This is a genomic window from Stenotrophomonas sp. LARHCG68 (genome assembly GCF_052871705.1).
Window position 1 is genome coordinate 1 of record NZ_JBIXJV010000001.1, and the last position, 57,127, is coordinate 57,127.

The 57,127-nt window shown below is 67.5% G+C and carries 49 protein-coding genes (1 of these 49 cut by a window edge); 29 read left to right on the plus strand and 20 right to left on the minus strand.

All coding sequences use genetic code 11. The annotated features are described in order from the left end of the window. Positions 1–518: 518 nt before the first annotated feature. Both ACIPR8_RS00005 and ACIPR8_RS00010 read right to left on the minus strand, forming a co-directional pair. Positions 519–2,240, minus strand: a complete 1,722-nt coding sequence (locus ACIPR8_RS00005; protein ID WP_446539768.1) for a M28 family metallopeptidase — start codon at positions 2,238–2,240, stop codon at positions 519–521. A gap of 55 nt (positions 2,241–2,295) precedes the next feature. Further along, on the minus strand, positions 2,296–2,952 hold the full coding sequence (locus tag ACIPR8_RS00010) for a hypothetical protein (RefSeq protein ID WP_446539769.1): 657 nt from the start codon (positions 2,950–2,952) through the stop codon (positions 2,296–2,298). A 46-nt stretch (positions 2,953–2,998) separates the two neighbouring features. Between ACIPR8_RS00010 and ACIPR8_RS00015 the strand changes: the two genes are divergently transcribed. Then, complete coding sequence (locus tag ACIPR8_RS00015; protein WP_446539770.1) at positions 2,999–4,342, plus strand: murein hydrolase activator EnvC family protein; 1,344 nt, start codon at positions 2,999–3,001, stop codon at positions 4,340–4,342. 154 nt (positions 4,343–4,496) lie between these two features. Beyond that, the gene (locus ACIPR8_RS00020) at positions 4,497–5,972 is read left to right on the plus strand and encodes a S41 family peptidase (RefSeq protein WP_446539771.1); all 1,476 of its coding nucleotides are present in this window, start codon (positions 4,497–4,499) and stop codon (positions 5,970–5,972) included. A 42-nt stretch (positions 5,973–6,014) separates the two neighbouring features. Here the strand turns inward: ACIPR8_RS00020 and ACIPR8_RS00025 are convergent, their stop codons facing one another. Beyond that, positions 6,015–6,338 (minus strand): DUF1820 family protein, encoded by a 324-nt coding sequence (locus ACIPR8_RS00025; RefSeq protein WP_446539772.1) that lies wholly within the window; start codon positions 6,336–6,338, stop codon positions 6,015–6,017. A gap of 21 nt (positions 6,339–6,359) precedes the next feature. Then, on the minus strand, positions 6,360–7,052 hold the full coding sequence (locus ACIPR8_RS00030; protein ID WP_192287900.1) for a rhomboid family intramembrane serine protease: 693 nt from the start codon (positions 7,050–7,052) through the stop codon (positions 6,360–6,362). Positions 7,053–7,257: 205 nt separating this feature from the next. On the opposite strand from ACIPR8_RS00030, the gene ACIPR8_RS00035 reads away from it, so the two are divergent. Continuing rightward, positions 7,258–8,625 carry an outer membrane protein transport protein gene (locus ACIPR8_RS00035; RefSeq protein ID WP_192287899.1) on the plus strand — a complete coding sequence of 456 codons (1,368 nt, stop codon included), beginning with the start codon at positions 7,258–7,260 and terminating at the stop codon, positions 8,623–8,625. Positions 8,626–8,862: 237 nt separating this feature from the next. On the opposite strand, the gene putA is transcribed toward ACIPR8_RS00035, so the two are convergent. Further along, positions 8,863–12,072 (minus strand): bifunctional proline dehydrogenase/L-glutamate gamma-semialdehyde dehydrogenase PutA, encoded by a 3,210-nt coding sequence (gene putA, locus ACIPR8_RS00040; protein ID WP_446539773.1) that lies wholly within the window; start codon positions 12,070–12,072, stop codon positions 8,863–8,865. A gap of 293 nt (positions 12,073–12,365) precedes the next feature. On the opposite strand from putA, the gene ACIPR8_RS00045 reads away from it, so the two are divergent. The 6 genes from ACIPR8_RS00045 (at position 12,366) to ACIPR8_RS00070 (ending at position 17,094) form a co-directional block, all read left to right on the plus strand. Next, complete coding sequence (locus tag ACIPR8_RS00045; protein ID WP_446539774.1) at positions 12,366–12,854, plus strand: DUF2244 domain-containing protein; 489 nt, start codon at positions 12,366–12,368, stop codon at positions 12,852–12,854. A 2-nt stretch (positions 12,855–12,856) separates the two neighbouring features. Further along, positions 12,857–13,786 carry a cytochrome c oxidase subunit II gene (gene coxB / locus ACIPR8_RS00050; RefSeq protein ID WP_446539775.1) on the plus strand — a complete coding sequence of 310 codons (930 nt, stop codon included), beginning with the start codon at positions 12,857–12,859 and terminating at the stop codon, positions 13,784–13,786. 67 nt (positions 13,787–13,853) lie between these two features. Continuing rightward, positions 13,854–15,464, plus strand: coding sequence for a cytochrome c oxidase subunit I (gene ctaD, locus ACIPR8_RS00055; RefSeq protein ID WP_192287896.1), 1,611 nt, complete (start codon positions 13,854–13,856; stop codon positions 15,462–15,464). A 10-nt stretch (positions 15,465–15,474) separates the two neighbouring features. Continuing rightward, positions 15,475–15,606: a hypothetical protein gene (locus tag ACIPR8_RS00060; protein WP_263863716.1), complete on the plus strand. Its 132-nt coding sequence runs from the start codon at positions 15,475–15,477 to the stop codon at positions 15,604–15,606. Beyond that, complete coding sequence (locus tag ACIPR8_RS00065) at positions 15,603–16,196, plus strand: cytochrome c oxidase assembly protein (RefSeq protein WP_132865953.1); 594 nt, start codon at positions 15,603–15,605, stop codon at positions 16,194–16,196. Before ACIPR8_RS00060 ends, ACIPR8_RS00065 begins: the two co-directional genes overlap by 4 nt. A 22-nt stretch (positions 16,197–16,218) precedes the next feature. Then, positions 16,219–17,094: a cytochrome c oxidase subunit 3 gene (locus ACIPR8_RS00070; protein WP_446539776.1), complete on the plus strand. Its 876-nt coding sequence runs from the start codon at positions 16,219–16,221 to the stop codon at positions 17,092–17,094. A 67-nt stretch (positions 17,095–17,161) separates the two neighbouring features. On the opposite strand, the gene ACIPR8_RS00075 is transcribed toward ACIPR8_RS00070, so the two are convergent. Further along, complete coding sequence (locus ACIPR8_RS00075; RefSeq protein WP_132865951.1) at positions 17,162–17,380, minus strand: twin transmembrane helix small protein; 219 nt, start codon at positions 17,378–17,380, stop codon at positions 17,162–17,164. A gap of 57 nt (positions 17,381–17,437) precedes the next feature. On the opposite strand from ACIPR8_RS00075, the gene ACIPR8_RS00080 reads away from it, so the two are divergent. The 4 genes from ACIPR8_RS00080 to cyoE all read left to right on the plus strand — a co-directional run bounded on the left by ACIPR8_RS00080 (position 17,438) and on the right by cyoE (position 21,019). Next, the gene (locus ACIPR8_RS00080) at positions 17,438–18,157 is read left to right on the plus strand and encodes an SURF1 family protein (protein WP_446539777.1); all 720 of its coding nucleotides are present in this window, start codon (positions 17,438–17,440) and stop codon (positions 18,155–18,157) included. 214 nt (positions 18,158–18,371) lie between these two features. Then, the gene (locus ACIPR8_RS00085; RefSeq protein ID WP_132866241.1) at positions 18,372–18,947 is read left to right on the plus strand and encodes a hypothetical protein; all 576 of its coding nucleotides are present in this window, start codon (positions 18,372–18,374) and stop codon (positions 18,945–18,947) included. A 10-nt stretch (positions 18,948–18,957) separates the two neighbouring features. After that, positions 18,958–20,121 carry a COX15/CtaA family protein gene (locus tag ACIPR8_RS00090; RefSeq protein ID WP_192287893.1) on the plus strand — a complete coding sequence of 388 codons (1,164 nt, stop codon included), beginning with the start codon at positions 18,958–18,960 and terminating at the stop codon, positions 20,119–20,121. Between the two features lie 4 nt (positions 20,122–20,125). After that, positions 20,126–21,019, plus strand: coding sequence for a heme o synthase (cyoE, locus tag ACIPR8_RS00095; RefSeq protein WP_132865948.1), 894 nt, complete (start codon positions 20,126–20,128; stop codon positions 21,017–21,019). 147 nt (positions 21,020–21,166) lie between these two features. Here cyoE and ACIPR8_RS00100 read toward each other — a convergent pair whose 3' ends face one another. The 6 genes from ACIPR8_RS00100 to rpsU form a co-directional block, all read right to left on the minus strand. Further along, positions 21,167–22,144, minus strand: a complete 978-nt coding sequence (locus ACIPR8_RS00100) for a bile acid:sodium symporter family protein (protein WP_446539778.1) — start codon at positions 22,142–22,144, stop codon at positions 21,167–21,169. Positions 22,145–22,184: 40 nt separating this feature from the next. Continuing rightward, positions 22,185–22,676, minus strand: coding sequence for a fused DSP-PTPase phosphatase/NAD kinase-like protein (locus ACIPR8_RS00105; protein WP_446539779.1), 492 nt, complete (start codon positions 22,674–22,676; stop codon positions 22,185–22,187). 22 nt (positions 22,677–22,698) lie between these two features. Then, positions 22,699–24,435, minus strand: a complete 1,737-nt coding sequence (gene dnaG, locus ACIPR8_RS00110; RefSeq protein ID WP_446539780.1) for a DNA primase — start codon at positions 24,433–24,435, stop codon at positions 22,699–22,701. A gap of 287 nt (positions 24,436–24,722) precedes the next feature. Further along, positions 24,723–25,607 carry a YihY/virulence factor BrkB family protein gene (locus ACIPR8_RS00115; RefSeq protein ID WP_132865944.1) on the minus strand — a complete coding sequence of 295 codons (885 nt, stop codon included), beginning with the start codon at positions 25,605–25,607 and terminating at the stop codon, positions 24,723–24,725. A 197-nt stretch (positions 25,608–25,804) separates the two neighbouring features. Next, on the minus strand, positions 25,805–26,251 hold the full coding sequence (locus ACIPR8_RS00120; RefSeq protein WP_132865943.1) for a GatB/YqeY domain-containing protein: 447 nt from the start codon (positions 26,249–26,251) through the stop codon (positions 25,805–25,807). A gap of 136 nt (positions 26,252–26,387) precedes the next feature. Further along, positions 26,388–26,603 (minus strand): 30S ribosomal protein S21, encoded by a 216-nt coding sequence (gene rpsU, locus ACIPR8_RS00125; protein ID WP_002808376.1) that lies wholly within the window; start codon positions 26,601–26,603, stop codon positions 26,388–26,390. A gap of 122 nt (positions 26,604–26,725) precedes the next feature. Here rpsU and tsaD point away from each other — a divergent pair, with 122 nt between their 5' ends. The 5 genes from tsaD (at position 26,726) to ACIPR8_RS00150 (ending at position 32,626) form a co-directional block, all read left to right on the plus strand. Then, positions 26,726–27,760 (plus strand): tRNA (adenosine(37)-N6)-threonylcarbamoyltransferase complex transferase subunit TsaD, encoded by a 1,035-nt coding sequence (gene tsaD, locus ACIPR8_RS00130; protein WP_192287888.1) that lies wholly within the window; start codon positions 26,726–26,728, stop codon positions 27,758–27,760. Positions 27,761–27,933: 173 nt separating this feature from the next. Then, positions 27,934–28,293, plus strand: a complete 360-nt coding sequence (folB, locus tag ACIPR8_RS00135) for a dihydroneopterin aldolase (protein WP_192287887.1) — start codon at positions 27,934–27,936, stop codon at positions 28,291–28,293. A gap of 99 nt (positions 28,294–28,392) precedes the next feature. Beyond that, positions 28,393–29,652, plus strand: coding sequence for a mechanosensitive ion channel family protein (locus ACIPR8_RS00140; protein WP_313252565.1), 1,260 nt, complete (start codon positions 28,393–28,395; stop codon positions 29,650–29,652). A gap of 208 nt (positions 29,653–29,860) precedes the next feature. Further along, positions 29,861–32,035, plus strand: coding sequence for a glycoside hydrolase family 3 N-terminal domain-containing protein (locus ACIPR8_RS00145; RefSeq protein WP_446539781.1), 2,175 nt, complete (start codon positions 29,861–29,863; stop codon positions 32,033–32,035). A 108-nt stretch (positions 32,036–32,143) separates the two neighbouring features. Further along, positions 32,144–32,626, plus strand: coding sequence for a hypothetical protein (locus ACIPR8_RS00150; protein ID WP_446539782.1), 483 nt, complete (start codon positions 32,144–32,146; stop codon positions 32,624–32,626). Positions 32,627–32,633: 7 nt separating this feature from the next. On the opposite strand, the gene ACIPR8_RS00155 is transcribed toward ACIPR8_RS00150, so the two are convergent. Then, entirely contained in the window at positions 32,634–33,812 is a 1,179-nt protein-coding gene (locus ACIPR8_RS00155; protein ID WP_446539783.1) for a hypothetical protein, read from the minus strand. A 37-nt stretch (positions 33,813–33,849) separates the two neighbouring features. Next, positions 33,850–35,007 carry a PQQ-dependent sugar dehydrogenase gene (locus ACIPR8_RS00160; RefSeq protein WP_446539784.1) on the minus strand — a complete coding sequence of 386 codons (1,158 nt, stop codon included), beginning with the start codon at positions 35,005–35,007 and terminating at the stop codon, positions 33,850–33,852. Positions 35,008–35,167: 160 nt separating this feature from the next. On the opposite strand from ACIPR8_RS00160, the gene yiaA reads away from it, so the two are divergent. Continuing rightward, on the plus strand, positions 35,168–35,602 hold the full coding sequence (gene yiaA / locus ACIPR8_RS00165) for an inner membrane protein YiaA (RefSeq protein ID WP_192287882.1): 435 nt from the start codon (positions 35,168–35,170) through the stop codon (positions 35,600–35,602). 78 nt (positions 35,603–35,680) lie between these two features. Here yiaA and ACIPR8_RS00170 read toward each other — a convergent pair whose 3' ends face one another. The 5 genes from ACIPR8_RS00170 to ACIPR8_RS00190 all read right to left on the minus strand — a co-directional run bounded on the left by ACIPR8_RS00170 (position 35,681) and on the right by ACIPR8_RS00190 (position 41,561). Continuing rightward, positions 35,681–36,973 (minus strand): dicarboxylate/amino acid:cation symporter, encoded by a 1,293-nt coding sequence (locus tag ACIPR8_RS00170; RefSeq protein ID WP_446539785.1) that lies wholly within the window; start codon positions 36,971–36,973, stop codon positions 35,681–35,683. Beyond that, entirely contained in the window at positions 36,970–37,761 is a 792-nt protein-coding gene (locus ACIPR8_RS00175) for a L,D-transpeptidase family protein (protein WP_446539786.1), read from the minus strand. Before ACIPR8_RS00175 ends, ACIPR8_RS00170 begins: the two co-directional genes overlap by 4 nt. 17 nt (positions 37,762–37,778) lie before the next feature. Beyond that, positions 37,779–38,627, minus strand: a complete 849-nt coding sequence (locus ACIPR8_RS00180; RefSeq protein WP_132865933.1) for a MurR/RpiR family transcriptional regulator — start codon at positions 38,625–38,627, stop codon at positions 37,779–37,781. 391 nt (positions 38,628–39,018) lie between these two features. Further along, complete coding sequence (locus tag ACIPR8_RS00185) at positions 39,019–40,116, minus strand: dipeptide epimerase (protein WP_446539787.1); 1,098 nt, start codon at positions 40,114–40,116, stop codon at positions 39,019–39,021. Then, on the minus strand, positions 40,113–41,561 hold the full coding sequence (locus ACIPR8_RS00190) for a C40 family peptidase (protein WP_446539788.1): 1,449 nt from the start codon (positions 41,559–41,561) through the stop codon (positions 40,113–40,115). Before ACIPR8_RS00190 ends, ACIPR8_RS00185 begins: the two co-directional genes overlap by 4 nt. A gap of 246 nt (positions 41,562–41,807) precedes the next feature. Between ACIPR8_RS00190 and ACIPR8_RS00195 the strand changes: the two genes are divergently transcribed. The 10 genes from ACIPR8_RS00195 (at position 41,808) to ACIPR8_RS00240 (ending at position 54,252) form a co-directional block, all read left to right on the plus strand. Next, the gene (locus ACIPR8_RS00195) at positions 41,808–43,190 is read left to right on the plus strand and encodes a transglutaminase-like domain-containing protein (RefSeq protein ID WP_446540609.1); all 1,383 of its coding nucleotides are present in this window, start codon (positions 41,808–41,810) and stop codon (positions 43,188–43,190) included. 47 nt (positions 43,191–43,237) lie between these two features. Beyond that, positions 43,238–46,279 (plus strand): TonB-dependent receptor, encoded by a 3,042-nt coding sequence (locus tag ACIPR8_RS00200; RefSeq protein ID WP_446539789.1) that lies wholly within the window; start codon positions 43,238–43,240, stop codon positions 46,277–46,279. 58 nt (positions 46,280–46,337) lie between these two features. Next, on the plus strand, positions 46,338–47,885 hold the full coding sequence (locus tag ACIPR8_RS00205; RefSeq protein ID WP_446539790.1) for a serine hydrolase domain-containing protein: 1,548 nt from the start codon (positions 46,338–46,340) through the stop codon (positions 47,883–47,885). A 10-nt stretch (positions 47,886–47,895) separates the two neighbouring features. Beyond that, positions 47,896–48,573 (plus strand): M15 family metallopeptidase, encoded by a 678-nt coding sequence (locus ACIPR8_RS00210; RefSeq protein WP_446540610.1) that lies wholly within the window; start codon positions 47,896–47,898, stop codon positions 48,571–48,573. A 51-nt stretch (positions 48,574–48,624) separates the two neighbouring features. Further along, entirely contained in the window at positions 48,625–49,005 is a 381-nt protein-coding gene (locus tag ACIPR8_RS00215) for a hypothetical protein (protein WP_446539791.1), read from the plus strand. 224 nt (positions 49,006–49,229) lie between these two features. Continuing rightward, complete coding sequence (locus ACIPR8_RS00220; protein WP_446539792.1) at positions 49,230–49,583, plus strand: EF-hand domain-containing protein; 354 nt, start codon at positions 49,230–49,232, stop codon at positions 49,581–49,583. Between the two features lie 101 nt (positions 49,584–49,684). Then, positions 49,685–50,422, plus strand: coding sequence for an HAD family hydrolase (locus ACIPR8_RS00225; protein WP_323438951.1), 738 nt, complete (start codon positions 49,685–49,687; stop codon positions 50,420–50,422). A gap of 2 nt (positions 50,423–50,424) precedes the next feature. Next, complete coding sequence (locus ACIPR8_RS00230) at positions 50,425–50,982, plus strand: hypothetical protein (RefSeq protein WP_446539793.1); 558 nt, start codon at positions 50,425–50,427, stop codon at positions 50,980–50,982. A gap of 168 nt (positions 50,983–51,150) precedes the next feature. Next, positions 51,151–52,515 carry a 2-oxoadipate dioxygenase/decarboxylase HglS gene (gene hglS / locus ACIPR8_RS00235; protein ID WP_446539794.1) on the plus strand — a complete coding sequence of 455 codons (1,365 nt, stop codon included), beginning with the start codon at positions 51,151–51,153 and terminating at the stop codon, positions 52,513–52,515. Between the two features lie 72 nt (positions 52,516–52,587). Further along, complete coding sequence (locus ACIPR8_RS00240; protein WP_446539795.1) at positions 52,588–54,252, plus strand: vWA domain-containing protein; 1,665 nt, start codon at positions 52,588–52,590, stop codon at positions 54,250–54,252. Positions 54,253–54,581: 329 nt separating this feature from the next. Here ACIPR8_RS00240 and ACIPR8_RS00245 read toward each other — a convergent pair whose 3' ends face one another. Continuing rightward, positions 54,582–57,127 carry the 3' portion of an efflux RND transporter permease subunit gene (locus ACIPR8_RS00245; protein WP_446539796.1) on the minus strand. The gene runs 571 nt beyond the window's last position, so only the last 2,546 of its 3,117 coding nucleotides appear in the window; its start codon lies beyond the right edge, outside the window — the gene reads right to left on this strand; the stop codon is at positions 54,582–54,584.

The following is a 57,127-nucleotide window of genomic DNA, read 5'->3' on the forward strand; positions in this document are numbered from 1 at the left end:
TGCGGCTCAAGCCGTGCGAGAGTAGGTCATCGCCAGGTTTTAAACCCAAAAGCCCGCTGCCGCCGCAGCGGGCTTTTTCTTTGCCCGAAACATCGTCGGTGGGCGTGCGCCCGGGAGGTGCGCCCGCGGGCGCGAGGCTGGGATTTGGCTCCCCGGCAGCGGGGATGGCTGGAGCGGGTGATACGCGTGGGTACGATTGGTGCGGAGTGCTGCTCGGGCGCCGGCTTCGCGCCCGAGGGCGCTCCTACCCAAAGGCGATGGACTGCGCGGGGATCTTCGTTGCTCCACCGTCGACGTAGGAGCACCTTCAGGCGCGAGGCCGGAATGTACTTCGCTACGAGAATGGCTGGAGCGGGTGATAGGCGTGGGTGCGAAGGCGCCGAGGCGCTGCTCGGGTGCGGGCTTCGCGCCCAAGGGCGCTCCTATCGAAAGGGCGCTTACGGGGCCGCGGCGTTGCCCGCGGCATGGGCATAAAAAAAACGGCGCCTTACGGCGCCGCTTCCGGTTCTGCGATTGGCTTACTTCGCTTCGGCGTTGCTGGCCTTGCTCTTCATCATCGCGTCGCGATTGGCCTTGAACGGGTTGCCTTCGTACCAGTTGGGCCAGGCGTCGCCGCCGGCCAGCTGGTTGCCGACGCCATACAGCAACTGCAGGTCCTCGACGGTACCGTCGAGCTTCCAGGTGGCGGGGTCGTACTCGTCCTTCGGGCTGTGATAGCGATCCTTGCCGTAGGCCTCGGCGGCACGTTTGCCGGCTTCAATGCCACCGTCGACCAGGTCTTCCCCGCCGTCGGCATACAGCGCCGGGACGCCGGCTTTGGCGAAGTTGAAATGGTCCGAACGGAAGTAGAAGCCACTCTGCACCGAGGATTCGGCATGCAGGGTACGGTTCTGCGCGGCGGCCAGCGGCTTGAGGATGTCCTCCAGCTCCGAGCTGCCAAAGCCGGTGACGGTCATGTCACGGGCGCGGCCGTTGACCGACATGGCGTCGATGTTGATGACACCGGCGATCTTGTCCAGTGGGAAGGTCGGGTGGTTGACGTAGTACTGCGAGCCAAGCAGGCCTGATTCCTCCAGGGTGACCGCCAGGAACACCACCGAGCGCTCCGGCGGCAGGGCCTGGTGGGCCATCGCGTCGGCGATCTCGAGGATGCCGGCCACGCCGGTGGCATTGTCGACCGCGCCGTTGTAGATGTTGTCGCCTTCCTCGCCCTCGTGCTTGCCGAGGTGGTCCCAGTGCGCCATGTAGAGCACTGCTTCGTCGGCACGCTTGCTGCCTGGCAAGACGCCGACCACATTGCGCGACTTCTTCTGCGCGATGGTGCTCTTCAGGTCGAGCGAAAGGCTGGCCTGCAGCGGTACCGGCTTGAAGCCACGCTTGTTGGCATCGCGGTAGGCCTTGTCCAGGTCGAGCCCGGCATCGGAGAACAGCGTGCGCGCCGCCTCGGCGCTGAGCCAGCCTTGGGCCTGCAGGCGCGGTTCCTTGTCCTCGGCCGCCGGCAGGTCGTACTGCGCGCCACCCCAGGAGTTTTTCACCACGTCCCACCCGTACGAAGCGCCGGCGGTGTCATGGACGATCAGCGCGGCGGCGGCGCCCTTGCGCGCGGCTTCCTCGAACTTGTACGTCCAGCGCCCGTAATAGGTCATGCGCTTGCCGTCGAACAGCTTGGCATCGTTGCTGTGGAAGCCGGGATCATTGACGAACATGACCACAGTCTTGCCCTTCCAGTCCTGGCCGGCATAGTCGTTCCAGTTCTGTTCGGGGGCGTCGACACCGTAGCCGACGAACACCAGCTCGCTGTTGTCGATCCTGATCTCGGGCTGCCCGGTGCGCGTGCCGATCACCATGTCGGTGCCGAACGCCAGGTCACGGCTGGCCCCGCCCTGCTGGATCTTCAGCACGGTACCGGGATCGGCCGTGGTCTCGGTCATCGGGACGTCCTGGAACCAGCTGTCACCGTTGCCCGGTTGCAGGCCGATGCGCTGCATCTGGTCACGGATGTAGTTGACCGTCAGTTCCTCGCCCTGCGTGCCCGGCGCCCGACCCTCGAACGCATCGGAGGCCAGTTGCTTCACCAGTTCGCCGAAGTCGCCGGCGTTGATCTGCGCATCGAAGGCATGCGTCGGCACCTGGGTGGGCGCGGGTGCCGGTGGCGCGGCGGTGACGGGTGCGGCCTGTTCGCCCTTGCAGGCGACCAGCGCCGCACTGGCGGCAAGACACAACAACAGTTTGCGGGGCATGGGAACTCCGGTTTCCGATCGAACCCCGATTCTAGGCGCGATGCGCCCGCGGTGCTCAGTCAGCCGGTGCGCGCTCACTGGAGAACCGCTGTACCGTGGCGCCGCTGACCGGGCCGATGCGGGCACTGTCATGCACGTACAGCGTGACTTCACGCTCGAACACCAGGTTGCCTTCGACCACGGCGTTGGGGCCGATGATGATGCGCGGCTTGCGCGGCGGCGTCAGCGAAATGCTGAACGAGGGACGGGTCACCTTGATGCCGCCCTTGATCACCGAATCGACGCCGACGGTGATGTCGCCGTTGACCGTCTCGATGTTGCCCTGCACCTGCGTGCCGACCAGGCCGATGCCTCCATTGGCGGTTTCCACGTCGCCGCCGATGCGGCTGCCACGGTCGACGAAGATGCTGCCGTTGACGGTTTCCAGCCCGCCGCTCAACACCAGCTGGCGGCCGCTGCGGATGGCGCCGTTGACCGTCTCGACGCTGCGGGCGCTGACGTTGTCCTCGATGTGGACGCTGCCGTTGACCGTTTCCACGCCGCGGGCGCTGACGCCGCTGGCCAGGTGGATGCTGCCGTTCACCGTGTCCAGGTCGCGGTAGGTGGTGCCGGCATTGGTGCTGATGGCGCCGTTGACCTTGCTGATGTCGTCGTCGGCCATGGCCAACGGGGCGAGGGAGGCCAGGGCCAGGGTGAGCAGCAAACGTTTCATGGAAGGTCTCCGCCGGGGCGTTCAGGGGACAGGGGATGATCGCACCATGCTTGGTTACAATCCGCATCTGTCTGAAGTCACTGGAACGCCCTTGCGCCAGACCCGCCACCGCCCCGTCCTGCACCGGCTGCCTGCCCCGTCGCGCCTGCGGGCCTCCGGGTTGCTGGTGCTGGCGCTGCTGGCCGGGCCGCTGCTGGCGCAGAACACGTCCCGTGATGCGGAGAAGAAGCTGCAGCAGTTGCGCGGTGAACTGCGCAATGTGTCTCAGGAACGCCGCCAGTTGGAGGGCCAGCGTGACCAGGCCCAGCAGCAGCTGCGCGCCGCCGACCAGAAGGTGGCGCGCAGTGGTCGCGCGGTGGCCGAGGCCGATGCCGCGGTGCGCCGCGAGCAGCAGGCCCTGGCGGAGCTGCAGCAGCGCAAGGCCACCCTGCAGGGCGGCCTTGCCCAGCAACGCCGGCAACTGGCGGCCTTGCTCCGCGGCGCCTACCAGTTGGGCAACCACGCGCCACTGAAGCTGCTGTTGTCACAGGACACGGTGGCCGATGGCAACCGGCAGCTGGCCTATCACCGTTACCTGCAACGCGAGCGTGCCGCCGCCATCACCGCGCTGACGGCCGACCTGACGGCGTTGGAGAGTACCGAGCAGCAGATCACCGCACGCAGCCGCGAGCTGGAGCAGGCGCGCGAGCAGCAGCGCCGCGATGCCGCCACGCTGGCCCAGGACCGTCGCCAGCGTGCCACGGTGGTGGCCGAACTGGACCAGCGCTACCAGGACCGCAGCGACCGCGAGAAGGCCCTGGGCAAGGACGCGCAATCGCTGGAACGCCTGCTGGCCAACCTGCGTGCCGCCGCTGCCCGTGCCGAGGCCGAACGCCGCGCCGCGGCCCGCCGTGCCGCCGCCGCGCAATCCCGGCAGGCCGCGAACGGCGCAACGGCACCGCGGGATGCGCCGCGCGCCGCGCCGGGCAAGACGCCGCCGCGGGTGGTGGCCAATGCGCCAGCCCCCCGGGTGGGCGGGCTGGGCTGGCCGCTGTCGGGCAACCTGCTGGCCCGTTATGGCGGCCGTCTCCCCGATGGCCGCAACAGCAGCGGCGTCCTGATCGGTGCTCCGGCCGGCAGCACGGTCAACGCGGTGGCCGACGGCACGGTGGTGTTCTCCGACTGGATGACCGGCTACGGCATGATCCTGATCGTCGACCATGGCAACGGCTACATGAGCCTGTACGCCCACAACGATGCCCTGCTGCGTGATGCCGGGGCGCGGGTGCGCCGCGGCGAGGCCGTGGCCAAGGTCGGCAACTCGGGCGGGCAGGGTGTGACCGCGCTGTACTTCGAGCTGCGCCGCAACGGCCAGCCGGTCGATCCCTCGACCTGGCTGCAGCGCCAGTAGTACATGCGGCGTTGACGGGCCAGGCGCGCAGCTAAACCGCACATGTCGGCCGGGGCGGCGGGCATGGCCGGGTTCAACGGGAATTTAGCCGGGCTTCGCGCATAATCGGACCCGGCGTGCCTTGGCACGCATCCGTTTTCTCATGGAGTGGTTCATGCGTGTAGCCCGTCTTGCAGCTGCCCTGCTGTTGGCCCTGTCCCCCGCGCTATCGCTGGCGCAGAGCGCCCAGGACAAGGCGTCCCGGGCCGACGATCCCGACACCAAGGAATCGGTGACCTCGCGCGTACCGCTGGATGAGATCCGCCGTTTCGTCGCCGTCTACAACGCGGTGCGCGCGGCGTATGTCGATCCGGTCGATGACAAGAAGCTGATGCAGTCGGCCGTGCGCGGCCTGCTGCTGGAACTGGATCCGCACAGCACCTACTTCGACAAGGCCGACGCCGAGGCATTCGACGAGCAGACCAATGGTGCCTACGAAGGCATCGGCGTGGAGCTGCTGCAGCAGGACGACAACACGCTCAAGGTGGTGTCGCCGATCGACGATACGCCGGCCGCGCGCGCCGGCCTGCGCGCCGGTGACCTGATCGTGGCGATCGACGGTAAGCCGATTAGCGCGATCGAGGCGATGGAACCGCTGCGCGGTGAAGCCGGCAGCAAGGTGGTGCTGACCATCGAGCGCGGCCAGCAGAAGCCGTTCGACGTGACCGTGGTGCGCGAGACCATCCGCGTCACCAGCGTGCGCAGCAGGATGCTGGAGCCGGGTTATGGCTATGTGCGCATCAGTACCTTCCAGGCCGATACCGGTGCCGACTTCCAGAAGAACCTGGCGCAGCTGCAGGCGCAGGCCGGTGGCAAGCTGAAGGGGCTGGTGCTGGACCTGCGCAGCAACCCTGGCGGCCTGCTGACCGCTGCGGTGCAGGTGGCCGACGACCTGCTCGACAAGGGCGGCATCGTCAGCACGCGTGGCCGCATCTCGATCAGCGACGCCAGGTTCGATGCCACCCCGGGCGACCTGCTCAAGGGTGCGCCGGTGGTGGTGCTGGTGGATGCCGGTTCGGCCAGTGCCTCGGAAGTGCTGGCCGGTGCGCTGCGCGACAACCAGCGCGCCCGCATCGTCGGCAGCCGTACCTTCGGCAAAGGCTCGGTGCAGACGGTGTTGCCGCTGGACAACGGCGACTCGGTGAAACTGACCACCGCGCGCTATTACACGCCCAGCGGGCGGTCGATCCAGGCCACCGGCATCGTGCCGGAGGTGGAGTTGACCGCCGAAGCGGACGAGGCCACCCAGGACCTGCCGCCCAGCCTGGTCGACTACAGCGAGGCCAGCCTGCCCGGCCACCTGCACGGTGACGATGAGGCCGACGGTGGCAAGGCCGGCGTGGTGTTGCCGGGTGACGCGCCGATCCAGCAGGCGTTGCAGGAACTCAAGCAGCCCGGCTCGGTGGTCGCCGCGCAGGCCGCTGCGGCAGCCGCGGCAAAGGCAAAGCCCGCCGCCGCCACACCGGCGCCAGCACCGGCAACGCCCTCGGCACCGGCCAAGCCGGAGGCTGTCCAAGCGCCGGCGAAGGCAGCACCGTCCACGCCCGTGGAGCCGGCTGACACGCCCGAGCCGGTGGACGGCGACAAGTAATACAGACAAGGCCCCGCATCGCGGGGCCTTTTTCCAGGTGATTCAGCGTGGCTTGCCGGGCAGCGGGAAGGGCGTGACTACCTTCTCGCCGGTGGCTGCGTCGCGGATGGAGGACTGGCCCTTTTTCTCCACTTCCTCGATGCGCACGATGCTCTGCATCGGCAGGTGCAGCACCCGGGTGTCGCCGAACTCCTCGCGCAGGCGCTCTTCGGTGGGGTCGACCACCAGCCCGTCGTGGATGTCGAACACCAGCTCGGCGATCTCGTTGAAGCCCCACAGGTGGCTGCCGCCGACGCGCCGTGCATACAGCTCGTAGACCTTGCCGTGGTTGAGGAAGGTGACCTTGTACAGGGGTTTGCTGCTCATCGCCTGATTATAGAAGCCGGCTCAGAAGCCGTGGTTCTTGCGCAGCTTGCGGGCAATGGCGGCACGGATGTACAGGCCGTAGACGATCCCGAACAGGAAGCCGGCCACATGTGCCGACCAGGCCACCATGCCGAAGCTGGGGCCGATGTAGGCAAACACCACCTGCAGTGCTGCCCAGACCCCGATCAACAGGAAGGCGGGGGCACGGACGAACTCCAGGAACAGGCCCAGGGGCAGCACCACGCCCAGCCGGGCACCGGGGAACAGGGTCAGGTAGGCCCCCATCAACGCCGACACCGCACCGCTGGCCCCGATGATGATGCGGTCCGGTGTACCCATCGCATACAGGGCCGCCAGGTTGGCCACCGCACCGCCGGCCAGGAACAACAGCAGCAGGCGCCAAGGACCGAGCACACGCTCGGCCGGCAGCCCGAAGATCAGCAGGAACACCAGGTTGCCGAGCAGGTGCAGCCAGTCGGCGTGCAGGAACAGGGCGGTGAACAGCCGCAGGACGCTGCCGTCGCTCAGCGCCGCCCACCAGTCCTGCGGGTTGCCCAGTCCGGTGGACAAGGCGCCCCAGTCCATCCAGAGCGAGCGGCGAGCCTCATCCGGCCGTGAGATCGACCACAGGAAGGCCAGCCAGATGACCGTGAACAGCAACGGCACGGCCCAGCGGAGGCCCGGCTTCTTGCGGGAGGGGATCGAGACGAACATCGGGCTGCAAGCCTAACCCGGCACCGTCATCCGGGGGAGGCATAATTTTTCCGGCCGACGTTATTGTTTAGTTAATGCCCCTGAGTGATACTGCATACGGCGTCGTATGTCGGGAGGGGACTCCGGCGCGCTCCCAGGCCGTCCTGGCGGACTGGAAGTGCAGGCGCAAAAACGACCACCACCGTTTACGGAGAGACATTCGAACATGACCGCTTCCACGTTTGCCCGCGTCACCGCACTGGCTGTCGGCATCGCCGGCGCCCTGGCTTTCGGCCACGCCCATGCTGCCGCCTTCCAGCTGAAGGAAAACAGCGCCAAGGGCCTGGGCCGCGCTTTCGCAGGTTCGACCAGCGCCTGGGGCGATGCCTCCGTCGTGGCGACCAACCCGGCCTCGATGCGTCTGCTGGACGGCCGCCAGTTCCAGGCCGACGTGAGCGCCATCAGCTTCTCGGCTGACTTCAAGAGCGAAGGCGGCCGTTACGTCGGCCCGACCGGCCCGGGCACCGGCACCCCGATCGGTGGCGGCAATGGCGGCGATGCCGGCATGATCGCGCCGGTTCCGGCCGCTTACCTGCACATCCCGTTCGGCGAGAACGACAACATGCACTTCGGTGCGTCGCTGACCGTGCCGTTCGGCTTCACCACCGAATACGACAAGGATTGGGTGGGCCGCTACCACGGCATCAAGACCGACCTGAAGGCCATCGACCTGGGCGCTTCGTTCTCCTACGACGTGAACCCGTACGTGTCCTTCGGCGCCGGCGTGTTCGTCGAGCACCTGACCATCGAGCTGACCAGCGCGATCGACTTCGGTACCGCGCTGTATGCCAGCCCGGGTGGCGCGCAGCTGGGCTTCCGTCCGGGTAATGCCGACGGTTCCTACAAGGTGGAAGGCGACAACAATGCCTTCGGCTGGACCATCGGCGGCACCTTCAGCCCGACCGAAGACACCAACATCGCGCTGAGCTACCGCTCCAAGGTCGAGCACAAGATCACCGGCGGCAAGGCCACCTTCAACGTGCCGCCGACCGCCGCTGCCGTGCTGGCACAGGCACGTCCGGGCCAGTACGTGAACACCTCGGGCAAGGCCACCCTGGAGCTGCCGGCCTCGGCAACCCTGAGCGTGACCCACCGCATCAATGACCGCTGGACCGTGATGGGCGACGTGACCCGCACCGCCTGGTCGCCGTCGTTCGACACCGTGACCATCGACTTCGCCTCGAACCAGCCGGACCAGGATCTGCCGTTCAAGTACAACGACACGACCTTCACCTCGATCGGTACCGAGTACAAGCTGTCCGACACCCTCACCCTGCGTGGCGGCGTTGCCTACGACCAGAGCCCGACCAGCAACGAGCACCGTGACGTGCGCGTGCCGGACGTGACCCGCAAGTGGCTGTCGGTCGGCCTGGGCTGGACCCCGTCCGAGCGTACCGAGTTCAACTTCGGTTACACCCACCTGTTCACCGACGAGCCGTCGATCAACCTGGTCTCGGCCACGGGTAGCACGCTGAAGGGCAAGTACGATGTGGGTGGCGACGTGCTCGCCGCTTCGATCAACTACAAGTTCTGATCGAGCCCCGTAGTGATGCAGCAGAAGGCCCCGCGCAAGCGGGGCTTTTTGTTTGGGAGAGGCAAAGGCACCCCTCCCCGGCCCTCCCCTTCGCTTCGCGAAAGGGAGGGGGAAGAGCAACCGCAGCTGCAACTGCAACTGCAACCGCAGTGGTCCGGCCCTCGTCGTTTCATGTGGGTGCGGCCAAACAAAAACCCCGCTTTCGCGGGGTTCTTGTTTGTTCCTGCGGCAGTGCGATCAGTCGCCCAGGGTCAGCAGCGAGGCGTTGCCGCCGGCGGCGGTGGTGTTCACCGTCACCGTCTTTTCGGTGGCGAAGCGCAGCAGGTAGTGCGGGCCGCCGGCCTTGGGGCCGGTGCCGGACAGGCCCTGGCCGCCGAACGGCTGCACGCCGACCACCGCGCCGATCTGGTTGCGGTTGACGTACACGTTGCCGACGTTGACGCGCGCGGCGATGCGGTCAACCGTCTCGTCGATGCGCGAATGCACGCCCAGGGTCAGGCCGTAGCCGGTGGCGTTGATCTGGTCGATCACCGCGTCCAGCTGATCGGCCTTCCAGCGGATCACGTGCAGCACCGGCCCGAAGATTTCCTTGTGCAGCTGGCCCAGGTCCTTCAGCTCGTAGGCGCGCGGGGCGAAGAAGGTGCCGTTGGCGGCTTCGCCGGACAGCGGTGCGGTGGCGATCAGGCGGGCTTCGGCGTCCATGCGTGCGGCATGGTCGGTGAGGATCTGCAGTGCGTCGGCGTCGATGACCGGGCCGACGTCGGTGGACAGCTCGCCCGGGTTGCCGATCTTCAGTTCGGCCATCGCGCCAGCCAGCATGCCCATCACCTTGTCGGCGATGTCGTCCTGCACGAACAGCACGCGTGCGGCCGAGCAACGCTGGCCGGCCGAGGTGAAGGCCGAGGCGATCGCGTCCTTGACCAGCTGTTCCGGCAGCGCCGAGGAGTCGGCGATGAAGGCGTTCTGGCCGCCGGTCTCGGCGATCAGTACGCCGATGGCGGCATCGCGTGCGGCCATCGCGCGGTTGATGGCGCGGGCGGTCTCGGTGGAGCCGGTGAAGGCCACGCCGGCCACGCGCGGGTCGGCGGTGAGCGCGGCACCGACGGTGGCGCCATCGCCCGGCAGGAACTGCAGCACGCCTTCCGGCACGCCGGCGTCGAGCAGCAGCTTCACCGCGTAGTAGCCGACCAGGTTGGTCTGCTCGGCCGGCTTGGCGATGACGCTGTTGCCGGCGGCCAGCGCGGCGCTGACCTGGCCCAGGAAGATCGCCAGCGGGAAGTTCCACGGGCTGATGCAGACGAATACGCCGCGGCCATGCAGCTGCAGTTCGTTGGATTCACCGGTCGGGCTGGGCAGCTTCTCGGCGCTGCCGAACTGCTCGCGTGCCTGCTTGGCGTAGTAGCGCAGGAAGTCCACCGCCTCGCGCACTTCGGCGACGCTGTCGGGCAGGCTCTTGCCGGCTTCCTTCACGCACAGCGCCATGAACTCGGCGATGCGGGCTTCCAGCTGGTCGGCGGCGTGTTCGAGGATGGCGGCGCGGCTGGCGGCCGGGGTGCGGTTCCAGGCCGGCTGCGCGGCCACCGCGTTGGCCAGTGCCTGCTGCACGGTGGCGCTGTCGGCGGCTTGCCACTGGCCGACCACTTCACGGCTGTCGGCCGGGTTGGTCACCGGCAGCGTGGCGCCGGTGCTGGTCGCGCCCGGCACCAGCGGTGCTGCCTGCCACGGCTTAATGGCAGCGTGCAGCTGCTGGGCGAGGGCACGCAGGTCGTTGTCGTTGGCGAGGTTGATGCCCATGGAATTGTTCCTGTCGTGGTTCTGGCTGCGCAGCAGGTCGATGGGCAGCGGGATCTTGGGATGCGGGATGGACGCGAACGAGGACACCGCCTCGACCGGATCGCGGATCAGGTCGTCGATGGACACGTCCTCGTCGGTGATGCGGTTGACGAAGCTGGAGTTGGCGCCGTTCTCGAGCAGGCGACGCACCAGATACGGCAGCAGGTCCTCGTGCGAACCCACCGGCGCGTAGACGCGGCAGGGCACGTTGAGGCGGTCGGCCGGGATCACCTCGGCGTACAGGTCATCGCCCATGCCGTGCAGCTTCTGGTGCTCGTAGGTGCGGCCCTGCGCGATCTGCTTGACCGCGGCGATGGTGGCTGCGTTGTGGGTGGCGAACATCGGGTACAGCGTGTCGCTGTGGCCAAACAGGCGCTTGGCGCAGGCGATGTAGGACACGTCGGTGTTCTGCTTGCGGGTGAACACCGGGTAGCCGGCCAGGCCTTCGATCTGGGCGCGCTTGATCTCCGCGTCCCAGTAGGCGCCCTTGACCAGCCGCACCTGCAGCTTGTGGCCGATGCGACGGGCCAGGTCGGCCAGGTAGTCGATCGTGTACGGGGTGCGCTTCTGGTAGGCCTGCACCACGATGCCGAAGCCTTCCCAGCCCTTGAGCGAGGGATCGCTGACCACGCGCTCGATGATGTCCAGCGACAGCTCCAGGCGGTCGGTTTCCTCGGCGTCGACGGTGCAGCCGATGCCGTAGGACTTGGCCAGCTGGGCCAGCTCCAGCACGCCGGGGACCAGGTCCTTGAGCACGCGCTCGCGCTTGGCATGCTCGTAGCGCGGGTACAGCGCCGAAAGCTTGATCGAGATACCGTGCGAGGCGGTGACGTCGCCGTCGGCCTTGCCGCCGCGGGCGATGTTGTCGCCACCGATGGCGTGAATGGCGCGGCGGTAGTCCTCCAGGTAGCGCAGCGCGTCCTTCATGGTCAGCGCGCCTTCGCCGAGCATGTCGAAGGAGTAGCGGTAGTTGCTGTTGTCGCCCTTGTGCGAGCGCGACAGTGCTTCGTCGATGGTGCGGCCCATGACGAACTGGTGGCCCATGATCTTCATGGCCTGGCGCACGGCCAGGCGGATCACCGGCTCGCCGACGCGGCCGATCAGCCTCTTGAACGCACCATGCACGTCGCGCTTGGTGGCGTCGGCGAGGTCGACCAGGTGGCCGGTCAGCATCAGGCCCCAGGTGGAGGCATTGACCAGCACCGAGTCGGACTGGCCCATGTGCTTCTTCCAGTCCGCTTCGCCGAGCTTGTCGCGGATCAGCTTGTCGGCGGTTTCCTGGTCGGGGATGCGCAGCAGCGCTTCGGCCACGCACATCAGCAGCACGCCTTCCTCGCTGCCGAGGTCGTACTGGCGCATGAAAGCCTCGATCGCGCCCTGGTTCTTGGCGCGCGCGCGCACGCGGCGCACCAGGTCGGCGGCGGTGGCCTGCACCTGCGCCTGCTCGGCGGCGGGCAGGCGCGCCTGCGCCAGCAGTTCACGGACGTGGATGGTTTCGTCCTTCAGCCAACCATCGGTGATGGCCTGTCGCAGTGCGGCAGGTACCGGTGGCAGCTCGGGCGAAAGCAGGGCTTCCGCGGAGGGAGCGACAGCAGTGGAAGGTGTTGCGTTCATGCCTGGGACCAGGGTTGTCGGATTCGGCCATTTTAATCCTTGCCGGCGGTTTTCCCAGTCCCCCTGGCGTCCTTTCACCCGGCCGAAAGCCTTGTGTGGCAGGCGTTTCGGTAAAGCGAGAGGTGCATTTCCAGTTTGTGCCGAAACCGTCAAATTATCCGCCGATGTTTGGCGGGCTGGCGGCGATTCGAGTGTGCGCTGCAACAATCCGACATCGATGAATGGAAGCTTGCCGGTGTGAATTTGCAGGGCTACCATCGGGTCGTTTTCCGCGGTACGGACGCGGTTGCGACATGATCCAGATGCTTCGGTCGGTTTCCGATGGCTCACATGCGCAGCTGGTGCTGCATCCCCCACGGGCGCTCACGGCCCGGCAGTTCGTCCTGTTGTTCGCCGCGTTGGCTGGACTGATGGTGTTCACCGCAGGCCTGGGTTGGCTGTCCGGGAACGTCTTCGCTCCGGTCTTCGCGTTGGTGCATTGCTTGCTGGTGGGTTGGGCGTTGCGTGCGGCTTGGCGCAGCGGCGACCGCCGGGAAGAGATCCGGGTAGGACCGGACTGCGTGGAGATGATCCCCGCGGCCGGGAGTTCACCGGTGTTCCGGGCACACCCGTATTGGGTGCGGCTGGTCACCGGAGAGGGACGGGTCCTGCTGGTTTCCAGTGGAAAGCGGGTGGAAGTGGGGAGTTTCCTCGCACCTGCCGAACGCCAGGAACTTGCGGCGGCACTTGAAGGCTTGCTCGCAGCCAGCAATGGCTGCAAACCGACGACGTCAAGGGTCTAGGCATGAAGCAAAGCAGCGGGTGGGGCGGGAAGTTGAAGTACGGATGCATGCTGGCAGCCATGGCGCTGTCGGCACCTGTGGCGTGGGCGCAGTCCGCCGACCCCAAGGAGTGGCAGCTCAACATGGGCAAGGGCGTGACCCATACCGCGCGCATGGCGTGGGAAGCCCACATGGTGGCGCTGTGGGTCTGCGTGGTGATCGGCGTGCTGGTGTTCGGCGCGCTGTTCTACGCGGTGTTCAAGTTCCGCAAGTCCAAGGGAGCGGTGGCCGCGCAGTTCAGCCACAACACCAAGGCCGAGATCATCTGGACCGTCATTCCCATTGTGATCCTGGTGGTGATGGCCTGGCCGGCCACGGCCAAGCTGATCGCCATGTACGACACCCGCGATTCGGAGATGACGGTGAAGATCACCGGCTATCAATGGATGTGGAAGTACGAATATCTGGGCGAGGATGTCGCCTTCACCAGCCGCCTGGACCGCAAGTCCGACGAGCTGCGGCAGAGCGGGGCGGTGCCGACCCTGGCCACCGATCCGCATTACCTGCTGGACGTGGACAACGCGCTGGTGCTGCCGGTCGATACCAAGGTCCGCTTCGTCATCACCTCCGATGACGTGATCCACGCCTGGTGGGTGCCGGCGCTGGGCTGGAAGCAGGACGCGGTGCCGGGCTTCATCAACGAGCGCTGGACCAACATCGAGGAAGTCGGCGTCTACCGCGGCCAGTGCGCCGAGCTGTGCGGCAAGGACCATGGCTTCATGCCGATCGTGGTCAAGGCCGTGTCCAAGGAAGACTTCAAGACCTGGCTGGCCTCGCGCAAACCCGCACCCGCGGCGGAGGCGGCACCGGCCGCTGCACCCGCGGCGCCGGCCTCCGAGCAAGCACCGCAACCGGAAGCCGCGCCGGCGACGCCGGCCGCGACCGGCGCCTGATCCCACTGCGTGCCGGCCGGCAGGCCGGCGCGATGCCTGGAAACTGGATTAACGAGGTGTAGTTGCAATGGCGAACTCCGCAGTGGATCACTCCGAGCACCACGGTCACCACCAAAGCTTCTTCGAACGCTGGTTCTTCTCCACCAACCACAAGGACATCGGTACGCTGTACCTGCTCTTCAGCTTCACGATGTTCATCATCGGCGCGTTCATGTCGGTGCTGATCCGCTGGGAGCTGATGGAGCCCGGCCTGCAACACATGAAGCCGGAATTCTTCAACCAGATGACCACCGTGCATGCGCTGGTGATGATCTTCGGTGGCGTGATGCCGGCCTTCGTCGGCCTGGCCAACTGGATGATCCCGCTGCAGATCGGCGCGCCGGACATGGCGCTGCCGCGCATGAACAACTGGTCGTTCTGGCTGCTGCCGGTGGCCTTCACCCTGCTGCTGATGACGCTGTTCCTGCCCGGTGGCGCCCCTGCTGGTGGTTGGACGCTGTACCCGCCGCTGTCGCTGCAGGGCGGCTACAACGTGGCCTTCAGCGTGTTCGCCATCCACGTGGCCGGCATCAGTTCGATCATGGGCGCGATCAACATCATCGCCACCGTGTTGAACATGCGCGCGCCGGGCATCGACCTGCTGAAGATGCCGATCTTCTGCTGGACCTGGCTGATCACCGCGTTCCTGCTGATCGCGGTGATGCCGGTGCTGGCCGGTGCGGTGACCATGCTGCTGACCGACAAGTTCTTCGGTACCAGCTTCTTCAACGCCGCCGGTGGCGGTGACCCGGTGATGTACCAGCATATCTTCTGGTTCTTCGGTCACCCGGAGGTCTACATCATGATCCTGCCGGCGTTCGGCGTGGTCAGCGAGATCCTCCCCACCTTCAGCCGCAAGCCGCTGTTCGGTTACCAGGCGATGGTGTACGCAACTGCCGCCATCGCCTTCCTGTCCTTCATCGTGTGGGCGCACCACATGTTCACGGTAGGCATGCCGCTGGGTGGCGAGATCTACTTCATGTTTGCCACGATGCTGATCTCGATCCCGACCGGCGTGAAGGTGTTCAACTGGGTCAGCACGATGTGGGAGGGCTCGCTGACGTTCGAAACGCCGATGCTGTTCTCCATCGCCTTCGTCATCCTGTTCACCATCGGTGGCTTCTCCGGCCTGATGCTGGCCATCGTGCCGGCCGACTTCCAGTACCACGACACCTACTTCGTGGTGGCGCACTTCCATTACGTGCTGGTCACCGGCGCGGTGCTGGCGCTGATCGCGGCGGTGTACTACTGGTGGCCGAAGTGGACCGGTCGCATGTACAACGAGTTCTGGGGCAAGTTCCATTTCTGGTGGACGATGGTGTTCGTCAACCTGCTGTTCTTCCCGCAGCACTTCCTGGGCCTGGCCGGCATGCCGCGCCGCATCCCCGACTACAACCCGGTGTTCGCCGACTGGAACCTGGTCAGCTCGATCGGTGCGTTCGGCATGTTCGTCACCCCGTTCCTGATGGCCGGCATCCTGTTGTCCTCGCTGCGCAGCGGCAAGCGTGCCGAAGCGCGTGCCTGGGAAAGCGCCAGGGGCCTGGAATGGACCGTGCCGTCGCCGGCACCGGCGCACACTTTCACCGTCCCGCCGGTGATCAAGCCGGGCGACCTGGCCCACGACGACGTGACCCATTGAGGAGCAGGGCATGAACAGCCAGTGGCAACCCGATGAACTGGCCCAGCGTCGTCGGCGTGCACGCCGCACCGCGCTGGTGGTGGGCGTGATCGCGGTGGCGGTGTACGTCGGCTTCATCCTGTCCGGGGTGCTGGCGCAGTGACCACGCCTGCGCCCAAGCCCGCCCGCAATGCCGGCATGGTCCGGCTGATCGGCGTCGCGCTGGGCGTGTTCGTGCTGACCTTCTCGCTGGTGCCGCTGTACCGCATCGCCTGCGAGAAGGTGTTCGGCGTGCGGCTGGAACGCGGCGCCAGCCAGGCGGCGGCCACGCATGACGGTGCCGGCAAGGCCCGGCGCACGGTGCGGGTGGAGTTCGATGGTGGCGTGAACTCCAAGCTGCCGTGGGCGTTCCATCCGGAAAAGCTGACGATGGACGTGGTGCCGGGTGAGTTGAACGAGGCCCTGTACTACGCCCGCAACGAAAGCGAACGGCCGCTGGTCGGCAGCGCGGTGCCGTCGGTGGCGCCGGCGCGTGCCTCCGGCTTCTTCAACAAGACCGAATGCTTCTGCTTCACCGCGCAGACCCTGCAGGCCGGGGAGCAGCGCGAGATGCCGGTACGCTTCATCGTCGACCCGGACCTGCCGGACGACGTGAGCACCATCACCCTGTCGTACACGTTCTACAAGAATGATGCGCTGACCGAGCAGCTGGCCCCGGCTTCGACCGCGGCTGCCGCCCATGCAGCTCCCTGATCACGGACCCGGAAGCAACGCCATGGCCCACAACACGCCTGATGCCAACGTCTACTTCGTGCCGAGCCAGAGCAAATGGCCCTTCGTCGGCTCGATCGCCATGCTGGTGCTGATGGTGGGGGTGGCCAGCTGGCTCAACGACGCCAGCTGGGGGCGCTGGACCTTCTTCGTCGGGCTGGCGATGCTGGTGTTCACCCTGTTCCTCTGGTTCGGCGACGTCATCCGCGAATCGGTGGCCGGCAACTACAACCGGCAGGTCGACGGCTCGTTCCGGATGGGGATGATCTGGTTCATCTTCTCCGAGGTGATGTTCTTCGGCGCGTTCTTCGGCGCGCTGTTCTACACGCGCAACATGGGCCTGCCGTGGCTCGGTGGCGAAGGCCATGGCGTGGCGACCAACGACCTGCTGTGGAGCGGTTACTCGGCGGCCTGGCCGACCAACGGCCCGGCCGATATCGGCGGCGCGTTCCAGACCATCCCGGCGTGGGGCCTGCCGCTGATCAACACGTTGATCCTGTTGACCTCCGGCGTGACCCTGACCATCGCCCACCATGCACTGAAGGCCGGCAACCGCATGCAGCTGCTGACCTGGCTGGGGTTGACCATCGTGCTCGGCTGCGTGTTCCTGACGTTGCAGGCCGAGGAATACATCCATGCCTACAAGGAGCTGAACCTGACGCTGGGTTCGGGCATCTACGGCTCCACGTTCTTCATGCTGACCGGCTTCCACGGTGCCCACGTGGCGCTGGGCACGATCATGCTGATCGTGATGTGGTTGCGTGCGGCCAAGGGGCATTTCACCCGAGACAACCATTTCGGCTTCGAAGCGGCGGCGTGGTACTGGCACTTCGTCGACGTGGTGTGGCTGATGCTGTTCCTGTTCGTCTACGTGCTCTGATCGACGCGGACGCTTGGCACGCAGGGAGGTGAAGCGCTGATGGGCTTCACTCCCGTTCTGCTGCGACTCAGCCGCCGACGCCGTGCGGCTTGATCCAGCCGGTGTAGATGCCCAGCCCGACCAGCAGGATCAGCACCACCGACAGGACGATGCGCCGCGTGAGCGCGTTGACCGTGCGTTTGGTCTGGCCACGATCGATCATCAGGTAGTAGAGGCCGGCTCCCAGATTCCAGACGATGACGATCAGAAACGCGATTACCAGCAAGGTCTTCAACGAATCGTTCATGCGCGGCCCGATGGGTGAATTGGCAACGCTATATCACCCGCTCCGGGGCCGCTTGTCATGACGCGACAGCACACAAGCGCGTTCGGCTGGTCGTTGGCGCTGTTGGTGGCGACGGTGTTCTGCGGCCTGGGCGTCTGGCAGCTGCAGCGCATGCACGAGAAGCAGGCCCTGCTGGACCAGGTGCCGCCCGGGCGCGAGAAGGCGATGACCGTACGGCAGGCCATGCAGGCGCCGCGGGTGCTGCACTGGGTGCGCGACCGGCTGCAGTTCCTGCCCGGCAGCATCCTGCTGGACAACCAGCTGCGCCACGGCCGGGCCGGGGTGAAGGTCTACCAGCCGGCGCGCGCCGACGACGGGCAGGTGGTGCTGGTGGACCTGGGCTGGCTGCCGTTGCCGGCGGACCGGCGGATGCCGGCGATCACGCCGCAGCCGGGCGTACAGACGCTGGAAGGCCTCTGGGCCCCCCCCCCTTCGGCGGGGCTGGCGCTGGGCCCGGCACTGGCAGCGGCCGACCAGCCGCGGACCTGGCTGGCCACGCGCATCGAATTGCCGGCCATTTCCCGCGCGCTGGGAGTGGCGGATGCGCCCATGGCCCCGCAGGTGCTGCGGCTGGATCCTGCGTTGCCGCTGGGATACGAGCGCGACCTGGAGTTGCTGCCCAACACGCTGCCGCCGTCACGCCACCTCGGCTACGCGGTGCAATGGTTCGCGATGGCCTTGGCGGTGCTGGTGATCGCCGTGGTGCTGCAATGGCGGCGCGGGCGGGCCAGGCGGTGATGGGGCGATGCCGCCGCGCGGGCAGGAGCCGTTTCTCCCGGGTCCGTTCGATTCTCCGGCAGCGCCACGGGCGTTCATCGGCCCGTCTGCCGATGGCATGCAGGGCGCTGCTCGTCATTCCTTTCTTCCCGGCGTTGGCGCAGGGCGGGGAATGGCCACGGTTGCCCACCGACAGACGTTCGAGTTCACTGGTTCACATGGGAAACTGCCACGCATGAATGCCCTCACGCCCGAACAGCTTGCCGTCCGCAACAAGGGCCGCCGCGTGCTGCTGCTGATCTTCGCGATGTTCTTCGGTTCGATGGCGCTGGCCGGCATCCTGCGTTTCTCCGGCTGGACCCCGCAGATCAACCGCAACCATGGGCAGCTGTACGAGCCGCCGATCGATCTGCGCCAGGAACCGCTGCGGCTGGCCGACGGCCAGCCCTATGCCTGGAATCCGGCCGAACGCACCTGGCGCATCGTGCTGGCACCGCCGGCCGATTGCGCACCGGCCTGCGTCACTTTGTCGCAGCAATTGGACAAGGTCTGGCAGCTGTTCGGGCATAACGCGGATAATGTCGAGATATTGTGGCTGGGCTCGCCGCCGGCAGCGGTGGCGGTCACGCCGGCACTGAAGGTGCTGCAGGCCCAGCCCGCGTTCCGGGCGAAGCTGCCGGGTGTCGATGACCCGGCTGGAACCCCGGTGTATGTGATTGATCCCAATGGCTTTGTGGTGTTGCGCTATGCGCCCGGCTTCGAACCCGGTGGATTGCGGGCCGACCTTTCCAGGCTGTTGAAACTGAAGTGAGTCCCGTTCGATGAATGCCCACGCGCGTCCGGCGCTGTACCGCAATTTCCACCGCCTGGCGTGGTTCGCACTGATCATGACCGCCAGCACGATCATGTTCGGTTCGTTCGTGCGGCTGTCCGATGCCGGGCTGAGCTGCCCGGACTGGCCGACCTGCTACGGCCGCGTGACCTGGCCGCAGACCCAGATGGAAGCCGCCCAGCACGTGGCCAGCGAGATCCGCCCGCTGGAGAGCCACAAGGCCTGGCGCGAGCAGGTGCATCGCTTCCTGGCCGGCCTGCTCGGCGTCGAGGTGCTGACCCTGGCGCTGCTGGCGGCACGCCGGCGCCGGCATGGCATCGCCCAGATCGTCACCGCCTCGGTGCTGGTGGCGCTGGCCATTCCCCTGTATATGCGCGGCGAGCACGTGGCTTCGAGCGTGCTGGCCATCGGCGGCGAGGCGATCCTGCTGCTGGCGGCGCTGCGCTGGTCCAACATCGACCTGGCACGGGCGGCGGTGCTGACCCTGGCGGTGGTGGTGTTCCAGGCCCTGCTGGGCATGTGGACGGTGACCTGGCTGCTCAAGCCGATCGTGGTGATGGGCCATCTGCTCGGTGGCATGGCCATGTTCGGCCTGCTGGTGTGGATGGCCTGGCGGGCCACGCACCTGCCGATCACCTTGGCCGAGGCGCCGCGCCTGCGCTGGTGGCTGCGTGCCGGCCTGGCCCTGCTGGTGCTGCAGATCGCGCTCGGTGGCTGGGTCAGCGCCAACTACGCGGCGCTGGCCTGCGGTGGCGGCAGCGTGTCGCTGGACAACTTCCCGCGCTGCGTCAGCCAGTGGTGGCCGCAGCAGAACTACGGCGAAGGCTTCACCCTGTGGCGCGGCATCGGCGTGGATTACGAAGGTGGCGTGCTCGACGGCGCCTCGCGCATCGCGATCCAGATGGCGCACCGGATGATGGCCGTCGTGGTGTCGCTGTACCTGCTGGTGCTGTCGGTCCGCATGTTCCGCCTGCCCGGCATGCGCGGATGGTCGACCGCATTGGGCCTGCTGGTGTTGTTGCAGATCAGCCTGGGCGTGCTCAACGTCAAGCTGGCCCTGCCGCTGGCGGTGGCGGTGATGCACAGCGGCGGGGCAGTGGCGCTGTTGTTCGTGCTGGTGTCGTTGCTCGCACGCCTGCGTGCCCCGGAGTGATGGCATGAGCGCGACCTGGCAAGACTATTGGGACCTGACCAAGCCCAAGGTGGTGGCACTGATCGTGTTCACCGCCCTGGTGGGCATGTGCCTGGCCATCCCGACCCTGCCGACCACCGCGCAGGTGGTGTCCGGTGCGGTGGGTTTCATCGGCATCTGGTTGTCGGCGGCCGCCGCGGCAGCGATCAACCAGCTGCTGGACGCGCGCATCGACGCGCAGATGGCACGCACCTCGTGGCGGCCACTGGTGGTGGGCAAGGTCACGCCGCGCCAGGTGCTGGTGTTCGCCGGCGCGCTGACGGCGCTGTCGATGACCCTGCTGGTGCTGTGGGTGAACGTGATCACCGCGGTGCTCACGTTTGCCTCGCTGATCGGCTATGCGGTGATCTACACCGTGTACCTGAAGCGGGCGACGTCGCAGAACATCGTCATCGGCGGCCTGGCCGGCGCCACACCGCCGCTGCTGGGCTGGGCGGCGGTGACCGGCATGCAGGGCAGCTCCGATTGGGCCTATGCCTCGCTGCTGGTGCTGATCATCTTCGTGTGGACGCCGCCGCACTTCTGGGCGCTGGCGATCTTCCGCCGCGCCGACTACGCCAAGGCCGACGTGCCGATGCTGCCGGTGACCCACGGCGTGCCGCATACGCGCCGGCAGATCCTGATCTACACCGTGGTACTGGTGGTGGTGACGCTGCTGCCGGTGGCGATCGGCATGAGCGGGATGTTCTACCTGGGCGGTGCCAGCGTGTTGAACATCGTGTTCCTGTGGTACGCATGGAAGATGCAGGACCCACCGGACGAAATGTTCAACATGAAGACGTTCTGGTATTCCATCGTCTACCTGATGGCGCTGTTTGCCTTCCTGCTGGTGGACCACTGGTTGCTGCCCTGGCTGTGAAGCCGGGCCGTTCTACCGTGTAGGAGCGGCCTCGGCCGCGAAGCCGGTAAGGCGCCACCGTTGATGAACCCCGTCCACCCGTAGCGTCCGTGATGGCGTGCTTTGCTGCGGACCGCATGTCTATCGGCATCGCGGCCGAGGCCGCTCCTACGGGGCTTTTTGTTTGGCGGCGTAGCGTTGGGCGACCATCGAGCAGACGATCAGCTGGATCTGGTGGTAGATCATGATCGGCAACACGATCGCACCGAGGCTGCCGCCGGCGAACAGCACCTTGGCGATCGGCACGCCGGTGGCCAGGCTCTTCTTGGAGCCGCAGAACACGATGGGGATCTCGTCCTCGCGGCTGAAGCCCAGCCTGCGCGCGAGCCAGGTGATGCCGGGCATGGCGATGGCCAGCAACACCACGGCGATCACCGCGGTGGTCAGCAGCGAGACCAGCGGCGTCTTGGTCCACAGGCCTTCGTTGACCGACTCACCGAAGGCGGCATACACCACCAGCAGCACCGTGCCCTGGTCGGTGTAGCGCAACAGCGGGCGCTGTCGTTCCACCCAGCCGCCGATCACCGGGCGCAGCAGGTGGCCGGCGACGAAGGGCACCAGCAGTTGCAGCATGATCGCGCCGACCGCATGCAGCGGGTTGGCCATGCCGCCCTGCGTGCCGGCCAGCAGGGTCATCAGCAACGGGGTCAGGAACACCCCGAGGATGCTCGACAGCGACGCGGCGCAGACCGCGGCCGGCACGTTGCCACCGGCCATCGAGGTGAAGGCGATCGACGATTGCACGGTGGAGGGCAGGGTGCACAGGAACAGCACGCCCAGGTACAGCTCCGGTGTCAGCAGCGCGCCGGACAGCGGCTTGAAGGCCAGCCCCAGCAGCGGGAACAGCACGAACGTGCAGGCCAGGATCACCAGGTGCAGGCGCCAGTGCAGCATGCCGGCGATGATCGACTCGCGCGACAGCCGCGCGCCGTGCAGGAAGAACAGCGCGGCGATGGCGATGTCGGTGAAGTGGTCGAAGCCGCGTGCCAACGCGCCGCTCATCGGCAACACGGTGGCCAGCGCGATGGTGACGAGCAGCGCGAGGGTGAAGTTGTCAGGCCGCAGGCGCGACCACCAGCGTTTCATCAGGCAGGGGTTCCTCGATCAGGTGCGGGTGAAGGCATGCTCAGGGGACAGGGGCCTCGATGGCGCTGCGCGCGCTGGCTTCCAGCGAGGTCATGCCGGCCGCGCGGCCGAGCTGCAATGCGTCGTCGGTGGAGGCACCTTCGAGCCGGGCATTGAGCAGGGCCAGCAGTGCACCGGCACGGTTGCCCGACGCGCAGTGCAGCAGGGTGGTGCCGTCGTCTTGTGCGAGCAGGCGCTGCAGGGTGCGCGCGTTGGCCGTGGTGAGGTCGGCGGCGCCGGCAATGGGCAGGCGGACATAACGCAGGCCGAGCTGCTCGGCCTGCGCGCCTTCGTCGTAGCCGCGGTCTTCCTCGGGCCGACGCAGGTCGATGACGGTGGTGACGCCGGAGCGTGCGGCATCGCGCAGCTGTTGCGCGCTGGGTTGGCCGGCGGTGAGCAACTGCGGGCGGGGCTGGCGCAGCGGAGCGTCGGTGGCCATCGCATCGGCCGATGCAAGCACGGCCAGCAGCAGGAGCGAACGGAAACCAGTCATCGAACAACCTCCGGTGGACGGGTCAGCGCAGCGTGGCCCGGGTCTTGAGCAACTCGCGCAGCTCGTACTTGTCGGCTTCATCCAGGCCCTGCTGGCGCTGCTTGGCCTGCAGTTCATCCAGGCGTTGCTGCAGCAGTTGTTTTTCGAGCTGGTTGATGGCGTCCTGCAGTTCTTGGCCCCAGCTGGCCTCATCACCGGGCAGGGCGATGGCGGCGAGCTTGTGCAGCGCGGCCTGTTCCTCGCGCTCGTTGAAATGCTCCAGCAGCGCGCCGGTGCTGATGTCCGGGCGTTGCTCGACCAGCTGCAGCAGTTCCAGCAGCAGCTCGATGCCGGGCAGGCGCAGGCCGCCGATGGCGTGGTGGCCATGCAGGTTCATGGCCAGTGATGGCTGCTGCAGCAGGATGGCGATGGCCGCGCGCACCAGGCTGCGCTTCTGCACCGGCATCACGTTGCCGCGTGCGGCCGGCCGCGCTGCGGCGCTGGCAGGCACGGAGCTGTTTGCGCCGATGCCGGTCAGGCGCGCCAGCTCCTGCTTCATCAGGTCGCCGAAGGCACCGTCGGGGATCTGCGCCAGCATCGGCCGCGCGCGTTCGGCCAGGCGGGCCTTGCCGTCCAGCGTGCCGAGGTTGATCTCGCGGCTGAGCTCGTCGAAGAAGAACTGCGACAGTGGCGTGCCCTGCTTCAGGCGTGCGTCGAAGGCTTCGGCGCCTTCCTTGCGCACGATGGTGTCCGGGTCCTCGCCATCGGGCAGGAACAGGAAGAACGCCTGACGGCCGTCCTTCATGCGCGGCAGCACCGATTCCAGCGCCTTCCAGCCGGCCTTGCGGCCGGCGTTGTCGCCGTCGAAGCAGAAGTACACGTCCGGCGCGTTGCGGAACAGCAGCTCGGCGTGGTCCGGCGTGGTCGCCGTGCCCAGCGTCGCCACCGCCTGGGTGACGCCGAACTGGAACAGGCTGACCACGTCCATGTAGCCCTCGACCACGATCAGGCGCTCGATCTTCTGGTTGGCCTGGCGCACCTGCCACAGCCCGTACAGTTCGCGGCCCTTGTGGAACAGCGCGGTTTCCGGCGAGTTGAGGTACTTGGGGCCGTCGTCCTTCTGCATGACGCGACCGCCGAAGGCGATCACCCGGCCACGGCGGTCGAAGATCGGGAACATCACCCGGTCGCGGAACTTGTCGTAGACGTGGCCGCGGTCGTTCTTGGAGAACAGACCCACGCGGTCGAGCAGCTTCATGCGCCGCTCGTCCTTGCCCAGCGCATCCTTCAACGCGCTGTAGCCGTCCGGCGCGTAGCCGATGGAAAAGCGCGCGCGGGTGTCGGCATCGACGCCACGGCTGTCCAGGTAGGCACGCGCCTTGTCGTTGCCTTCCAGCTGCTTCTGGAAGAAGCGGCTGGCCGCATCCAGCGCGGAGTACTGGTCGCGGCTGTCGTCCTGTTGCTGCTGGCTGCGCGGGGTGTTCTCGCGCGGCACTTCCATGCCGACGCGCTTGGCCAGCTCGTCGACCGCGTCGAGGAACTCGAGGCGGTCGTAGTTCATCAGGAAGCTGATCGCGGTGCCGTGCGCGCCGCAGCCGAAGCAGTGGTAGAACTGCTTGGTCGGCGAGACGTAGAAGCTGGGCGAGCGCTCGTCGTGGAACGGGCAGCGCGCTTCGTATTCCTTGCCCTTGCGCTTGAGCGGGACGCGCGTGTTGATCACCTCCACGATGTCGGTGCGGGCGAGCAGGTCGTCGATGAACGCGTCGGGAAGTCGGGCCATGCGGCAATGAACAGCGCCGCCGGAGGGCGGGGCACACAACAGGGATGGAGGAGAAGTGTACTCGCCTGCGCCGGGAGCGTGCCCCTGCCGAGCGCTTCCCTTGGCGCTGCCAAAGGAAGGGGGCGTACATGGCGTACCGACGGATCACCGTGAGCCGCCCCCTCCCTTGCGCCAAAGGCGCAGGGGAGGGTTGGGGAGGAGTTGCCCTGGTGGCGGGCAAGCGGATGGGGCGCGGACTTCAGCTCTTACCGTTGACGAGGCCGGAGGACAGAGCAACGGCCGCTGCTTCAGTCCGTCTCTGCAGGCGTATCTGGCAGCGCGCGCCGTGCCCGTGCCCGCTCATCGATCACCGCGGTGATCAGTGCCCCGCCGAAGAACACCACGCTGGCGTAGTAGATCCACACCAGCATGATCACCAGCGTCCCCATCGAGCCGTAGGCACTGCCCGGGGCGGCATTGGCGATGTACAGGCCGATGCCGTAGCGGCCCAGGGTGAAAAGAATGGCGGTGATGGCGCCGCCGATGAAGGCCTGGCGCCATTCCACCGGCCGGTCGGGCAGGTAGTGGTAGAGGAAGGCAAAGCCCAGCGCATACATCACCAGCGTGGTGATGTAGCCCACGGCGGGCAGGGCCGAGGGCAGGTGCGAGAACACCACCTGCAACGCGGTGGTGGCCACCATCGAGACGATCAGCAGGAAGCCCAGCGCCAGCACCACGCCGGCCGAGAACACGCGCTTCTTCAGCCAGCCCAGCACGCCCTCGAAGCGGCGGATGTCGGTGCGGAAGATCAGGTTCAGCGCCCCCTGCAGCTGGGCGAATACCACGGTCGCGCCGATGAACAGCAGGGCCACGCTCCACAGCCCGGCCAGCGAGCCCAGGTCGGGGCGCGAGGTGGCGTTGTTGATCACCGTCTGCGCGACCTCGGCCACGCTGCGGCCGGCGAGGGAGGCGATCTGGTCGACCAGCGCCTGCTGTGCGGGCGGGTACAACGAAGCGGTCAGCCACAGCAGCAGCACCAGCAGCGGTGCCAGCGAGAGCAGGGTATAGAAGGCCAGTGACGCGGCCTGGGTCATCACGTCGGCTTCGGCGAAGCGGCGTACCAGGGCGCCGGGCAGGCTCTGCTGCAACTGATCCAGGCGCTGCTTCAGCTTGTCGGGGGACAGGTAGGGCATTGCGGTCGCACGGCACGGCAGGCCATGCACGTTAAGCGATGTGATGAAAAAAGAGGGTGAAGCACCAGGTGGCCGCGAGAGCACCTTCAGGCGCGAAGCCGCTGGTGCGTGGGGTGCGGGATGCGCGCGGTCGGTCGGCTTCGCGGCCGAGGCCGCTCGAACGGACAAGGCCCGCGTTGCCGCGGGCCTTGGGGGGATCAGCCGGCCAGTGCCTGCTTGACCAGCTTGGACACCAGGCCCATGTCGGCCTGTCCGGCCAGCTTGGGCTTGAGCACGCCCATCAGCTTGCCCATGTCGGCGGCGCTGGCCGCGCCGGTTTCGGCGATGGCTGCCGCGATGGCGGCACTGATGGCGGCTTCGTCCATCTTGGCCGGCAGGTAGCGCTCGATCACCACGATCTCCTCGCGTTCGATCGAGGCCAGGTCTTCACGGTTGGCTGCTTCGTACTGGGTCACCGAGTCCTTGCGCTGCTTGACCATCTTGTCCAGCACGGCGATCACGGCGGTATCGTCCAGTTCGATGCGCTCGTCCACTTCACGCTGCTTGATGGCCGCGTTGATCAGGCGGATCACGCCCAGCGAGTGCTTGTCGCCGCCCTTCATGGCGGCCTTCATGTCATCGGTCAGCTGTTGCTTCAGGCTCATGGATCACCTCTTTCGGGATCGGAATACGGTTTGGAAACACGGGGGCCGGGAACGCAAAAAGCCGGCTACGCTTGCGCGTGCCGGCTCTTACCCCAGTACGGAAGGCCGAAGCCCCCCGTTCAGGAGTCGCGTCCGATCAGTACAGGCGCTGACGCTTGGTCACGTCACGCGAGGAACGACGCAGCTGGCGCTTGACGGCAGCAGCGGCCTTGCGCTTGCGTTCCTGGGTCGGCTTTTCGTAGAACTCGCGCTTGCGGGTCTCGGCCAGCACGCCGGCCTTTTCGCAAGTGCGCTTGAAGCGGCGAAGAGCAAACTCGAAGGGCTCGTTCTCGCGGACTTTGACGCTGGGCATGGAATCTCCGGGACACAATGAAACCGGGTCACGCCCGGTGAGCCGCGCATTATAGTCGCTTTGAGCGGGTGCGCAAGTCCCCCGGGGTTTGCCCCGAGGCTGGGGAGGTTCACAATACGCCCATGAAAGTCCTCGGCATTGAATCATCCTGCGATGAGACGGGCGTTGCCGTCTATGACACCGACCTGTCCGGCGGCGCCGCGCTGCGCGCCCACGCGGTCTACAGCCAGATCGCGCTGCACGCCGAATATGGTGGTGTGGTGCCGGAGCTGGCCAGCCGCGACCACGTGCGCAAGACCCTGCCGTTGATCCGGCAGACGCTGGACGAGGCCGGCATCGCCATCTCCGATATCGACGGGGTGGCCTATACCGCCGGCCCGGGTCTGGTCGGGGCATTGCTGGTCGGCGCCGGGGTGGCACGGTCGCTGGCCTGGGGCCTGGATGTGCCGGCCATTGCCGTGCATCACATGGAAGGCCACCTGCTGGCGCCGCTGATGGAGGACGACCCGCCGGAGCCGCCGTTCGTGGCGCTGTTGGTGTCCGGCGGCCACACCCAGCTGATCGCGGTCGATGCCATCGGCAAGTACCGGCTGCTGGGCGAGACCCTGGACGACGCCGCCGGCGAGGCCTTCGACAAGACCGCCAAGTTGATGGGGCTGCCGTATCCGGGTGGCCCGCAACTGGCCAGGCTGGCCGAGATCGGCACGCCGGGACGCTACAGGTTCGCCCGCCCGATGACCGACCGGCCGGGGTTGGACTTCAGTTTCTCCGGCCTGAAGACCCAGGTGTTGCTGGCCTGGCGCGACAGCGACCAGAGCGAGCAGACCCGCGCCGACATCGCGCGCGGTTTCGAGGACGCGGTGGTCGACACGCTGGCCATCAAGTGCGAGCGCGCGCTGGATGCGGCCGGTTGCGACGTACTGGTGGTGGCCGGTGGTGTGGGCGCCAACAAGCGCCTGCGCGCCAAGCTGCATGAGGCCGCGCAGCGGCGCGGTGGCCGGGTGTGTTTCCCGCGCCCGGCGCTGTGCACCGACAACGGCGCGATGATCGCCTTCGCCGGTGCGCTGCGCCTGAAGGCCGGCCAGCACAGCCCGCCGGAAGTGAAGGTCACCCCGCGTTGGGACATGGCGACGCTGCCGCCGCTGGTGGACGAATAGGGCAGGAACGGCGCGCGGGGTCGCGGCTGCATCGCCGGATTGATTGCGGTTGCGGGGCACCACTCCGCGCGATTGCACGCGGGATCGCAGCGAGCGCCGTTCAGCCAAACGCCCCTGCTTAACGCCCCGGCACGTACCATTGCGCGTTCCCCAATCCCTGTTCCCTGTGTTCAATGGACAAAGTATTCATCGAAGGGCTCGAGATCGACGCCCTGATCGGCATCTACGACTGGGAGCGGCGCATCCGCCAGACGTTGGTGTTCGACCTGGAAATGGGCTTTGACAACCGCAAGCCCGCGGCGAGCGACGACATCGTCGACACGCTGAACTACAAGGCGGTGAGCAAGCGCTTGATGGAATTCGTGCGTGGCTCGGACTTCGGCCTGGTGGAGACGCTGGCCGAGCGCTGCGCGCAGATCGTGCTGGACGAGTTCGAGGTGCAGTGGCTGCGCCTGAAGCTGAGCAAGCCCGGCGCGGTGCGCGGCGCGCGCGCGGTGGGCGTGATCATCGAGCGCTCGCGCGCTGCCGGGTAACCCCTGTCCTGAAGCTGCCGGACGGCCTGCCCGGGCCGCCCATCGGGCGCGCGCGCCCCGTCGCGGCCAGGACCCTGCAACAAAGAGGAGCAAGAACCGATGGCGGTAATGGGAATCCGTTGGCTGGACCAACTGGAAAGCACGCTGGCGCCTTATCCGCTGGCGTACCCGGCGGTGGTGCTGGTGGCGCTGCTGCTGGTGGCCTGGCTGGCCAACTTCGTCACCAAGCGCATCCTGCTCAGCGGCCTGCGCAAGGCGATCGAGCGTTTCTCCGGCCCGGAGAAGAACGCCAAGCAGCCGCTGCGCGTGATCGCACGGCTGGCCAACATCGTGCCGTCGGTGGTGATCGCCGCCGGCCTGTCGATCGTGCCGGAACTGCCGCCGGAGCTGGTGGCCGGGCTGAAGGCGCTGTGCCATGCCTGGACCGTGCTGACCATCGCCCTGGCCGTGGCGCATGCGCTGGACGTGTTCAATGATTTCTACGAGCGTCGCCCGGACGCGCGCAACAAGCCGATCAAGGGCTACCTGCAGGTGGCCAAGATCGTGGTGTTCGTGCTCGCCGGCCTGTCGATCGTGGCGACCCTGGCCGGGGTCAAGCTGCTGCACGTGGTCACCGGCCTGGGCGCGGCGACCGCGGTGCTGATGCTGATCTTCCAGGACACCATCCTGTCGCTGGTGGCCAGCGTGCAGATCAGCGGCGATGGCCGCGTGCGCATCGGCGACTGGATCGAGATGCCCAGCCAGAACGCCGATGGCGACGTCACCGACATCGCCCTGCACACGGTGACGGTGCGCAACTTCGACAACACCATCACCACCATCCCGACCAAGAAGCTGGTGACCGAGTCGTTCCGCAACTGGCGCGGCATGCAGGAGTCGGGCGGGCGGCGGATCAAGCGCTCGATCTACCTGGACCAGCACAGCGTGCGCTTCCTCGATGCCACCGCGCTGGAGCGGCTGGGCCAGTTCGGCCTGCTGGACGACTACTTCGCGGCCAAGCAGGAAGAGCTGGGCCAGTGGAACGCGCAGGTGGCGCAGGCCCACCCCGAGCCGGTCAACGCGCGGCGCATGACCAACCTGGGAACCTTCCGCGTCTACGTGGAGCGTTACCTGCGCAGCCATCCGGACATCAAGCAGAACATGACCCTGCTGGTGCGGCAGATGGCGCCCACCCCGCAGGGCCTGCCGCTGGAGATCTACTGCTTCGCGCCGACGGCGTGGGCGCAGTACGAGCGCACCCAGTCCGACGTGTTCGACCACCTGCTGGCGATCCTGCCGGAGTTCGGGCTGCGGGTGTTCCAGGAGTCCAGCGACGCGATGCTGATGGCGGTGCGCGAGCGCCAGGACGCAGGCGTGTAGGACGCCGACGGAGATTGCCGGGAAGACGCCCGCCGCGCGTGGCCCGGCGCTCCCCCTGGGACGGGACGCCGGTCGGGTGGGGCCGTACTGGGCCGGGCACCACCGGCCCGGCGCCCACCGTGCGGGGCTGTGATCGCGCGCGCTGTGATTCACGGCGGTGGCGCTAGAATCCGCACACTGCAAACGTTTACATGAAGAAGGATTGCCGGTGGCCCACGACCGCATCGAGTCCCTGATCGCCCGCATGACCCTGGAAGAGAAGGTCGGCCAGTTGAGCGTATTCGCCGACATGGTCCGGCCCTTCGTCCCGGACATCAATCCCGAGGCCAATGTCCGCAATGCCGAGCAGGTGCTGGAGCAGGTCCGTGCGGGACGGGTGGGGTCGCTGTTCAACGGCGTCGGCGCCCAACAGGGCCGCCAGATCCAGAAGGTGGCGGTGGAGGAGAGCCGGCTCGGCATTCCGGTGATCCTGGCCGCCGACGTGATCCATGGCATGCGCACGGTGTTCCCGATCCCGTTGGGCGAAGCCGCCAGCTTCGAGCCGGACCTGGCCCAGCGCACCGCCCGCGCCACCGCGGTGGAGGCCACCGCGGCCGGCATCCATTGGACCTACGCGCCGGCGGTGGACATCGCCCGGGACCAGCGTTGGGGCCGTGGCGCCGAGGGCGCAGGCGAGGACGTGGTGCTGGGCTGTGCGTTCGCCGCCGCCCGCGTGCGTGGCTTCCAGGGCGAGGACCTGACCGCTGCCGATGCCTTGCTGGCCACGCCCAAGCATTTCGCTGCCTACGGTGCGGTCGCCGCGGGCATGGAGTACGCCCAGGTGGACATCTCGCCGCAGAGCCTGCGCGACATCCATCTGCCGCCGTTCAAGGCCGCGCTGGAAGCCGGCGCGTTGTCGCTGATGAGCGCCTTCAACGACATCAACGGCGTGCCGGCCAGCGCCAACCGTGCGCTGCTGACCGAGTTGCTGCGCCACGAATGGAAGTTCGATGGCGTGGTGGTGTCGGACTACACCGCCGACATGGAATTGATCGCGCACGGTTACGCCGCCGACGAGGTGGACGCCACCCGCAAGGCCTTCCTGGCCGGGTTGGACCTGAGCATGCAGAGCGGCTTCTACGACCGCCACCTGGCCGGGCTGGTCGAGGCGGGCGAGGTGCCGATGTCGGTGCTGGATGAATCGGTGCGTCGCATCCTGCGGTTGAAGGACGCCATCGGCCTGTTCGATGACCCGTACCGTTCGCTGGATGCCGCGCGCGAGGCCGATCAATCGCATATCGCTGCGCACGATGCGCTGTCGCGCGATGCCGCGCGCCGCTCGATCGTGCTGCTGAAGAACGAGAACGCGGTGCTGCCGCTGAAGAAGCAGGGGCAGAAGATCGCGCTGATCGGCCCGTTCGTGCAGGACCGCGACAACATCGAAGGTTGCTGGACGTTGTTCGGCGACAAGTCGCGCTACGTGACGCTGGAGGACGGCGTGCGTGCGGCGCTGGGAGACGCGGCAAGCGTGGAGATCGTGCCCGGCTGTGCGTTGGAGGCGCCGCTGGACGGTGGCATCGCCGCAGCGGTGGCTGCTGCGCGGCGCGCCGAGGTGGTGGTGCTGGCGCTGGGTGAGCCGCAGCGTTACACCGGCGAGGCGCAGTCGCGCGTGGAGATCACCTTGCCCCCCGCGCAGCAGGCGCTGGCCGACGCGGTGGCGGCCACTGGCACACCGTTGGTGGTGCTGTTGCGCAACGGGCGTGCGCTGGCGCTGCACGGCGCGGTGCGTGATGCGCAGGCCATCGCGGTGACCTGGTTCCTTGGCACGCAGACCGGCCATGCGGTGGCCGACGTGTTGTTCGGCGACTACAGCCCGTCGGCGCGGTTGCCGGTGAGCTTCCCGCTCGCTTCCGGGCAGCAGCCGTACTTCTACAACCACCCGCGCACCGGGCGCCCGGAGCTGCCGGCGATGTCCGAGTTCAAGGCCCGCTGGCGCGAGATTCCGAATGCGCCGCTGTACGCGTTCGGCCATGGCATCGGCTACACCACGTTCGCTTATGACGCGGTACGGCTGGGCACGCCGCAGATGGATTGGGACGGCACGCTGGAGGTCAGCGCGACGGTGACCAATACCGGCGAGGTTGCCGGCGAGGAAGTGGTGCAGTTGTACGTGCACGACCGCGTTGCCAGCCGGGTGCGGCCGGTCCGCGAGCTGAAGGACTTCCGCAAGATCGCGTTGGCGCCGGGGCAGTCGCAGCAGGTGACGTTCCGGCTGGTCCGCGAGCAGTTGGCCTTCACCGGCGTGGACGGCGAATTCAGTGCCGAGCCGGGCCTGTTCGATGTGTGGGTGTGTGCGTCGTCGGCCAGCGGCGAGGCGGCCAGCTTCGAGCTGCTGGCGCCGTGATCGTCCGGCAGGAGCGCCCAACGGCGCTCCTGCGACGTGGGTGACAGATGACACCTGCCGGCGGCGGGCCGGCATGCGATGCTCGCGCCATTCCCCGGAGAGACACGAATGGCCGCGCTGCCCGTCTACATGCCCTGGTTGATGACCGCCGGTTTCGGCCTGTTGTACTACCGGCGCATCCGCCGGCACTTCGGTTGGCAGCCGTGGCGTCCGCACCGCAACGTCGCGCGCATCGTGCTGCTGTCGGTGCTGGTGCTGCTGCTCGGCTGGGCGGCGCTGTTCCTGCCGCACGTGGCCTGGGGAATGCTCGGCGGTGCGGTGGCCGGCGTGGCGCTGGGGCTGTTCGCGCTGAAGCACACCCGGATCAGCGCACGCGACGGCCATGCCGGGTACATCCCCAATCCGTGGATCGGTGGCGTGCTGTCGCTGGTGCTGGTCGGGCGGTTGGCGTGGCGCTGGTACAGCGGCGCGTTCAGCGCCGGGGCGATGCAGGGCGGCAGCAATGCCAGCCCGTTGACGATGAGCCTGGTCGCCGCGCTGCTCTGCTATGGGCTGGTGCAGGCGATCGGGCTGCGCCTGCGCCTGCGCTGAGCGCGGGTCACATCGGCGTCACCACCTGCAGGTCGTAGCCGCTGGCCACGTCCGCGCAGGCCGAGACCGCTGCATGTGCCGCCGGTGCGGGGCTGGTGGCCAGGCTCAGCCGGATGTCGCCGGTGGGGACCTCCTGGAAGCGCTGCACGGCCGGTGGCAGCGCGTCGCTGAAATACAGCATCAGCTGCGCGGTATAGGCCTGCTTCGCCAGGCCGCTGGGCAGTGGCAACGCGGGGTAGGCCAGCTGTGCTTCGTGCCAATGCTGCGGGGTGTCGGCGCGCTGCCAGCGGACCGTGAGCGGGGTGTCGGTGCCGAGCACGACCGGCGCCTGTGGCTCGCGCCGGTTGGGGCAGGTGGCCTGCGCGAGATCCGCGTGGAGCAGGTCGACGTTCTGCCCGTTGAGCTCCAGCCGAACGATCGGCACCGCGCTCGAATCGGCCACCGAAACCAGGGTCAAACCCGCGGGCGCACGGCGGGCGGGGGTGCGTACCAGTCGCGGTGACCGCATCGGCGTGAGGACCACGTCCACATGGTCGGGGTAGTGGTAGTAGACGTGGCGGAGGTCACCCGCCGGCAGGTCGTGTGGCAAGGCGGCCGATGGCCGGCGCAGCGGCACGACATCGGGCGAGGGCCGCCCATCGCCCAGGGCCCGGCCGATCTGCAGGCGGCTCGGCTTCAGCGCGTGCCCGGCATAGGGGAACGCACGGCCGTCGGCGCGGCGCGCCGGCGGCCAGCGGGTGATCTGCGTGGTCTGCCCGACCGGCAGGGCCGGGACCGGCATGACATGGCCGATGCCGGGCGTGCTGGTGAAGCCGGTGCTGACACTGTCGTCCAGCCACAGCGTCTGGCCGGTCAGGTTCACGTGGACTTCGGAAACCGGAGGGGCTCCGAACAGGCCATCATGTTGCCTGCGCAGGCTCTGCCCCGCGGGCACGATCAGCGCCGCCAGCACGGCCGGGCCCAGCATCGCCAGATGCGCCACCCAGGGTGTCCTGCCGCGGTCGCGGACCAGCGCGTAGAGCCATGCCAGCAGCAGCGTCGGCAACAACACGACGCCGAGCAGCGGCGCATAGAGGACGACCAGCAGCGCGGCGGGGTGATCGAGCAGGATCAGCGTCGAGGCGGTGGCGGTGAGGACCGCCACCACCGCGCCGATCACGATGGCGGGCAGGTAACGCAGCAACATCGCAACAGGTCCTTGTCGCCGGATGCAACGGCCGCGATCAGCCGGCCTTCGGGGTCAGTTTGAGCAGGCGGGCGTTGGTGCCGTCTTCCAGCAACCACAATGCACCGTCCGGGCCCTGCTCCACTTCGCGGATGCGCTTGCCCATGTCGAAGCGTTCCGCTTCGTGGGCCGTGTCGCCGTCGAAGGCCACGCGCACCAGTGACTGCGAGGACAGCCCGCCGATGAAGCCGCTGCCCTTCCACTGCGGGAACAGCGCGCCGTTGTAGATGACGAAGCCGGCGGGCGAGATCACCTGGCGCCAGGTCACCACCGGGGCGATGAAGTCCGGGCGGGTGTCGTGGTCGGGGATCGGCCGGCCGTCGTAGTGGTCGCCGTTGGAGACGATGGGGTAGCCGTAGTTGCCGCCGCGCTGGATCAGGTTCAGCTCGTCGCCGCCCTTGGGGCCCATCTCGTGCTCCCACAGCTTGCCGTTGCCGTCGAAGGCGATGCCCAGCACGCTGCGATGGCCCAGCGACCACACCTGGTCAGCCGGCGCACCCTGCGCCACGAACGGGTTGTCGGCCGGAACGCTGCCATCGTCGTTGAGGCGGATGATCTTGCCCAGGTTGGTCTTCATGTCCTGGGCGGGGTCGAACTTCTGCCGCTCGCTGGAGCTGATCCACAGCTTGCCGTCCGGGCCGAAGGCCAGGCGGTGGCCGTAATGGCCGCGGCCGCTGACCTTGGGGGTCTGCCGCCAGATCACCTGGGCGTCGCTGAGCTGGCCGCTGCCGTCGGCGGCCAGCACCAGCCGGGCGCGCGCCACCGCGGCCCCCCGGGTGTCGTCCTGGCCGTCCTCGGCATAGCTGTAGTAGACCCAGCCATTGCTGGTGAACTGCGGATGGGCCAGCACGTCACCGAAGCCGCCCTGGCCGCCATAGGCCACGGTCGGTACGCCGCTGATCTCGTTCCGCTTGCCGCTGGCCGGGTCGACGTGCAGCAGCTTGCCGGCCTTTTCGGTGACCAGCAGGCTGCCATCGGGCAGGAAGGTCATCGCCCACGGCTCGTTGAAGCGGGCGACCTCGGTGGCGGCGAAGGGCCATTGCGCAGGCTTGATGGCCGCTTCGGCGGCCGGATCGGCGGGGTCGGCGGCGCAGGCGGTGCTGAACAGCGCCGGGGTGATCGCCAGTGCGAGGCTGAGCAGGAGGGGACGGGGCATGGGGTTCTCCAATGAGGGGAAACGTCTGTCCAACCGCGCCATTACACCATGCCCGTCGCGATCTTCCGGGCCCGGGCCTCTGGGAAGGTGGCGATGGATCGCATAACGTAGCGGCTCACGTCCAAGACCGGGCGGTGTGTCCCTACAAGGAGTTTGGCTGATGAAACCTCAGGTGCAACGACCCTCGGCAGCCTTCATCGCCGCATCGTGGACGGCGTTGATGCTCGGCGCGGTCGCTTATCTGGTGGGCCTGTTCAACGCGGAGATGCTGCTCAACGAGAAGGGCTACTACCTGTCGTTGCTGCTGTTCGGCCTGTTCGCCGCGGTGTCCCTGCAGAAGAGCGTGCGCGACCGCGTGGAGGGGATCCCGGTGAGTGCGCTGTACTACAGCCTGTGCTGGTTCGCCCTGTTGTCGGCCTTGCTGCTGCTGGTGGTCGGGCTGTGGAACGCGACCCTGTTGCTGAGCGAGAAGGGGTTCTACGGCATGTCCTACGCGCTGTCGCTGTTTGGCGCGGTGGCCGTGCAGAAGAACACCCGCGACACGATGGCGGCCGACGCGCTGTACGGCGCACCTCCGCTGCCGCCGCAGGACTGAGCCCGCGCGGTACAGCGCAACGACGAAGGGCGGGTGTCATGCACCCGCCCTTCGTCATTTCATCCCCTCCGGCCAGGCTCAGCCCGGTTCGGTGGGTTCCGGCCCCGGTTCCGGGTGCGGCGCGGTATGGCGGGCCACGATGCCGGTGGCGGTGACCCCGCCGGTGGCATTGCCGATGGTGCAGAACACGTCGGGGATGGTGTCCACCGCCAGCAGCACGCCCAGCGGTTCCACCGGCAGCCCCATGCTCTGGGTGATCGGCAGGTTGTTGGTCATGAAGTTGGCCTGGCCGGGCAGGCCGGTCGAGCCCATGCTGATGACGGCCGCCAGCAGCACCGCCACCGCGTACTGCGAGGCATGGATCTCGAAGCCATACAGCCAGGCAATGAAACTGGCCACGGCGATGTACTGCGCCGGGCTGGTGATGCGGAACAGCGACACCGCCATCGGCAGCACCAGCGCGGTCAGCGCCGGCGGGTAGCCCAGCCGGTTGCGCGCGCTGTCGATCATCGCCGGCAACGAGGCCAGCGAGGACTGCGTGCTGCCGGCGATCACCTGCACCGGCACCAGCGCGGCGGCGAAGCGGCGCAGTGGTTCGCCGGCGGCGAAGCGTGCGACCACGTACAGCAGCAGGGTGATCAGGATGTAGATCACGCACATCAGCACGATGTAGTAGCCGATCACGCCCAGCACGCTCATGCCGACCTCGGCGCAGACCACCAGCACCAGGGCGAACACGCCCACCGGCGCGGCCCACAGCACCCAGCGCACGATGCTGATCATGGTGTCGGAGACGGTGCGGATGAGGTCGAGCAGCCGCTCGCGGCGCCCGGCTTCCTGCCGGCTCAGGGCGAAGCCGAAGAACATGGCGAACACCACCAGCGGCAGCATCGAGGCCGATGCGGCCGCGGCCAACGCGTTGCTCGGGATCAGCCCGCTGATCCACTGCGCCGCCGATGGCGGCGTGGCGGCGGTGGCCGGCGAACGCAGTGCCTCGCGGAAGGTCCGGATGGTTTCGGCATCACGCGGCACCAGGTCGAGCAGGGCGGGGGTGACCAGGGCCGAGAACGCGGCCGAGCCGACCAGCAGGATCAGGAACACGATGATCGCGTTGCGCGCGGTACGACCCGAGGCGGCGGCATTGCTGGCGGTGTTGACGCCGACGATGACCAGCGCGGTGACCAGCGGCACCACGGTCATCTGCAGCGCGTTGAGCCATAGCCGGCCGATCGGGCGGGCGACATCGGCCACCTTCAGCGCCAGCGCCGGATCGTACCGGGCCAGCGACAGGCCGACGATGGCGGCGATGGCCAGCGCGATCAGCACCTTGACCGGCGCGGAGACGGTGAAGCGGCGTGCAGGCGTGCTCAAGGCGCGGCCTCCGCCAGGGAGGGCAGTCCCCAGTCACGGCGCAGGCGTTCGTACTCGGCCTGGGGCAGCAGTACGAACACGGGCTGGGCGGCGGGGCTGAGCCAGGCCAGCAGGTCACTCATCTGCTGCGGCTCCATCGCGGTGCAGCCAGCGGTGGCTTCGCCGGGTGCGCGCCACAGGTGGGCGAAGATGCAGCTGCCCTGGCCCGGCACGTTGCCGGGGTTGTGTTCGATGACGAAGCCTTCGCGGTAACGGCGGTCGCCGTCGTTGTGCAGGTCCAGGCGCATGGCCTCGGTCGAGCCCTTGACCGCGTCGGCACCGACCTGGGCGGCATCGACGATGCGGTTGTACAGCGGCGAGGCCGGTACATCCATGCAGTAGCTGCTGGCCTGCATCGGCAGGTAGGGCAGGGCGCTGTGGATGTGTTCGGCATAGCCGAAGGCCGGGCCAATGGCGAAGATGCCGGCGGGGCTGCGGCCGTCGCCCTCGCGCTTGTGCGGGCCATCGGACGGGGCCGGATGCAGGCCGATGCCCCAGGCGCTGCCGTTGCGGCCCAGGGCCACGTCGAAGCCGCCGGCATGTGCCTGCCAACCGTGTCCGGTGCGCTCGAAGGCCTGCAGGTGGCCCGACGGGGTGTCCCAGCTGGGCGTGGTGACCACGATCAACTGGCGCGCGGCGTGCACCGGCGCAGGCAGCGAATGGGCCGAGGCGAGCGGGGCCGCCAGCGCGAACAGGCACAACAGCGGTGACAGCACCTGCCGGGCGAGGGAGGGAAACAGGGATGGCATGGCGGCGGCTCCGGCTGTCAGTTGTCGATCAGGTGCTGGATGCGTTCCTGGTTCAATGCCAGTTGTCGCTGCCGGTCGGGATTGGACTGGCACAACAGCACGAACACGAAGTCCAGCAGGTACTGCAGCGAGCAACGGTACAGCAGTTGCGCGATCTGCGGTTGCCGGTCATGCGCGCAGATGGCGAGTGCGGCATCGGCGTGTGCGCGCAGCGGATTGGCGGTGTGGCGGGTGATCGACACGACCTTGCCGCCGACCTCCTGGAACTGGCGCGAGAGCTGCCACAGCTGCGGCAGCTTGCCGAACTCGGAGAACACCAGCAGCACGTCGCCGGGGCGCGCGGCGGAGAGGTTGGCGGTCATCAGGATGGGGTCGGCGTGCTGGACGGTGAGGATGCCCAGCAGTGACAGCCGCATGGCGAACTCGCGGGCGTACAGGCCGTCGTCGCCGAGACCGTAGATGAAGACCTTGGGCGCGTTGTCGACCAGCGCGATGACGGCCTCGACGTCGGCCTGCGGGTTGGCCGCCATGGTTTCCTCCTCGGCGGCGGACTTGGCGCGGCGCAGCGTGTCGGCGGCCAGCAGGTAGCCGCCGGGCTGTTCTTCCGGCGGCCAGTCGGTGGTGTCGCCGTTGCCGGCCAGCGCGACGGCCGAGCCGACCGAGTACTTCAGGTCGGGATAGCCCTTGAAGCCGAGCTTCTGGCTGAACTTGACGACGCTGGATTGGCTGATGCCCAGGGCATTGGCCAGCTGCTGGGAGGAGTAGTCGCGCAGCAGGTGGGCGTTGTCGAGGATGAAGTCGGCGATGCGACGTTCAATGGCCGACATCTGTTCGCGTTCGGCGCGGATTTTCAGCAGTGGGGCCATGGGCGGTGTGCCGGGAGTTCGTGGGTGACTTTACGGGATGGACGGTCGCTTTGGAGAGGGTCGGGTACGTGCCTGGGCTCCCTCGTTCGCGCGCAGTGTGGTGGTTGCTTTGGGGTGCGCCCCCTCCCTCGCACGCAGTGCGGGGGAGGGTTGGGGAGGGGGCTCCAGAAGAAAGCATCGCCGGGAGGCACTGCGCTCCAACCCCCGTGCCTTGTTCCCCCGGTGGGCTGCGGTGCTCGGCTCGCTTTACGGGACGGCAAGGGCAGAGCCGGAGCTACCCCTCCCCGGCCCTCCCCTGCGCGTTGCGCAAGGGAGGGGGCATAAGCAACAGCAACAGCAATTCGTGCGTCGGCGGCAACGGCTGCAGCAGCGGTTGCCGTCGCCGCGTGCATCACGGCTTGATCATCTCCAGACCGCGCACCTGGAGGATGCCCAGGCCGGGGGCGTCGGTGATGGTGATCTCCGACTCGTTGAAGATCACCCCGCCTTCGACCGGATTGAATTGGCTCAGCGAGGGGCCGTCCAGGTCGACCTTGGTGATCGCGCCGGACTTGGCCACCGCCAGGTGCACCGCGGCGGCCACGCTGATGCTCGACTCCAGCATGCAGCCGATCATGCACGGCACGCCGTACAGCGAGGCGATGTCGGCGATCTTGATCGCGTTGGAGATGCCGCCGGTCTTCATCAGCTTGATGTTGATGATGTCCGCCGCGCCCTGCTGGATCAGGTCGAACACCTGGTGCGGGCTGAACACGCTTTCGTCGGCCATCACCGGGGTGTTCACCCGCTCGGTCACGTACTTCATGCCGGCGATGTCGGCGGCCTTGACCGGCTGCTCCAGCAGTTCCAGCACCACGCCGGCGTTCTCCAGCGCGCTCATCGCGTAGACCGCCTGCTTGGCGGTCCAGCCCTGGTTGGCGTCCAGGCGCAGCAAGGCGCGGCCCTCGACCGCGGCGTGGATCGCCTTGACCCGCTCGATGTCCAGGCCGATGTCCTTGCCCACCTTGATCTTCAGCGACTCGAAGCCGCGCTCGACCGCCGACAGCGAGTCGGCCACCATCTTGTCGATGTAGTCCACGCTGATGGTGATGTCGGTGGTGATCACCGGGTCGCCGCCACCCAGCATCTGGTACAGCGGGGCGCCGTGCAGCTGCGCCCACAGGTCGTACACGGCGATTTCCACCGCCGCCTTGGCGCTGGTGTTGCGCTCCAGCGAGGACTGGATGAGGCCGCAGATGCGGTTGAGGTTGCTGATGTCCTCGCCGATCAGGCGTGGCTTGATGAAGGTGTTGATGGCCTCGATGATCGAGCCGTGCGTGTCACCGGTGATCACCGCCGTGGGCGGGGCCTCGCCATAGCCGGTGTGGCCGCTGTCGGTGCGGACCAGCACCACCACGTCCTCCATGGTTTCCACCGTGCGCAGCGCGGTCTTGAACGGGGTCTTCAGGGGCACGCGCAGCATGCCCAGTTCGATGTCGGTGATCTTCATTTGGTGGTGTGCGGGCCGATGCGCTGGATGTTGGTCATGCGGTCGATGTAGCGGGCGGTGTCGCTGGCCATCATCGGGTCCAGAGGCGTTACCGACACGCCGTTGAGGCTGGCGTGCACGCGCTTGCCGCTGGCGTCGAACCAGCTGCCGCCGGAGGTGTCGTGGATCACCCAGGTCATGCCGTTGGACTGGCCGATGGCCATCATCACGTGGCCCGGGATGTAGACCAGGTCGCCGACCTGCAGGTTGGCGACGGCCGCGTCACGCCGGGCCTTGCCGTCGGCCTCGCTGAAGGCGGTGCGGTCCAGCGCCGGGCTGACCGCCTGGGCGCTGGTGTTGCGCGGCAACAGCACGCCGAAGCTGCGGTAGATCTCCGAGACGAAGCCGCTGCAGTCGCGGGTGTCGTAGGAATGGCCCCAGCCATAGCGTTCGCCGAGGAACTTGAAGGCCTGGGTGATGAGGTTGCGCGGGGTCAGTGGCAGGTAGTCCGCGGCGGTGTCCTGCGAACGCGGCAACAGGGCCGGCACCAGTGCCAGGCTGCCGTCGGCGTTGCGGACCGGCAGCTGGATGACATGGCTGCCATGGCCCTGCTGGCCGTTGACCGGGGTCATCGCCGGCCAGTCGGACAGCACCGGCACGCGCACGCCCATTTCCAGCTGCAGGTCGGACACGCGCGGCTCCTCCGGCGTGTGCACGGTGCGTGCGGTGGCGCCGGTGATGACCCGGTACGGGCCGGTGCTGCCGTAGCCGAACACCTGCGCGGCGTCGCCGATGCCGACGAAGCGCTTCTCCATCCAGGCGGCGTAGCGCTCGCTGCTGACGAACACCCACTTGCCATCGGCGCTCTCGTGCAGCACCGCCACGGCGTCGCCGGGGAACAGCGCCGACTCCTGGAAGCGATCGATGTCGGTGTCGCCTTGGCTGCTGAACACGCGCAGTTCGGTGGGGAAGGCCCGCAACGCGGCGCGGTGGACGACCAGGCCGTACTGGATCGGGCGGCTGGCCGGCACGCGCTCCAGCGCGAGGTTGTCGGTGATGGCCTTGAGCTGGGCCGCGCCCACCGGCTTGCCCTGCACGTCGTACAGGGGGCGGGTGGGGGCGCGGGAAATGCCGTTGATCTGCTCCAGCACCAGGGCGCGCGGCAGGTTGGCCGGCAACGCACGCAGGTCGTGGATGGAACTGTCCTGCTGGCGCATGCGCGCGTTCTGCGCGTCGATCCCGGCGCGGTCCAGGATCACCGCGTCGGGATCGGGCAACTGCGCGATCCAATGCTGCGGTGCGAGGAAGCTCTCCTCCAGGCCAAGGATGCCCGCGTAGGCCGGGGCAGGCGCCTGCGGCGGCGACAGTGCCCACGCCGGGCCGGCGCAGAGCGCCGCAGCGAGGAGCAGGGCCCGCGACAGCGGGGCGAGGCGTCGGCGCGGAAGGTGTGCCGGGATCACGTTCATTGGAACTCACCTTGGAGATGCTTCGGAATATTTATTCCTTTCATCCATGAAAGCAAGAATAAATTATTGACCGGCTATCGGGTGCGTGTTAAACAGCCGTTACCACCCTGCACCTCTGGATGTGTTGCCGTGGCTTCAACTGTCGATTCTGCCTGCTTTGTCCGTGTCGCTCTCGCCCGCAAGGTAGCCGTCTCCCTGCTGGGGCTGGGCATCGCCTGCACGGCGCAGGCCGGCGAGGCACCGACGGTGTCCTTGCCGGCGTTGGAAGCACGGATCGACCGCGGTGACTTCGCCGGTGCGCAGGCCGAGATCGATGCTGCCCTGGCCGCGCCGGGGACCGATGCGCAGGCGCGCCAGGCCTATGCCTTCCAGCAGGAGCGCATGCGCCGGATGCGGCTGGATTTCAGCCTGGACGAAGCGCAGGCCAAGGCCGCGGTGCGCCGCTCCATCCCCGACCTGCGCGAGGCCGAGTTCAAGGCCTGGGACGATGCCGGCCTGATCGAGCACCTGGACATCGACGGCCAGCGCCGCTGGTTCAACCGTGCCCCGAACAACCTGTTCCTGCTGAGCGAGGAAGCCTCGCAGCGTCGCCCGGCGGACAAGCGCATCTCGCGACCGGGGCCGTACGAGCGGCTGGGGCCGCACCATGCCGAAGTCATCGCCGCCTCCGACCGCAGCGGCCGTAACAGTGTCAGTCCGCGCCGCATCCGCGTGACCCAGTCGATCACGGTCAAGGCCGACGCCGTGCCCGCCGGCGAGACCGTGCGTGCCTGGATCCCGTACCCGCGCGCGATCCCGGGCCAGCAGGAAAACATCCGCTGGCTGGGCAGCGTGCCGGACGGTGCGCAGGTCGCGCCCGAAGACACCCTGCAACGCACCGCCTACCTGGAGCGCACTGCGGTGGCGGGCACGCCGACCGAGTTTTCGGTCAACTATGAAGTCACCATCTCCGCGCGTCGCTTCGTGATCGACCCGGACAAGGTGCTGCCGACGCCGTCCGACCCGGCGCTGGCGCCCTTCCTGGCGCAGCGCGCGCCGCACGTGGTGTTCACTCCGGCGCTGCGTGCGTTCTCGCGCAAGGTGGTGGGCAACGAGACCAACCCCTACCGCGTCGCCCGGAAGCTGTTCGACGCGGTGGACCAGATCCCGTGGGGTGGCGCGCGCGAATACTCCACCATCAGCAACATCTCCGACTACGCGCTGCACGCCGGCCACGCCGACTGCGGCCAGCAGACGCTGTTGCTGGTGGCGCTGCTGCGCCTGAACGGCATTCCGGCGCGCTGGCAATCGGGCATGGTCTATTCCGATGACGCGGTGGGCTACAACAACCTGCACGACTGGGGCGCGGTGTACCTGGCTCCGTACGGCTGGGTGCCGATGGACGTGACCACCGGCGCGCTGGACAGCAGCGTGCCGGCCGAGCGCGATTTCTACTTCGGCGGCATCGATGCCTACCGCATCGCCTTCAACGACGACTACTCACGGGCGCTGGTGCCGGCCAAGCAGCACTTCCGTTCGGAGACCGTGGACCTGCAACGTGGTGAAGTGGAGTGGAAGGGCGGGAACCTCTATTTCAACCAGTGGCAATACGACTTCCAGACGCAGGTGCTGCCGCTGGAAGGGCAATAGACAGCAGTTCGAGTCGTTACTTCACTATCTGCAGGAGAGAGCAGGGGATGAACAGCAAAATGTTGAAGCGGGCGGCGCTGACCGTCGCATTGGGCGCGTGTCTGGGGGCACTGGCGCCGAGCGTCATGGCGCAGAGCGCCACCGGCGCGATCGCAGGCCGCGCGAGCAGCGGTGACCAGATCACCATCGTCAACAAGGCCACCGGCCTGACCCGCACCGTCACCGTCGGTGCCGATGGTTCCTATCGCCTGAGCCAGCTGCCGGTGGGCGATTACAGCCTGCAGGTCAAGCGTGACGGACAGTCCGACAACGAACCTGTGGCCGTCAACGTGGCGCTGGGCGGCACGACGACGGTCAACCTCGGTGGTGGCGGCGCCGGCGGCGCGGTGACCCTGGATTCGGTGCAGGTGGTTGGCAATCGTGTGCTCAATCGCGTGGACGTCAGTTCCACCGAGACCGCCACCAATGTTTCGCGCGAAGAACTCGCACGCATGCCAGTGGACCAGAGCATGGGGGCGGTGGCGATGCTGGCGCCGGGCGTGATCGGAGGTAACTCCTCGCTGGGCGGCATCTCCTTCGGCGGTTCGTCCATCGCCGAGAACTCGGCTTTCATCAACGGCCTCAACGTCACTGATTTCTACCGCCGCCAGAGCTTCTCCAGTGCGCCATTTGCCTTCTTCCAGGAGTTCCAGGTCAAGACCGGTGGCTACTCCGTGGAGTTCGGGCGCAGCACCGGCGGCGTGATCAACGCGGTCACGCGTTCGGGCAGCAACGAGTTCAAGAGCGGCATGGAGTTGACCTTCGAGCCGAATGCATTCCGCTCCAAGGCCAAGGACCACCAGTTCGATCGCGTGGACAGCGATGGCACGCCTGTGTCGGCGGTGTACAAGGCCAGCCACGACACCGATAGCTTCCTCAAGGCCAATATCTGGGCATCGGGCGCGCTGGTGAAGGACAAACTGTTCTTCTTCGGCATGTACGAGCAGCGCCAGGGCAGCTACGGCAGCACCAACAACGCCGGCAACGAATGGACGCGCTCCAAGTCCGACAACGGCTTCTGGGGTGCCAAGCTGGACTGGAACATCAATGATGACCACCGCCTGGAGTTGCTGGCGTTCTCCGATGAAGCCAGCACCGACAACGCCACCAACCTGTACGACTTCGACACCAGCACCATCGGTGATTCGAAGGGAACCAGCGTCGATGACGGCGGTGGCAAGAACGGCTCGCTGACCTATACGGGCCACTTCGGGGAGAACTTCACCGCCAAGGCGATGTATGGCTTCAACCGCAGTCAGGCGTTGAGTGCGTCGCCCGCCGATGCGCAATGCGCGCAGGTGCTGATCGACTCCTCCTACAACGGCGTGTACACCGCCATGGGCAAGCCCGCGGTGAGCTGCCATCCGAGCAGTTCGACCTCCGTGGTGGATCATCACGACGAACGCAAGGTGGGGCGCCTGGACTTCGAGTGGCAGTTGGGCGACCACTTGCTGCGGTTCGGTCTGGACCGCGAGGAGATGACGACCGACCGCACCACGCACTACCCGGGGGCCACCGGTATGCGCTACACCGTCTTTGGTGCGACGCCGGGTGCGGTGCTGGACAATGGCGCGGTTGTCCCCGCGGGTGTTGATGCGATCGTGATGGGACGTCGCCGCATCGATGGCGGCGTGTTCGAAACCACCGCCAACGCCTACTACCTGGAAGATGTCTGGAACGTCACCCCGAACTTCGTGTTGAACCTGGGCGTACGCGTGGATGGCTTCGACAACAAGACTGCCGCCGGCTCCAGCTTCATCAAGATGGACAACCTGGTCTCGCCGCGCTTCGGCTTCAGCTGGGACATGAGAGGGGATGGCGCTTCCAAGCTGTTCGGCAACCTGGGCCGCTACTACCTGCCGGTCACCAACATCATCAACTACAACTTCGCCGGCGGCCTGATCGACGAGCGCACCTTCTATGCATTGAACGGCTGGACCCCGTCGACCAACCCGGTCACCGGTGCCGGCTACCTGCAGCCGAACCTGGGTTCGCAGATCGGCGGGATCGACGATTCCTACAACCTGCCGGTTGACGACCTCCGCCAGAGTGTCAGCCGTGACCTGGATGCGGTTTATCAGGACGAGGCGATCCTGGGCTTCCAGCAGATGATCAACCAGGAATGGTCGTGGGGCGTCAACGCCACCTATCGCCGCATGGCCAACACCATGGACGACATCCGCATCAATGCGTTGTGCGGTGTCCGCCACGACACGTTGTGGCCGATTGCCAACCCGGGTGAGAAGCTCACGCTGTGGGGTACCACCGACATGGGCTGCGCGCAGGACGGGTGGGTAACCATCGACACGTCCAAGGAAGGCTACATGGCCGGCGGCAGCAACAAGATCATGGGCTACTACAAGCCCAAGCGTACCTATAAGGCGCTGGAGTTCCAGATCGACCGTGCATGGGATGACAAGTGGGCATTCAATGCGTCCTATCTGTGGTCAAAGTCGGACGGTAACCACGAAGGTCCGGTGAACTCGGATACCAACTACGGTGATACCGGCATGGTCCAGCACTGGGACCACCCTGCCAACAACCAGGACTACGGTCCGCTGTTCAACGACCATCGTCACCAGATCAAGTTGCGTGGCAGCTACAAGCTGAACGAGATGTGGGAGTTCGGCAGCACGTTCACCGCGTTGTCCGGCGGTCCGATCACCGCGCTGGGTGTCGCCTGGCCGGATGACAGCACCGGTGCAGCCAGCTTCGTAACGGAAGGTTCGGGTGGTGGCTCGTTCTGGCACTGCGTGAAGAACTGCAGTGGCTCGTGGGATCAGCGTGAGTTCGTCTACGCCGGACGTGGCTCCGGTGGCCGGATGCCGTGGGTGTACAACCTCGGCGCCAACGTGACCTGGACGTTGCCGGTGCATGATGTCGACCTGAAGGTACGCCTGTCGGTGTTCAACCTGCTCAACAATCAGGAAGTCATCAACCAGCGTGCCCGTTACGAGAAGGGTCCGGGTGTGGTTCGTGGCCTGTACGGCACCGGCACCCGCTGGCAGACGCCGCGTTACGCCCAGCTGGTCGTGACCTGGAACTTCTGATGCTGCGTTGAACGGACGGCCCGCCTCGGCGGGCCGTTCGCTTTTTGGGGAGGCAGTGATGGGCATCAAGCAACTTGCATGGTTCTGCGCGCTGGCCGTCACGGGCGTGGCGCAGGCGGCCGGGCCGTCGCGCAGCGAAGTGCTGGTCGACCAGGCCGTGCAGCACTACCGCCTGCCGGGCATAGCCGTGGGCGTGATCGAGGACGGCAAGGTCGTCCAGCGCATCAGCCGCGGTGAACTGGCCGTGGGCGAGGGCCGGGCGGTCGATCCGGAGACGCTGTTCAAGATCGCCTCCAACACCAAGGCGATGACCGCCGCGGTGCTGGCGCGGCTGGTGCAGGCCGGCAAGCTGCGCTGGGATGACCCGGTCACGCGGTACCTGCCGCAGTTCCGCATGCATGACCCGTGGGTGACGCGCAACCTGCAGGTGCGCGACCTGCTGATCCACAACAGCGGGCTCGGGCTGGGGGCCGGCGACCTGATGCTGTGGCCGGAGCCGAACCACTTCGGGCGTGCCGACATCATCGCCGGGCTGGCGCATCTCAAGCCGACCGGCAGCTTCCGCGCCGACTACGCCTACGACAACCTGCTTTACGTGGTCGCCGGTGAGGTGGCCGCGGTGGCCGGCGGCAAACCCTACGCGCAGCTGGTGCGGCAGGAGATCTTCGAACCCTTGGGCATGCGGCGCTGCCAGGTGGGCGAATGGTCGCCGGCCACGGTGGACAACATCGCGCGCCCGCATTACCGCAACGACGGGCAAAACATCGCCGCCGCGGCCGACCCGGCACGCGTGGAGGATTTCCCGTCGATGGCCGCCGGCGGCATCCGCTGCAGCCTGGATGACATGCTGCGCTGGATGCAGGTGCTGCTGGATCCGGCGCAGGCGCCGGGGTGGCTGGACGAGACCCAGCGCCGCGCGTTGTGGACGGCGCACATGCCGATGCCGATCAGCCAGCGCCAGCGCGATTGGGACAACAGCCACTTCTCCGCCTATGGCTATGGCTGGCGCCTGTCCGACATGGATGGGCAATGGAAGGTCGCGCATACCGGCACGCTGTCGGGCATGTATTCGTCGCTGGCGCTGCTGCCGGATCGCAGGACCGGCGTGGTGATGCTGATCAACGGCGAGGCGGAGGACGCGCGCACCGCCCTGACCCAGGCCCTGCTCAAGCAGTACACGGCGCCGTCCAACGCGCCGGACGTGCTGTATTACGCCGGGCAGATGGAGCAGGCCGCGCGGCAGCGGCAGGCCGCCGGCCACGTGCGTCCGGCACTGGCCGATCGCAAGGCCGCGCAGCCGGCCGAAGTGGCGGATGCGCTGGGTGTCTGGCGCGATCCGTGGTTCGGCGAGGTGCGGCTGTGTGCCACGGGTGGCGGTGTCGCGTTCGCTTCGGTCAAGTCACCCACGCTGCAAGGCCCGGTGATGCGCAGCGGCACGCAGTGGTTCGTCGCGTTCAAGGACCTGGGCGAGGATGCCGATGCCTGGCTGGAATTCTCCGGTGATGCGGCGCACCCTGTCATGCGCATGCGCGCCATCGACCCGGAGATCGACTTCAGCTATGACTACCAGGACCTGGAATTCCACCGTGTCGGCGCGTGTCCGTAACACGGTGTTGATGGTGCTGCTGGGCAGCGCCGCCGGCGCCGCGACAGCGGTCGATGTCTCGCCCGCCACCACGCCGCAGCAGGCGGACATGGTCGATGTCGCCACCCTGGCACCGGGCTTCGTGCTGGACATGCGCTACGCCGGCCAGGACAACTTCACCGGCCGCGTCGTGCCCGGCTACGAGGCGCCGCGCTGCTATCTGCTGCAACCGGTGGCCGCGGCACTGGCGCGGGTACAGCGCAGCCTGCAGGCGCAGGGCATGGCGCTGCAGTTGTACGACTGCTATCGGCCGGTACGCTCGGTGAAGGCCTTCGTGGCCTGGGTGCATGACCCGGCCGACCAGATCGCCAAGCCGCGCTATTACCCCAACGTCGACAAACGCACCCTGCTCGATGGCTACATCGCCGAGACCTCCGGCCACAGCCGCGGCGCCACCGTCGACCTGGGCCTGCTGGATTGCCGTGGCGGCGACTGCACGGCGCTGGACATGGGCACCGGCTTCGATCGCTTCGATCCGCTGGCGCATACCGCCAGCCCGGACATCAGCGCGGCGCAGGCGCGCAACCGCCGGTTGCTGCTCGACGCGATGCAGGCCGAGGGCTTTGCCAACTATCCGATGGAATGGTGGCATTTCACCTTCAAGCCGGAGCCCACCCCGGACACGGCGTACGACTTCCCGGTGCGTTGAGGCGGGGCATGGCAGGTAGACTGCCTGTCCCTGTCATCTCCCCGTTGCCCCATGAACCTGGTCCTGCACTACGGCCTGCTCGGCTCCTTCGAAGCGGCATTGATCGCGCTGGCCGTCGGCTTCGTGGTCTACGCGCTGTGGTGGCAGGTGTGCCGGCGGCATGGCCTGTCGCATGGGCATGCGGTGGGCTGGTCCTGCCTTGCCGCGGTGGCCATCTCCAGCGGCGTGGATGGCTGGAACCTGTTCTATCTGGGCATGGTGCGGCTGGAGTCACCGTTGTATGCCCGCCTGGCGCTGGCGGCGATCCACGATCCGGACCAGTTGGGGACGCGCGTGGTGCTGGAAGTGATCGGTGCATTGATCGGCGTGGGCCTGGGTTGGTGGGCATTCAGTTCCCGGCACCTGGCGCAGGACGCCACCGATGCACCCTGAGCGCCGTTTCCAGGCCGATAGGTGTCTTTGCTGGAACAGTTGAATCGGTGGCTTACATCCACTTCACGAGCGGCTAACCGCGGCGGTAACCGCAGTGGGCCGGGGAGTGGTTAAGGCCACGTCTGCAGTGGATTTCCGGGGCAAGGACGATTCAGCTGGAGGCCGTCAGGGTTGGGGCCGTGCGGAACCTGCCGCGCTTTCCCAACAACGACGAGGAAAACCTGATGACCATTCGTAATCGCGCCCCGCTGTTCGCCCTGGCCGCACTGATGGGCTCCGCTCTGGCGATGCCGGCCATGGCCCAGGATGCACAGGACCAGGCCGCCGCCCAAGCCGCGGCGCAGCAGGCGCAGGATGCCGCGGCCGATGCATCCGCCAACGCCGCGCAGGCGTCGGCCGCCGCCAATGGCGGCCAGACCTGGGGCAGCGTCGATACCGACGGTGACGGCAGCATCAGCAAGACCGAGGCGCAGGCCAACGCCGGCCTGTCGCAGGTGTTCGATGACGCCGACGCCGACAAGGACGGCAAGCTGACCCCGGACGAGTACCGCGCCTACGCGGCCAAGCAGCAGAAGTAAGCCCCCAGGTGGAGCGCCCCTTTCCCGGGTGGGGAGGGGCGCTCCTGTTTCCAGGTTGTGCGCGGCATGGCCGGACGGGGTAACGCGGTATCCTGTCGCGCATGAACCAGACCACTTCCCCCTCCGCCATCGGCCTGGTCGGCTTCGATGGCGATGACACGCTCTGGAAGAGCGAGGACTACTACCGCCTGGCCGAGCAGGAGTTCGAATCCATCCTCGGCCATTACATCGACCTGCACGATGCCGATACCGCCCGCCACCTGCTGGCCGTGGAGCGGCGCAACCTGGCCATCTTCGGCTATGGCGCCAAGGGCATGACCCTGTCGATGCTGGAAGCGGCGATCGAGCTCACCGACGAGAAGATCTCCGCCCACCACCTGCGCCAGGTGATCGAGATCGGCCGCCGCACCCTGCAGCACCCGGTGGACGTGATCGACGGCGTGCGCGACGCCGTTGCCGCCATCGCCGCCGAGTACCCGGTGGTGCTGATCACCAAGGGTGACCTGTTCCACCAGGAACAGAAGATCGAGCGTTCGGGCCTGCGCGACCTGTTCCCGCGCATCGAGATCGTTTCGGAGAAGGACCAGTCGACCTACGCGCGCGTGCTGGCCGAGTTCAACCTGCCGGCCGAGCGCTTCGTGATGGTGGGCAACTCGCTGCGGTCGGACATCGAGCCGGTGCTCGAGCTCGGCGGCTGGGGCGTGTACACACCGTATGCGGTCACCTGGGCGCACGAGGCCGAGCACGGTGTATCCGACGATGCGCCGCGCCTGCACCAGGCCGATACCGCACACCAGTGGGTCCAGGCGGTACGCGCCATCGCGGCGCAGGCTGGCTGAGCATGGGCAGCGTCCGCCATCGGCAGCGCCTGCCTGTGCTGACGCTGCTGGTGCTGGGCCTGCTCACGGGAGCCCCCGTGGCGGGCGCGCAGCAGCCCGCCGTGGCGCCGGCCACGGCTCCCGCCTACGCGGCGGCCACCGGCGATATCTGGGTGGACCGGCAGCTGGCCGACATCAATGCCTATGCGGCGCGCTATCCGGATGCCTTCCTGGATGAACTGGTGCGCTATGCCGGGGCACGCCCGGGGTATGTCCAGGCACTGATGCAGGCGCATGGCTGGGCACCGGCCGATGTCTACCTGGCCTGCTTCTGGGGCCAGGTCAGCGCGACCGGTTGCCGGGAGTGGGTGCGTGCCCGCACCGCCCAGCCGGACGCGGACTGGAAGGCCGTGCTCGAGCGCGATGGCCGGGCGGTGGACAACCTGCAATGGCGGGCCCTGCGCCATGCCATCGTGGCCAGCTACGACCACTGGGACCGGCCGATCCGCCTGGATCCGCTGCTGCAGCGCCAGTTGGGTGATCGCGCGAAGCGGGATGTGGCCGCGCGCAAGGCGCAGTGAGCGAGCGGAACCCCCTGCGAGCCTGATCGCGGCGGGGCAGGGCATCGCGCCGGGCGGGCGTCGTTGACACCGCTGGCACGGAGGCTTTTGTTGCCGGGCGGATAGGCGCGGCACCGCATTCCGGGCGAAAATGGCGGTTCCTTCGATTTCGCGCCAGCGCGCCCAGTCATGACCGCCGACCGTTTCGTTTCCTCCGACCACATCCGCAGCCTGTTCTCGCAGGCCATGTCGCACATGTACCGCACCGAAGTGCCGTTGTACGGCACCCTGGTGGAACTGGTGGGCGAGATCAACGCCGAGGTTCTGGCGGCGCAGCCGGCAATGGCCGAGCAGATGCAGCGCAGCGGCGAGCGCGAGCGGCTGGACGTGGAGCGCCATGGCGCGATCCGCGTCGGTACCGCGCAGGAACTGGCGACGCTGCGTCGTTTGTTCGCGGTGATGGGCATGCAGCCGGTGGGCTACTACGACCTGTCCGTGGCCGGCGTGCCGGTGCATTCCACCGCGTTCCGCCCGGTGGACGGCGAGTCGCTCAACCGCAACCCGTTCCGCGTGTTCACCTCGCTGCTGCGGCTGGAGCTGATCGACGATGAAGCGCTGCGCACGCAGGCCGCCCAGATCCTGTCCCGCCGCAACATCTTCACCCCGGGCGTGCTGCAGTTGATCGAGCAGTGCGAGCGCGACGGTGGCCTGGTCGAAGACGACGCCTGGCGCTTCGTGGTCGAGGCGCTGGAGACCTTCCGCTGGCACAACGAAGCCACCGTCTCGCTGCAGACCTACCATGCGCTGCATGGCGCGCATCGCCTGGTGGCCGACGTGGTCAGCTTCCGTGGCCCGCACATCAACCACCTCACCCCGCGCACGCTGGACATCGATGCTGCGCAGGCAGCGATGCACGAACGTGGCCTGGCCGCCAAGGCGGTGATCGAAGGCCCGCCGCGCCGGGAGTGCCCGATCCTGCTGCGCCAGACCAGCTTCAAGGCACTGGAGGAGATGGTGCATTTCCCGTCCGGTGCCGACAACGAGGCCGGTACCCACACCGCGCGCTTCGGCGAAATCGAGCAGCGCGGCCTGGCGCTGACCCCGAAGGGGCGTGCGCTGTATGACACCCTGCTGGCACAGGCGCGCGAGAGCGGCGGTGCCGGCAGCACCGGCGGCGACTACATGCAGCGCCTGCAGGCCGCCTTCGCCGGCTTCCCGGACGACCACGACGTGCTGCGCCGCGAAGGGCTGGGCTACTACCGCTACGCGCTGACCGAGGCGGGCCGTGCGCTGCCGGCGGCCGAGCGTGACCTGCCGGCCGAGGTGCTGATCGAGCGCGGCCTGGCCAGTGCCGACCCGATCATCTACGAGGACTTCCTGCCGGTGAGTGCCGCGGGCATCTTCCAGTCCAACCTGGGCGGTGACGAGCAGCGTGCCTATGCCGCCCGCGCCAACCGCGATGCCTTCGAGCAGGCCTTGGGGGCGAAGGTGCGTGATGAATTTGCCATCTACGATGACCTACAGGCCGAATCGTTGACCAGCCTGCGCGCCTGAGCCTTTCCCGCGCGTTGTCCCGGGGGGAGTAGGCGCTATGCTCTGCGCTCCCCCGAGGCAAGGAATTGGCCGATGAGACTGCGCAGCTGCGCGATGGTGATGATGACCACCATGGTGGTGGCGGGTTGTTCCCACAAGGTGAAGGACGACAGGTACGTCCAGGCATTGCCGGCACCCCCGGCACTGCAGAAGGCATCACCCGTACGCAGGGTGGTGCCTTCAGGAGCGCCGCCAAGCGCCGCCGGCGCGCCACGCCGGGACCCGTTTGCCGCCATCGGCTCGCAGGTTGTGCCTGCGGCCAACACCGAGGTCTACGAGCGGCCGGACGACAACCCGGTCAAGCGCACCACCGAGCAACCCGTCTCGACCTTCTCGGTGGACGTGGACACCGGCAGCTACAGCAACGTACGGCGCATGCTCGATGATGGCGTGCGGCCACCGGCCGATGCGGTGCGTGCCGAGGAGTTCATCAACTACTTCAACTACGGCTACGCGGTGCCGGCCGACAAGGCGGTGCCGTTCCGCGTGCATACCGAGCTGGCGCGCGCGCCCTGGGACGCGCGCAGGCAGGTGCTGATGATCGGCATCAAGGGCTATGAACAGTCCCGGGCCGCGCTGCCGCCGATGAACCTGGTGTTCCTGGTCGACACCTCCGGCTCGATGTATTCGCAGGACAAGCTGCCGCTGCTCAAGCGCGCCTTCGCGCAACTGGTGCCGCAGCTGCGCAGCCAGGACCGGGTGGCCATCGTCGCTTACGCCGGTTCGGCGGGCCTGGTACTGGAGCCGACCCCGGGCGACCAGCATGGGAAGATCATCGCCGCGCTCGAACGCCTGCAGGCCGGCGGCAGCACCAACGGCGGTGCCGGCATCGAACTGGCCTATGCGATGGCGCGCCAGTCCTATGTCGAAGGTGGCGCCAACCGCGTGATCCTGGCCACCGACGGTGATTTCAACGTGGGCGTGGCCAATCGCCAGGCGCTGGAGACGCTGGTCGGTGACCGTCGCAGGAGCGGCATCGCGCTGACCACGCTGGGCTTCGGCACCGGCAATTACAACGATGCGATGGCCGAGCGCCTGGCCGATGTCGGCGACGGCAACCATGCCTACATCGACAGCCTGTCCGAAGCGCGGCGGGTGCTGGTGCGCGAGATGGGCAGCACGCTGTTCACCATCGCCCGTGACGTGAAGATCCAGGTCGAGTTCAATCCGGCGCGGGTGTCGGAGTACCGCTTGATCGGCTACGAGAACCGCGTGCTGAACAACGAGGACTTCGCCAATGACAAGGTGGATGCCGGTGACATCGGCCCCGGCCATGAAGTGACCGCGTTGTATGAGATCGTGCCGGTGGGCAGTGGTGCCGAGCAGTTGCCGGCGTTGCGGTACGCAGACAAGGCGCCGACCGGCACTGCCCACGGGGACGAGGTGGCCGATGTACGCCTGCGCTACAAGCTGCCGGGCAGCGACAGCAGTGAATTGATCCGCCAGCCGGTGCTGGCCAGCACGTTGCGCGCGACGCCGAGCGAGTCGCTGCGTTTCGCCTCGGCGGTGGCGGGCTTTGCCGATGCACTGCGCGGTGGCGAGCGCATGCCGGGCTGGAGCTGGGAGCAGATCATCGCAACAGCGCGGGACGCGCGCGGTGATGACCCGGAAGGCGAGCGCGCGCAGTTCATCCAGCTGGTCAAGGCGGGGCAGGGGCTGGTGGAAACGCCTGCACGCCCCGCGCCGAAGGCGGATTGACGCGGCGGAGCCGTGCCAGCGGTGCAGCTGCCACCGTCACTGCTGTTGCGGTTGATCTTCCCCCTCCCTTGCGCGTAGCGCAGGGGAGGGTAGGGGAGGGGTTGCTTTGGCTTTGAGCAGTGGCTTCCGATGCTCCTGCTCCTTCGGCCGCATACATGGCAACCACAGCAACGGAACAGCCAGATCAACGGCACCCCTCCCCAGTCCTCCCCCTGCCTGCGGCAAAGGGAGGGGGCAGAGCGCGTCCTGCAAAGGGAAGGGCAGAGCGTGTCGCGCTGCACGTCCGTCGCGTCATGCAGGCCGGAATGCACTCCCGGCCTGTCGGTCACTCACGCACGGGCCAGCCTGCGCAGGCGCTTGCGCTCCTTCGCACGCGCACGCCAGTTGCGCCAATGCTTCTGCAGGCACGAGAAGATCACGTACAGCGCCGGCGTGCTCAGCAAGGTCAGGCTCTGCGAGATCAGCAGGCCGCCGATCATCGCGATACCGAGCGGGCGGCGCAGTTCCGAACCCTCGCCGATGCCGATGGCCAGTGGCAGCGCGGCCAGGATGGCCACCATCGTGGTCATCATGATCGGGCGGAACCGCACGATGCTCGCCTCGCGCACCGCCTCGGCCGGAGACTTGCCGTGCTCGCGCTCGGCCACCAGCGCGAAGTCGATCATCATGATCGCGTTCTTCTTGACGATGCCGATCAGCAGTACCAGCGCGATCATCGAGATCACCGACAGGTCGGTGTTGGTCACCCACAGTGCCAGCAGCGCGCCCATGCCCGCCGCGGGCAGGGTGGACAGGATGGTCACCGGGTGCACCAGGTTCTCGTACAGCATGCCCAGCACGATGTAGACCGTGGCGATCGCGGCGATGATCAGCATCAGCATCGCCGATGGATCGGTGGCCTGGCCGAAGCCGCCCCGTTCGGTCTGGCGGATGTCCCCCGGCATGCGCAGGCCGTCGATGGCAGCCTTGACGATGGCATCGCCCTCGCCACTGCTCACGCCCGGGGCCAGGTTGTAGCTCAGGTCCATCACCGTGTACTGGTTCTGGTGGGTCACCTGCGACGGCGCCAGGCCGGCTTCCTGGTGGGCCAGCGCAGTCAGCGGGATCATCTGCCCGCTCCTGGAGGCCACATACAGGTCCTCGATCGCCGAGGGGCTGGCGGTCTGGCTGGGCAGCGCGTTGACCACCACGCCGTACTGGTTGAGGTCGGCGTAGATGGTGGAGATCTGGCGCTGGCCGAACGCGCCATACAGCGCACCGTCGATGGCACCGATGCTCACGCCCAGCCGCGAGGCCTTCTCGCGGTCGATGACGATCTTCTGCATCAGCCCGCCCTTGTCCACGTCCGAACCCACGTCGCGCAGCTTGGGGTTCTGCTTGAGCACTTCCACCAGCCTGGGCAGCCACTCGGCAAGCTGGTCGGCGTCGTTGCCCTGCAGGGTCACGCGGTTCTGCGCGCCTTGGCCACCGCCGCCGCCGTCGGAGGGCAGGTCCTGGATCGCACGCAAGCGCACGTCCAGGTCGGGGAACTGCGCGGCCTTGGCGCTGAGGCGGGCGACCACGTCCTTGGTCGGCTCGCGGCGGCCGTCCTGGCGGGTCTTCAGCTCGATGTTGAACTGCGCGCTGCTGCCCTGGCGGCTGGAGCCCAGCCGTGAGCCGACCATCTTCACCGCGGGGTCGGCCAGGAACATGTCGCTGAGGCGGCGCTGGCGCGTGCTCATTTCCTGGAAGGACACGGTGGCGCTGGAGCTGGCCCGGCCCCAGATCAGCCCGGTGTCCTGCTCGGGGAAGGAGCCCTTGCTGACCGCGCCGGCCAGCATCACCATCGCCACGATCAGCAGCAGCGGGGTCAGCGCCAGCAGCAGGCAGTGGCGCAGCGAGAAGTCCAGCGCCACGGTGTACAGGCGCAACATGCCTTCGTGCATGCGGTCGAGCATGCGATGGGTACGCGACTCGTGAACGTGAGCCTCATGCGGCTGCAGGAAGCGCGCGCACAGTGCCGGGGTCAGGGTCAGCGAGACGATCGCCGAAACGACGATCGCCGCCACCAGGGTCAGCGTGAACTCGCGGAAGAACGCGCCGAGCATGCCCTGGGCGAAGATGATCGGCAGGAACACCGCCACCAGCGATGCGGTGATCGAGACGATGGTGAAGCCGATCTCGCGGGCACCGGCCAGCGCGGCCTGCCTGCGCGGCATGCCCTCATCGAGGTGGCGCATGATGTTCTCGATCACCACGATCGCATCGTCCACCACGAAGCCGATGGCGATCACCAGCGCCAGCAGGGTCAGGTTGTTGAGGGTGAAGCCCAGCGTGCTCATCACCAGGGCCGCGCCGGCCAGCGACAACGGCACCGTCACCGCCGCGATCAGGGTCGGGGCCAGGCGGCGCAGGAACAGCGCCATGGTCAGGATCACCATCGCCAGGCTGATCATCAGCGTGATCTGCACTTCGGTCAGCGAGGCGCGGATGGTCGGGGTGCGGTCGAAGTACGGGGTCAGCGTGGTGCCGGCGTCCAGGTAGCCGGCCAGCGACGGAACCGAGGCCTTGACCCGGTCCACGGTGGCGACCAGGTTGTCGCCGCTGCGCAGGTACACGTACATCAGCACGCCGCGCTTGCCGTTGAACCAGGCGGCCTGGTAGGCGTCCTGCTGGCCGTCGTAGACGGTGGCGATGTCCTTCAGCCGCACCACCGCGCCGTCATGCGTGGAGATGGCGACGTTGGCGAAGTCCGAGGCCTTGCGCACCTGGTCGTTGAGGACGATCGCGGTCTGGCTGCTGCCGTCGCTGAGGAAGCCCAGCGGCGAGGCCACGTTGGCCGCGCGCATGGCGTTGCGCAGGTCGTCCGGGCTCAGTCCCAGCGCGGTCATCGCGC

Bases quoted from the DNA above. Each gene is read 5' to 3' on its own strand.
- ACIPR8_RS00005 (WP_446539768.1), bottom strand. From the start codon at position 2,240: ATGCCCCGCAAACTGTTGTTGTGTCTTGCCGCCAGTGCGGCGCTGGTC.
- ACIPR8_RS00010 (WP_446539769.1), bottom strand. From the start codon at position 2,952: ATGAAACGTTTGCTGCTCACCCTGGCCCTGGCCTCCCTCGCCCCGTTG.
- ACIPR8_RS00015 (WP_446539770.1), top strand. From the start codon at position 2,999: ATGCTTGGTTACAATCCGCATCTGTCTGAAGTCACTGGAACGCCCTTG.
- ACIPR8_RS00020 (WP_446539771.1), top strand. From the start codon at position 4,497: ATGCGTGTAGCCCGTCTTGCAGCTGCCCTGCTGTTGGCCCTGTCCCCC.
- ACIPR8_RS00025 (WP_446539772.1), bottom strand. From the start codon at position 6,338: ATGAGCAGCAAACCCCTGTACAAGGTCACCTTCCTCAACCACGGCAAG.
- ACIPR8_RS00030 (WP_192287900.1), bottom strand. From the start codon at position 7,052: ATGTTCGTCTCGATCCCCTCCCGCAAGAAGCCGGGCCTCCGCTGGGCC.
- ACIPR8_RS00035 (WP_192287899.1), top strand. From the start codon at position 7,258: ATGACCGCTTCCACGTTTGCCCGCGTCACCGCACTGGCTGTCGGCATC.
- putA (WP_446539773.1), bottom strand. From the start codon at position 12,072: ATGAACGCAACACCTTCCACTGCTGTCGCTCCCTCCGCGGAAGCCCTG.
- ACIPR8_RS00045 (WP_446539774.1), top strand. From the start codon at position 12,366: ATGATCCAGATGCTTCGGTCGGTTTCCGATGGCTCACATGCGCAGCTG.
- coxB (WP_446539775.1), top strand. From the start codon at position 12,857: ATGAAGCAAAGCAGCGGGTGGGGCGGGAAGTTGAAGTACGGATGCATG.
- ctaD (WP_192287896.1), top strand. From the start codon at position 13,854: ATGGCGAACTCCGCAGTGGATCACTCCGAGCACCACGGTCACCACCAA.
- ACIPR8_RS00060 (WP_263863716.1), top strand. From the start codon at position 15,475: ATGAACAGCCAGTGGCAACCCGATGAACTGGCCCAGCGTCGTCGGCGT.
- ACIPR8_RS00070 (WP_446539776.1), top strand. From the start codon at position 16,219: ATGGCCCACAACACGCCTGATGCCAACGTCTACTTCGTGCCGAGCCAG.
- ACIPR8_RS00075 (WP_132865951.1), bottom strand. From the start codon at position 17,380: ATGAACGATTCGTTGAAGACCTTGCTGGTAATCGCGTTTCTGATCGTC.
- ACIPR8_RS00080 (WP_446539777.1), top strand. From the start codon at position 17,438: ATGACGCGACAGCACACAAGCGCGTTCGGCTGGTCGTTGGCGCTGTTG.
- ACIPR8_RS00085 (WP_132866241.1), top strand. From the start codon at position 18,372: ATGAATGCCCTCACGCCCGAACAGCTTGCCGTCCGCAACAAGGGCCGC.
- ACIPR8_RS00090 (WP_192287893.1), top strand. From the start codon at position 18,958: ATGAATGCCCACGCGCGTCCGGCGCTGTACCGCAATTTCCACCGCCTG.
- cyoE (WP_132865948.1), top strand. From the start codon at position 20,126: ATGAGCGCGACCTGGCAAGACTATTGGGACCTGACCAAGCCCAAGGTG.
- ACIPR8_RS00100 (WP_446539778.1), bottom strand. From the start codon at position 22,144: ATGAAACGCTGGTGGTCGCGCCTGCGGCCTGACAACTTCACCCTCGCG.
- ACIPR8_RS00105 (WP_446539779.1), bottom strand. From the start codon at position 22,676: ATGACTGGTTTCCGTTCGCTCCTGCTGCTGGCCGTGCTTGCATCGGCC.
- dnaG (WP_446539780.1), bottom strand. From the start codon at position 24,435: ATGGCCCGACTTCCCGACGCGTTCATCGACGACCTGCTCGCCCGCACC.
- ACIPR8_RS00115 (WP_132865944.1), bottom strand. From the start codon at position 25,607: ATGCCCTACCTGTCCCCCGACAAGCTGAAGCAGCGCCTGGATCAGTTG.
- ACIPR8_RS00120 (WP_132865943.1), bottom strand. From the start codon at position 26,251: ATGAGCCTGAAGCAACAGCTGACCGATGACATGAAGGCCGCCATGAAG.
- rpsU (WP_002808376.1), bottom strand. From the start codon at position 26,603: ATGCCCAGCGTCAAAGTCCGCGAGAACGAGCCCTTCGAGTTTGCTCTT.
- tsaD (WP_192287888.1), top strand. From the start codon at position 26,726: ATGAAAGTCCTCGGCATTGAATCATCCTGCGATGAGACGGGCGTTGCC.
- folB (WP_192287887.1), top strand. From the start codon at position 27,934: ATGGACAAAGTATTCATCGAAGGGCTCGAGATCGACGCCCTGATCGGC.
- ACIPR8_RS00140 (WP_313252565.1), top strand. From the start codon at position 28,393: ATGGCGGTAATGGGAATCCGTTGGCTGGACCAACTGGAAAGCACGCTG.
- ACIPR8_RS00150 (WP_446539782.1), top strand. From the start codon at position 32,144: ATGGCCGCGCTGCCCGTCTACATGCCCTGGTTGATGACCGCCGGTTTC.
- ACIPR8_RS00155 (WP_446539783.1), bottom strand. From the start codon at position 33,812: ATGTTGCTGCGTTACCTGCCCGCCATCGTGATCGGCGCGGTGGTGGCG.
- ACIPR8_RS00160 (WP_446539784.1), bottom strand. From the start codon at position 35,007: ATGCCCCGTCCCCTCCTGCTCAGCCTCGCACTGGCGATCACCCCGGCG.
- yiaA (WP_192287882.1), top strand. From the start codon at position 35,168: ATGAAACCTCAGGTGCAACGACCCTCGGCAGCCTTCATCGCCGCATCG.
- ACIPR8_RS00175 (WP_446539786.1), bottom strand. From the start codon at position 37,761: ATGCCATCCCTGTTTCCCTCCCTCGCCCGGCAGGTGCTGTCACCGCTG.
- ACIPR8_RS00180 (WP_132865933.1), bottom strand. From the start codon at position 38,627: ATGGCCCCACTGCTGAAAATCCGCGCCGAACGCGAACAGATGTCGGCC.
- ACIPR8_RS00185 (WP_446539787.1), bottom strand. From the start codon at position 40,116: ATGAAGATCACCGACATCGAACTGGGCATGCTGCGCGTGCCCCTGAAG.
- ACIPR8_RS00190 (WP_446539788.1), bottom strand. From the start codon at position 41,561: ATGAACGTGATCCCGGCACACCTTCCGCGCCGACGCCTCGCCCCGCTG.
- ACIPR8_RS00200 (WP_446539789.1), top strand. From the start codon at position 43,238: ATGAACAGCAAAATGTTGAAGCGGGCGGCGCTGACCGTCGCATTGGGC.
- ACIPR8_RS00205 (WP_446539790.1), top strand. From the start codon at position 46,338: ATGGGCATCAAGCAACTTGCATGGTTCTGCGCGCTGGCCGTCACGGGC.
- ACIPR8_RS00210 (WP_446540610.1), top strand. From the start codon at position 47,896: ATGGTGCTGCTGGGCAGCGCCGCCGGCGCCGCGACAGCGGTCGATGTC.
- ACIPR8_RS00215 (WP_446539791.1), top strand. From the start codon at position 48,625: ATGAACCTGGTCCTGCACTACGGCCTGCTCGGCTCCTTCGAAGCGGCA.
- ACIPR8_RS00220 (WP_446539792.1), top strand. From the start codon at position 49,230: ATGACCATTCGTAATCGCGCCCCGCTGTTCGCCCTGGCCGCACTGATG.
- ACIPR8_RS00225 (WP_323438951.1), top strand. From the start codon at position 49,685: ATGAACCAGACCACTTCCCCCTCCGCCATCGGCCTGGTCGGCTTCGAT.
- ACIPR8_RS00230 (WP_446539793.1), top strand. From the start codon at position 50,425: ATGGGCAGCGTCCGCCATCGGCAGCGCCTGCCTGTGCTGACGCTGCTG.
- hglS (WP_446539794.1), top strand. From the start codon at position 51,151: ATGACCGCCGACCGTTTCGTTTCCTCCGACCACATCCGCAGCCTGTTC.
- ACIPR8_RS00240 (WP_446539795.1), top strand. From the start codon at position 52,588: ATGAGACTGCGCAGCTGCGCGATGGTGATGATGACCACCATGGTGGTG.